This is a genomic window from Mesorhizobium sp. WSM4810, assembly GCF_055811235.1.
In genome coordinates this window covers 339,800-396,259 of record NZ_JBVVQV010000002.1, presented here as the reverse complement: position 1 = coordinate 396,259, position 56,460 = coordinate 339,800, and the positions used below count along the sequence as shown (strand labels likewise).

Annotated in this window: 50 protein-coding genes, 2 pseudogenes and 1 riboswitch (2 of these 53 only partly in view); of the genes and pseudogenes, 32 read left to right on the top strand and 20 right to left on the bottom strand. The window is 63.9% G+C overall.

All coding sequences use genetic code 11. The features are described from left to right. Together AC0L3O_RS04610 and AC0L3O_RS04605 are read left to right on the top strand one after the other, a co-directional pair. A protein-coding gene (locus AC0L3O_RS04610) for a helix-turn-helix domain-containing protein (protein ID WP_473614935.1) crosses the window boundary here: on the top strand, positions 1-904 show its 3' portion. Its footprint begins 317 nt before the window's first position; the window shows 904 of its 1,221 coding nt (coding positions 318-1,221); its start codon lies beyond the left edge, outside the window; its stop codon occupies positions 902-904. Positions 905-945: 41 nt separating this feature from the next. After that, entirely contained in the window at positions 946-1,614 is a 669-nt protein-coding gene (locus tag AC0L3O_RS04605; RefSeq protein WP_473478775.1) for a Vgb family protein, read from the top strand. 90 nt (positions 1,615-1,704) lie between these two features. Here AC0L3O_RS04605 and AC0L3O_RS04600 read toward each other — a convergent pair whose 3' ends face one another. From AC0L3O_RS04600 to AC0L3O_RS04590, 3 genes are read right to left on the bottom strand one after another with little or no spacing between them, the layout of a single operon-like run. Continuing rightward, positions 1,705-2,163 carry a MaoC/PaaZ C-terminal domain-containing protein gene (locus AC0L3O_RS04600; protein WP_473614933.1) on the bottom strand — a complete coding sequence of 153 codons (459 nt, stop codon included), beginning with the start codon at positions 2,161-2,163 and terminating at the stop codon, positions 1,705-1,707. A gap of 1 nt (position 2,164) precedes the next feature. Continuing rightward, positions 2,165-3,241 (bottom strand): Gfo/Idh/MocA family protein, encoded by a 1,077-nt coding sequence (locus AC0L3O_RS04595; protein ID WP_473614932.1) that lies wholly within the window; start codon positions 3,239-3,241, stop codon positions 2,165-2,167. Continuing rightward, on the bottom strand, positions 3,234-3,563 hold the full coding sequence (locus tag AC0L3O_RS04590; protein ID WP_091597514.1) for an L-rhamnose mutarotase: 330 nt from the start codon (positions 3,561-3,563) through the stop codon (positions 3,234-3,236). Before AC0L3O_RS04590 ends, AC0L3O_RS04595 begins: the two co-directional genes overlap by 8 nt. 149 nt (positions 3,564-3,712) lie before the next feature. Between AC0L3O_RS04590 and AC0L3O_RS04585 the strand changes: the two genes are divergently transcribed. Further along, positions 3,713-4,516: an IclR family transcriptional regulator gene (locus tag AC0L3O_RS04585; RefSeq protein WP_287171699.1), complete on the top strand. Its 804-nt coding sequence runs from the start codon at positions 3,713-3,715 to the stop codon at positions 4,514-4,516. 30 nt (positions 4,517-4,546) lie between these two features. Then, a complete protein-coding gene (locus AC0L3O_RS04580; protein ID WP_473614930.1) occupies positions 4,547-5,383 on the top strand; it encodes an amidohydrolase family protein in 837 nt (278 codons plus the stop codon). A gap of 19 nt (positions 5,384-5,402) precedes the next feature. On the opposite strand, the gene AC0L3O_RS04575 is transcribed toward AC0L3O_RS04580, so the two are convergent. The 3 genes and pseudogenes from AC0L3O_RS04575 to AC0L3O_RS04565 form a co-directional block, all read right to left on the bottom strand. Next, positions 5,403-6,527, bottom strand: coding sequence for an extracellular solute-binding protein (locus AC0L3O_RS04575; protein WP_287171753.1), 1,125 nt, complete (start codon positions 6,525-6,527; stop codon positions 5,403-5,405). A gap of 20 nt (positions 6,528-6,547) precedes the next feature. Then, positions 6,548-7,708, bottom strand: coding sequence for a CaiB/BaiF CoA transferase family protein (locus AC0L3O_RS04570; RefSeq protein ID WP_473478767.1), 1,161 nt, complete (start codon positions 7,706-7,708; stop codon positions 6,548-6,550). Between the two features lie 3 nt (positions 7,709-7,711). After that, positions 7,712-7,850 (bottom strand): annotated as a pseudogene (locus AC0L3O_RS04565) (amine oxidase); the annotation flags it as partial. 87 nt (positions 7,851-7,937) lie between these two features. On the opposite strand from AC0L3O_RS04565, the gene AC0L3O_RS04560 reads away from it, so the two are divergent. The 3 genes from AC0L3O_RS04560 to AC0L3O_RS04550 all read left to right on the top strand — a co-directional run bounded on the left by AC0L3O_RS04560 (position 7,938) and on the right by AC0L3O_RS04550 (position 11,375). Next, the gene (locus AC0L3O_RS04560) at positions 7,938-9,098 is read left to right on the top strand and encodes a lactonase family protein (protein WP_473614929.1); all 1,161 of its coding nucleotides are present in this window, start codon (positions 7,938-7,940) and stop codon (positions 9,096-9,098) included. Between the two features lie 100 nt (positions 9,099-9,198). Beyond that, the gene (locus AC0L3O_RS04555; protein WP_473614928.1) at positions 9,199-10,716 is read left to right on the top strand and encodes a S10 family peptidase; all 1,518 of its coding nucleotides are present in this window, start codon (positions 9,199-9,201) and stop codon (positions 10,714-10,716) included. Positions 10,717-10,793: 77 nt separating this feature from the next. Continuing rightward, the gene (locus AC0L3O_RS04550; protein WP_473478761.1) at positions 10,794-11,375 is read left to right on the top strand and encodes a DUF1349 domain-containing protein; all 582 of its coding nucleotides are present in this window, start codon (positions 10,794-10,796) and stop codon (positions 11,373-11,375) included. Positions 11,376-11,539: 164 nt separating this feature from the next. Here the strand turns inward: AC0L3O_RS04550 and AC0L3O_RS04545 are convergent, their stop codons facing one another. After that, positions 11,540-12,304, bottom strand: a complete 765-nt coding sequence (locus tag AC0L3O_RS04545; protein WP_473614926.1) for an SRPBCC family protein — start codon at positions 12,302-12,304, stop codon at positions 11,540-11,542. Positions 12,305-12,827: 523 nt separating this feature from the next. After that, complete coding sequence (locus AC0L3O_RS04540; RefSeq protein WP_473614925.1) at positions 12,828-13,628, bottom strand: IclR family transcriptional regulator; 801 nt, start codon at positions 13,626-13,628, stop codon at positions 12,828-12,830. 238 nt (positions 13,629-13,866) lie between these two features. Here AC0L3O_RS04540 and AC0L3O_RS04535 point away from each other — a divergent pair, with 238 nt between their 5' ends. From AC0L3O_RS04535 to AC0L3O_RS04520, 4 genes are read left to right on the top strand one after another with little or no spacing between them, the layout of a single operon-like run. Further along, entirely contained in the window at positions 13,867-14,919 is a 1,053-nt protein-coding gene (locus tag AC0L3O_RS04535) for a substrate-binding domain-containing protein (RefSeq protein ID WP_473614923.1), read from the top strand. A 19-nt stretch (positions 14,920-14,938) separates the two neighbouring features. Beyond that, the gene (locus tag AC0L3O_RS04530; protein WP_473614922.1) at positions 14,939-16,447 is read left to right on the top strand and encodes a sugar ABC transporter ATP-binding protein; all 1,509 of its coding nucleotides are present in this window, start codon (positions 14,939-14,941) and stop codon (positions 16,445-16,447) included. Next, positions 16,444-17,409, top strand: a complete 966-nt coding sequence (locus AC0L3O_RS04525; protein ID WP_287226242.1) for an ABC transporter permease — start codon at positions 16,444-16,446, stop codon at positions 17,407-17,409. Before AC0L3O_RS04530 ends, AC0L3O_RS04525 begins: the two co-directional genes overlap by 4 nt. Beyond that, a complete protein-coding gene (locus AC0L3O_RS04520; RefSeq protein WP_473614920.1) occupies positions 17,406-18,377 on the top strand; it encodes an ABC transporter permease in 972 nt (323 codons plus the stop codon). The genes AC0L3O_RS04525 and AC0L3O_RS04520 overlap by 4 nt, the downstream gene beginning before the upstream one ends. Here AC0L3O_RS04520 and AC0L3O_RS04515 read toward each other — a convergent pair. Further along, on the bottom strand, positions 18,351-19,292 hold the full coding sequence (locus AC0L3O_RS04515) for an amidohydrolase family protein (protein ID WP_419696097.1): 942 nt from the start codon (positions 19,290-19,292) through the stop codon (positions 18,351-18,353). The two genes, AC0L3O_RS04520 and AC0L3O_RS04515, sit on opposite strands and share 27 nt — an antisense overlap. Positions 19,293-19,368: 76 nt before the next feature. On the opposite strand from AC0L3O_RS04515, the gene AC0L3O_RS04510 reads away from it, so the two are divergent. From AC0L3O_RS04510 to AC0L3O_RS04495, 4 genes are read left to right on the top strand one after another with little or no spacing between them, the layout of a single operon-like run. Further along, the gene (locus tag AC0L3O_RS04510) at positions 19,369-20,688 is read left to right on the top strand and encodes an alanine racemase (protein ID WP_473614919.1); all 1,320 of its coding nucleotides are present in this window, start codon (positions 19,369-19,371) and stop codon (positions 20,686-20,688) included. Between the two features lie 44 nt (positions 20,689-20,732). Then, a complete protein-coding gene (locus tag AC0L3O_RS04505) occupies positions 20,733-21,077 on the top strand; it encodes a RidA family protein (RefSeq protein WP_473614918.1) in 345 nt (114 codons plus the stop codon). Between the two features lie 10 nt (positions 21,078-21,087). Next, on the top strand, positions 21,088-22,098 hold the full coding sequence (locus AC0L3O_RS04500) for a succinylglutamate desuccinylase/aspartoacylase family protein (protein ID WP_473614916.1): 1,011 nt from the start codon (positions 21,088-21,090) through the stop codon (positions 22,096-22,098). A gap of 55 nt (positions 22,099-22,153) precedes the next feature. Then, positions 22,154-23,332: a hypothetical protein gene (locus tag AC0L3O_RS04495; protein WP_473614915.1), complete on the top strand. Its 1,179-nt coding sequence runs from the start codon at positions 22,154-22,156 to the stop codon at positions 23,330-23,332. 130 nt (positions 23,333-23,462) lie between these two features. Here the strand turns inward: AC0L3O_RS04495 and AC0L3O_RS04490 are convergent, their stop codons facing one another. The 9 genes from AC0L3O_RS04490 to AC0L3O_RS04450 all read right to left on the bottom strand — a co-directional run bounded on the left by AC0L3O_RS04490 (position 23,463) and on the right by AC0L3O_RS04450 (position 35,441). Further along, positions 23,463-26,711 (bottom strand): winged helix-turn-helix domain-containing protein, encoded by a 3,249-nt coding sequence (locus AC0L3O_RS04490; protein ID WP_473614914.1) that lies wholly within the window; start codon positions 26,709-26,711, stop codon positions 23,463-23,465. Positions 26,712-27,101: 390 nt separating this feature from the next. Then, on the bottom strand, positions 27,102-28,931 hold the full coding sequence (atzF, locus tag AC0L3O_RS04485; RefSeq protein WP_473614913.1) for an allophanate hydrolase: 1,830 nt from the start codon (positions 28,929-28,931) through the stop codon (positions 27,102-27,104). Further along, positions 28,928-29,278 (bottom strand): cupin domain-containing protein, encoded by a 351-nt coding sequence (locus AC0L3O_RS04480; RefSeq protein WP_287245435.1) that lies wholly within the window; start codon positions 29,276-29,278, stop codon positions 28,928-28,930. The genes atzF and AC0L3O_RS04480 overlap by 4 nt, the downstream gene beginning before the upstream one ends. After that, on the bottom strand, positions 29,271-29,939 hold the full coding sequence (locus AC0L3O_RS04475; protein ID WP_473614912.1) for a cysteine hydrolase family protein: 669 nt from the start codon (positions 29,937-29,939) through the stop codon (positions 29,271-29,273). Before AC0L3O_RS04475 ends, AC0L3O_RS04480 begins: the two co-directional genes overlap by 8 nt. Beyond that, positions 29,939-31,468 (bottom strand): ABC transporter ATP-binding protein, encoded by a 1,530-nt coding sequence (locus AC0L3O_RS04470; RefSeq protein WP_473614911.1) that lies wholly within the window; start codon positions 31,466-31,468, stop codon positions 29,939-29,941. The genes AC0L3O_RS04475 and AC0L3O_RS04470 overlap by 1 nt, the downstream gene beginning before the upstream one ends. 9 nt (positions 31,469-31,477) lie before the next feature. Continuing rightward, complete coding sequence (biuH, locus tag AC0L3O_RS04465) at positions 31,478-32,179, bottom strand: biuret amidohydrolase (RefSeq protein ID WP_123146849.1); 702 nt, start codon at positions 32,177-32,179, stop codon at positions 31,478-31,480. A 25-nt stretch (positions 32,180-32,204) separates the two neighbouring features. Next, a complete protein-coding gene (locus AC0L3O_RS04460) occupies positions 32,205-33,131 on the bottom strand; it encodes an ABC transporter permease (RefSeq protein ID WP_236387830.1) in 927 nt (308 codons plus the stop codon). After that, a complete protein-coding gene (locus AC0L3O_RS04455) occupies positions 33,131-34,291 on the bottom strand; it encodes an ABC transporter permease (protein ID WP_473614909.1) in 1,161 nt (386 codons plus the stop codon). The genes AC0L3O_RS04460 and AC0L3O_RS04455 overlap by 1 nt, the downstream gene beginning before the upstream one ends. 22 nt (positions 34,292-34,313) lie before the next feature. Beyond that, positions 34,314-35,441, bottom strand: a complete 1,128-nt coding sequence (locus AC0L3O_RS04450; protein ID WP_473614908.1) for a BMP family ABC transporter substrate-binding protein — start codon at positions 35,439-35,441, stop codon at positions 34,314-34,316. Positions 35,442-35,739: 298 nt separating this feature from the next. On the opposite strand from AC0L3O_RS04450, the gene AC0L3O_RS04445 reads away from it, so the two are divergent. The 10 genes from AC0L3O_RS04445 (at position 35,740) to AC0L3O_RS04400 (ending at position 47,680) form a co-directional block, all read left to right on the top strand. Continuing rightward, positions 35,740-36,423 (top strand): GntR family transcriptional regulator, encoded by a 684-nt coding sequence (locus AC0L3O_RS04445; protein WP_473614906.1) that lies wholly within the window; start codon positions 35,740-35,742, stop codon positions 36,421-36,423. A 456-nt stretch (positions 36,424-36,879) separates the two neighbouring features. Further along, positions 36,880-38,487 (top strand): hypothetical protein, encoded by a 1,608-nt coding sequence (locus tag AC0L3O_RS04440; RefSeq protein WP_473614905.1) that lies wholly within the window; start codon positions 36,880-36,882, stop codon positions 38,485-38,487. Positions 38,488-38,787: 300 nt separating this feature from the next. Then, complete coding sequence (locus AC0L3O_RS04435) at positions 38,788-41,334, top strand: hypothetical protein (RefSeq protein ID WP_473614904.1); 2,547 nt, start codon at positions 38,788-38,790, stop codon at positions 41,332-41,334. Beyond that, complete coding sequence (locus AC0L3O_RS04430; RefSeq protein ID WP_473614902.1) at positions 41,322-41,954, top strand: tetratricopeptide repeat protein; 633 nt, start codon at positions 41,322-41,324, stop codon at positions 41,952-41,954. The genes AC0L3O_RS04435 and AC0L3O_RS04430 overlap by 13 nt, the downstream gene beginning before the upstream one ends. Before the next feature lie 326 nt (positions 41,955-42,280). Beyond that, a riboswitch (guanidine-I (ykkC/yxkD leader) is annotated at positions 42,281-42,395 on the top strand. A gap of 99 nt (positions 42,396-42,494) precedes the next feature. Then, positions 42,495-43,559: a putative urea ABC transporter substrate-binding protein gene (locus AC0L3O_RS04425; RefSeq protein ID WP_473534898.1), complete on the top strand. Its 1,065-nt coding sequence runs from the start codon at positions 42,495-42,497 to the stop codon at positions 43,557-43,559. Positions 43,560-43,664: 105 nt separating this feature from the next. Beyond that, entirely contained in the window at positions 43,665-44,477 is an 813-nt protein-coding gene (locus tag AC0L3O_RS04420; protein WP_128171902.1) for an ABC transporter permease, read from the top strand. Next, positions 44,474-45,283: an ATP-binding cassette domain-containing protein gene (locus AC0L3O_RS04415; protein WP_287171725.1), complete on the top strand. Its 810-nt coding sequence runs from the start codon at positions 44,474-44,476 to the stop codon at positions 45,281-45,283. Before AC0L3O_RS04420 ends, AC0L3O_RS04415 begins: the two co-directional genes overlap by 4 nt. 12 nt (positions 45,284-45,295) lie before the next feature. Then, on the top strand, positions 45,296-46,504 hold the full coding sequence (locus AC0L3O_RS04410; protein ID WP_473534897.1) for an agmatinase family protein: 1,209 nt from the start codon (positions 45,296-45,298) through the stop codon (positions 46,502-46,504). A 2-nt stretch (positions 46,505-46,506) separates the two neighbouring features. Further along, positions 46,507-47,040, top strand: coding sequence for a hypothetical protein (locus AC0L3O_RS04405; protein WP_128171905.1), 534 nt, complete (start codon positions 46,507-46,509; stop codon positions 47,038-47,040). A gap of 55 nt (positions 47,041-47,095) precedes the next feature. Beyond that, positions 47,096-47,680 (top strand): HupE/UreJ family protein, encoded by a 585-nt coding sequence (locus AC0L3O_RS04400; protein ID WP_473614901.1) that lies wholly within the window; start codon positions 47,096-47,098, stop codon positions 47,678-47,680. Positions 47,681-47,837: 157 nt separating this feature from the next. Here the strand turns inward: AC0L3O_RS04400 and AC0L3O_RS04395 are convergent, their stop codons facing one another. Beyond that, positions 47,838-48,551, bottom strand: coding sequence for a GntR family transcriptional regulator (locus AC0L3O_RS04395; RefSeq protein WP_023800160.1), 714 nt, complete (start codon positions 48,549-48,551; stop codon positions 47,838-47,840). A 260-nt stretch (positions 48,552-48,811) separates the two neighbouring features. On the opposite strand from AC0L3O_RS04395, the gene AC0L3O_RS04390 reads away from it, so the two are divergent. From AC0L3O_RS04390 to AC0L3O_RS04360, 7 genes and pseudogenes are all read left to right on the top strand, one after another. Continuing rightward, the gene (locus AC0L3O_RS04390) at positions 48,812-49,900 is read left to right on the top strand and encodes an ABC transporter ATP-binding protein (RefSeq protein ID WP_473614899.1); all 1,089 of its coding nucleotides are present in this window, start codon (positions 48,812-48,814) and stop codon (positions 49,898-49,900) included. Between the two features lie 33 nt (positions 49,901-49,933). Next, complete coding sequence (locus tag AC0L3O_RS04385) at positions 49,934-51,223, top strand: ABC transporter substrate-binding protein (protein ID WP_287341357.1); 1,290 nt, start codon at positions 49,934-49,936, stop codon at positions 51,221-51,223. 223 nt (positions 51,224-51,446) lie between these two features. Further along, positions 51,447-52,331 carry an ABC transporter permease gene (locus AC0L3O_RS04380; RefSeq protein WP_473615019.1) on the top strand — a complete coding sequence of 295 codons (885 nt, stop codon included), beginning with the start codon at positions 51,447-51,449 and terminating at the stop codon, positions 52,329-52,331. Positions 52,332-52,335: 4 nt separating this feature from the next. Next, positions 52,336-53,153 (top strand): annotated as a pseudogene (locus AC0L3O_RS04375) (ABC transporter permease). Beyond that, positions 53,125-53,910: an aspartate/glutamate racemase family protein gene (locus AC0L3O_RS04370; RefSeq protein ID WP_473534894.1), complete on the top strand. Its 786-nt coding sequence runs from the start codon at positions 53,125-53,127 to the stop codon at positions 53,908-53,910. The pseudogene AC0L3O_RS04375 and the gene AC0L3O_RS04370 overlap by 29 nt, the downstream one beginning before the upstream one ends. A gap of 4 nt (positions 53,911-53,914) precedes the next feature. After that, positions 53,915-54,751 carry a GNAT family N-acetyltransferase gene (locus AC0L3O_RS04365; protein WP_473534893.1) on the top strand — a complete coding sequence of 279 codons (837 nt, stop codon included), beginning with the start codon at positions 53,915-53,917 and terminating at the stop codon, positions 54,749-54,751. Between the two features lie 304 nt (positions 54,752-55,055). Then, positions 55,056-55,982: a manganese catalase family protein gene (locus tag AC0L3O_RS04360; protein ID WP_023800167.1), complete on the top strand. Its 927-nt coding sequence runs from the start codon at positions 55,056-55,058 to the stop codon at positions 55,980-55,982. A gap of 71 nt (positions 55,983-56,053) precedes the next feature. On the opposite strand, the gene AC0L3O_RS04355 is transcribed toward AC0L3O_RS04360, so the two are convergent. After that, positions 56,054-56,460, bottom strand: the 3' portion of a protein-coding gene (locus AC0L3O_RS04355) for an Lrp/AsnC family transcriptional regulator (protein WP_023800168.1). Its footprint extends 133 nt past the window's final position; 407 of the gene's 540 nt are visible here — the last part of the coding sequence; the start codon falls outside the window, past its right edge; the stop codon is at positions 56,054-56,056.

Sequence of the window (56,460 nt, the reverse complement as noted above, 5' to 3'; positions counted from 1 at the left end):
CAATGCCGCGCATGCGCGCAATCTCGAAGCGCGGCGCCTGCTCCTGATCGGACGCCTCGATGAGGCGGAGGGCAGGCTGGCTGGCTTCGACCCGACAACGCTCCCACCCGCGTCGAGGGCCGCCCACGAGCTGGTGATTGCGGGGATCGCGATACGCCGCCTCCGCACCAAGGCGGCGCGCGCTGCGCTCGGGCGGGCCGCGCACGCGGCGGGCCAGGCGGACATTCCAGCGCTGACGGCCGAGGTTGAAGGCGCATCCCTGGTGATGAACACGCCCGCGGCGCGGCTGATCGCGCGCGGTGTGGAGCGCCCGCTCCTGCTCGAGGAGGTCGAAGCGCTGCTGGCGTCGGGGGCGCTCGTCGTCGACGCCTGCCGCAATGTCATGCGGGACGCCGGCATGATCGTCTCGCTCGCGACGCGCCCGGTCCTGTTCGCGCTTGCGCGCACGCTGGGCGAAGCCTGGCCCGCAGACGTGCCGCGGAGCACGCTCGTCGCACGCGCCTTCGGCGGCAAGCACGCCGATGAATCGCATCGCGCCCGGTTGCGGGTCGAAGTCGGTCGGCTTCGGGTGGAGTTGCGGTCACTGGCGGATGTGAGCGCGACCAAGCGAGGCTTTGCGCTTAAGCCGCGCCGCCCACGCGATGTCGTGGTGCTGGCGCCGCCCGCCGACGAGCCGCATGCAGCGGTGCTCGCCTTCCTCGTCGACGGCGAGTCGTGGTCGAGCTCGGCGCTCGCAATTGCGCTCGGAGCCAGCTCGCGCACCGTGCAGCGCTCGCTCGAGCAGCTTGCGGCAGCAGGCAAGGTGCAGTCGTTCGGCCGCGGGCGAGCGCGCCGCTGGATGACCCCGCCGGTGCCGGGATTCCCGACAATCTTGTTACTCCCCGGCTCACTGTCGGGTTACTAGTGTCGTGGACAAGTCAACAGATCTGAGCCTGGAGGAGAAGCATGAAACGATCTGCAGCCGAAGTCCTCCGCGAATATGGACCCTTTCCGGGTGTCGACCAGGTGGCTGGGGTTACGTTCGACGGTCAGCACGTCTGGTTTGCGTCAGGAGACAGACTGAACGCCCTGGATCCTGCGAGCGGCAAGGTGGTGCGCGCGATCGATGTCGCCGCGCACGCAGGAACGGCCTTCGACGGCCAGCACCTGTTCCAGATCGCCGAAGATCGCATTCAGAAGATCGATCCCAACACTGGCCGCGTACTCGCCACGATTCCGGCGCCAGGTGGCGGCGGCGACTCCGGACTCGCCTGGGCCGAAGGCTCACTTTGGGTGGGGCAGAATCGCGGTCGCAAAATCCATCAGATCGACCCCCAGACAGGGGCAGTTCTTCGCACAATCGATTCCAACCGTATCGTCACAGGGGTCACCTGGATCGACGGCGAACTCTGGCACGGCACCTGGGAAGGTGACGAGAGCGACGTCAGGCGGATAGATCCTGAAACCGGAAAGGTCCTGGAGAAGCTTGATATGCCGCCTGGAACAGGCGTGTCGGGGCTCGAGTCCGATGGTGGCGATCAGTTCTTCTGCGGCGGTGGAAACAGCCGCAAGGTGAGAGCCATCCGCCGACCCAGGCGAGGCTCCAAAACCCCGGTCGACCCGACGAGCAAGTAACCGAAGCGGCCCTCGCGGGCGCGCTTTCCGCTTTGACGAACCGTCCGCCGGGAGCGGTCATCAATGCGGCGGACCGGATCGCTGGAGCCCTTAAGCGCTGTTGGGCTTGTCGCGGCGCTCGACGATGTAGATGTGGTCGGCAACCAGGACCACATCGCCATGCTGGTTGATCACCTCGCAGCGCTCGATGACGCGACCCGACTCCGGCCGCTTTGGGTCGTCTTGCTTGGCCGAGATGGTGGTGCGGGTCTTGATCGTATCGCCGATGAACACCGGCTTGATGAAGCGCAACCTGTCATAGCCATAGGAGAACGCGACAGGGTTGATGACGCTTGCCGTCAGTCCGACGCCGACCGAGAAGACCAGCGTGCCATGGGCGATGCGCTGGCCGAACGGCGTCGTCTTCATGAACTCGGCGTCCATGTGGTGAGGGAAGAAATCGCCGGTATGGCCGGCATGCACGACGAAGTCGGTCTCGGTGATGGTGCGCCCGATGGTCATACGCGACGAGCCGATCTGGTAATCCTCGAAATAGACAGTCTGCTCCATGTCAGGGCCTCGCCGCGATCGGTGTTGCCGGCGCCGCGCTCGATTGGTAGGCAGCTTCGACCAGCGCCATTGTGCTCCAGGCGTCCTCGACGGAACTGACAAGCTCGGCGTCTTCGCCTGATGCGTGGCGTTGGACATTGGCCATGCGGCCGACAAAGGCGTCCGGAAACCATTCGCCGACGAGCGGCACCGTGACCCAGTCTGAGCCGCCCTTCGGATAGATTTCAAGGATATCGGGCTCGCCGCGCGGATAGTCGAGGTTGAGCCCGAGCTTGAGACAGGCGGCGCCCTCGGTTCCGCAGATGCGGAACTCGCAGGCCTGGTGTTTTCGGCCAAATTTATGATCATGATTGATCGACAGCGCACAGCGCACTGTGTCGCCATAGTCGAGGATCGCGCTGGTGCGGGTTTGCGCGACCTCATGGTCGGGATGACCGAGCGTCTTGGCGTGAATCCCCCTGGGATCGCCGAGCAATTGCCGGATCAGGTCGAGATAATGGATCGAGTGCATGGCGATCTCGACGCGCGGCGCCTTCAGCAGGAATTCCCACAGCTGCCAGGGTGTCGCCAGCGCCAGCCAGGCGTCGAAGTCGACGACGTCGCCCAGCCAGCCCCTGGCGATCGCATCCCTGAGAGCCAGCATCATCGGTGCGAAGCGAAGCTGGAAATTCACAGCCGCTTTCAGGTTTTTGGCGCGGCAGGTTTCGAGGATCTCGCTCGCCTCGCTGAGGTCGCTGCCCATCGGCTTCTGGATCAGCGCTACGGCGCCGTCGGGCAACGCCCTGAGCACGCCGGCATGATGAGCCGGCGGCGTCGCCAGGTCGAAGATGACGCCGTCGATTGAAGTAGCCTCCTCGATCGACCGGTAAGCGGTGACGCCCCAGTTGGCCGCGAGTTTTTCCGCCTTGGCGTGGTCTGGATCGAAAAGCCCGGCGACCGGAAAGCCGGCTTTCCCATAGGCCGGGAAATGCGCGTCGCCGACGATCGAGCCGGCGCCGAAAATCACGATCGGCCGCGGCTTCGATGGCTTCGCCCAGGACTGGGAGAGCGAGGCTGGGTCGAAAACGCCATCAGTCATGATGGAAGACTTCATCCATCGATGCCCACCATTCGCCCTCCTTGCGGGTCGGCAGCGGCTCCTGGCAAGGCATGCACAGCGCCCACCATTCCTGCGTCTTGGGATCGGCGGCCATCTTCGCCATGTCGGCGGCATAGTCGGTGCCGTGGTACTCGAAAGTGCTGAACAAGAGGTGCTCCGGCTCCTTGAGATAGATCGAATAGTTCCTGATGTTGCAGGCGGAAATCATCGCCAGCACTTCAGGCCAGACGGCTGCGTGAAGCCGCACATATTCGGTGACCTTTTCCGGCTTGAGGCCGAGCACCATTGCCATCCGCTGCATATCCGGCTCCTGTTTCACTATCGTCGTTATGAATGCCGCGATGCGTTGCGTTGCACCGGCGGTGATCTGCCCACTATTTACATACAAACAAATAATTTACACAATCACCAAGCCGATGGTCCTTCGGATGCTGACCACGGGGAGTGACTATGGCGGAGGACGAGGACGATGACCGCTATCGCGCGCCGGCGCTCGACAAGGGTCTCGACATCCTTGAGCTTCTGGCCGGCGTCGATGGCGGCCTGACCCAGGCGGAAATCGCCAAAAAGCTCGACCGCAGCCCCAACGAGTTCTACCGCATGCTGGACCGGCTGGTGCGGCGCGGCTACGTCACGCGGCTGGATGGCGACCGTTACTCGCTGACGCTCAAGCTGTTTGGCCTGGCGCAACTGCACGCGCCGGTGCGGCGGCTGGTTTCCTATGCGACGCCGCTGATGCGTGAGCTTGCCGAGGCCTCGCAGCAGTCAAGCCAGCTTGTCGTCTTCGACCGCGGTTCTGCGGTGGTGATCGCCCAGCAGGAGGCGCCGGACTATTGGGGCATCTCGATACGCGTCGGCGCGCATGTCAGCCTGTTCGACACCGGCTCCGGACATGTGCTGCTGGCGTTCCGCTCGTCGGAAGAGCGGCGGATGATGATCTCCGAACATCTGCGCAGCACCCACAAGCCGCCTCAATCGCCGGACTTCTTCGCTCGTCTCGACCAGATCCGGCAACGCGGCTATGAAATGATGGCATCGATGCAGACCGCCGGTGTATTCAACCTGTCGGCACCCGTGCTTGGCTCGGACGGTAGGGCGATCGCCGCGCTGTCGATCCCCTACATAACTCTGATCAACGCACCCAAGGCGCCCGACATTACGAGGACCATAGAACTGTTGCTGGCAGCGACCGAAAAGCTGTCGCAGCTGGCTGGAGCATCGGCCACGCAGGCGAAGTCATTCTTATCTGAATGAACAATTCCTGCGTGAGATGAGCGCGCCGTCATGATCTTCGATACCCATCTACACCTGATCGACCAGTCGGCGCTGCGCTATCCCTGGCTCTCCGGCGTGCCGGCGCTGAACCGCGATTTCTCCTACGACGAATATGCAGTCCAGGCTCGCCGCGCCGGCATAGAGGGCGCGTTGCATATGGAAGTCGATGTCGATCCGGCCGACATTGAGGCTGAGACCAGTTGCGTAAAGGCGCTGTCGCAACAGAAGGACAGTTTGTTGCGCGGGGCGATCGCCTCCTGCCGTCCCGAAGAGCCGGGCTTTGCCGCCTATCTCGAGCGCCAGCGCGCCGATCCTTTCGTCAAGGGTTTTCGCCGTGTGCTCCACGTCGTGCCGGACGAGCTTTCGGAAGGCGCGGTGTTTCGCGAAAACATCAAGCGGCTTGCCGGCACCAAACTGACCTTCGACCTCGTCGTCCTGCCGCATCAGATCCGCAAGGCGATTGCGCTTGCCGATCTCGCGCCGGACGTGCAGTTCGTGCTCGACCATTGCGGCGTGCCCGACATCAAGGGCAGCAGTGAGCATCCCTGGCGCGAGCATATGGCGGAGATCGCGCGGCGCCCGAACGGCGTCGGCAAAATTTCCGGTGTGGTCGCCTATGCCGACGCTGGATCCTGGACTGTCGAAACGTTGCGTTCCTATGTCGAGCACACCATCCAATGCTTTGGCTGGGACCGGGTCGTGTGGGGCAGCGACTGGCCGGTCTGCACGCTTGGCGGCGGGCTTGCGACCTGGATTGCGGCGACGCATGCGCTGCTCGGCGGAGCAAGCATCGATGAACGGCAAAAGCTGCTCTCCGCCAATGCGAAGCGGCTTTGGAATTTGTGAGAAGTTAGCGAACTCTGCCTCATCTCAGCGCCGGGTGCCGGAGACTCTTCACAAACAGGCGATTGAGATCGGCGACGACGCGGCCGGCATCGTGCCTTTCGGTCAGGCCGAGATTGATGCGATCGGAGGCCGCCTGCTGGAAGGCCATGTAGCCATCGTGGCGTGGCCTGACCCAGGCCCTCTCGAGCGTGGCGCGGGTGTCCTTGTAGAAATTGCCGGCGGCTGCGTTGACGGCGGCATCGTCCCAGGCTGCGGCATGGCCGGGCTGGCCGCCGGCCGACGCATAGGGGCCGCGCTGCACCTCGGCGCTGGCGATCCAGTAGGCAAAGTCGATGGCCTCTTGCGTGGCCTTCGAAAAGGCCGACACGGCAATGCCGGTTCCGCCGAGCGCCGACCCGACTACACCGGCGTCGCCGGCAGGCGGAATGTCGGCGAAGGCAAGGCGGCTGCTGCGGAATCCGGCGATGGAATAGGAAACGTAGCCATAGATCAGCGGCGCGCAGGCGATCCGCGTGCCGGAACTGGCCATCTCCTCCAGGACGCCGATCGGGTCCATGCCAAGGCAGGTCGGATCGACGAGAGCCGCGATCTCGCGCATCATCTCGAAAACGCGGCCGCCGATGTCAGGGTTTATGTGGTCGCCAGGCTCTTCGACGGCGGGCCTGCCGAGATTGCCGGCAAGCGTGTAGAACACCATCAGCGAATGCGGCGGCCTGAGCGGTAGCAACACGCGGCCTTGCCGCGCCAGGTCGAGCACCTCGGACCAGTTCGCCGGCGCGGCGGAAAGCATGTCCGGCCGCCACGCCTGCACCTGGCTGGCCGTGTCGATCGGAAACGCCCACTGCCGGCCTTGCCAGTTGTAGCTAGGATAGGACTGGCCGACGCTGCCTGCCGCCAGTGCCGCGCGTTCCTCTTCACGCCCCACAACGTCGAGCGGCGCCAGACAAGTCTCGGCGGTGATCTGGCCGACATGCGGATGATCGATGACGATCAAATCGTAGGCACGGGCCAGGTCCTCGACCGGAAACGATTCGAAATCCTGCAGCGAGCGCTTGTCCCATTCGATGGTGACGCCGGTCTGCTGCTTCCACAGTCCCGAACAGGCGACCATCGGGTCGTAGCCGCGCGGATGGCTCCAGGTCATGCCTTTGAGCGTCACGTCGCTCACAGCCCGAATTCTTCGCGGATCTTTGCGCTGTGCTCGCCGATGCGCGGCGCCGCCCGCTCGACCTTGGCGCGGACGCCATCGACCCGCAGCGGCGAACGCGTGGTGAGGATCGAGACGTCGTCCTCGCGCGTCACTGTCTGCAGCATGTCGAGCACCTGAAAACCTTCGCTGGCCATCATTTCCGGCCAGGTCAGCACCTTGGCGCACCAGATGTCGGCGGGCTCGAGGATGGCAAGCCATTCGTCGACGGCTTTCGTCGCGATTTTTTGCGCAATGATCGCCTTGATCTCGTCGCGGGCGGTGAACCAGGTCGACGGCTGATCGCGAAAGGGCGCAAGCTGTTCGAGTTCCAAAAGGTCGGCCAGCTTCGGGATCGGCGTCATCGCGATCGCCAGATATCCGTCCTTGGCCGGATAGACGCCGTAAGGCGCTGACAGATAGGCATGGGCGCTGCGGAAGGCCGATCGTCGCGGCACGCGGCGTCCGTCGTTGAGATGCGTGGTCAGCACCTCGAACTGAAAATCGACCAGCGCTTCGAGCAGGCTGGTCTCGACATGGCTGCCGGTGCCGGTCACGCCGCGCCGCACCAGTGCGGCAAGGATGCCTTGCGCGGCGGCGGCGCCCGCCAGCATGTCGGCGATCGCCAGGCCGAACGGCACCGGTCCCTGGTCCTCGTCGCCGTTCAGCCACATCACGCCGGAACGCGCCTGCGCCAGCAGATCCTGCCCGGGACGCTTGACCCAGGGGCCCTCCTCGCCATAGCCGCTGATCGAGGCATAGACCAGGCGTGGATTGATCTTGCGCACCGCCTCGTAGTCAAGGCCAAGGCGCTCGATGACGCCGGGCCGGAAATTCTGGATCAGCACGTCGGCCTTGGCCAGCAGGCTGCGCAGCGCCGCCAGATCGGCCTCTTCCTTGAGGTCGATGGCAAAGCTTTCCTTGGCCCGGTTGATGGCGTGGAAGATGGTGGAATCGCCGCCGATCTCCGTGTCGCTGAGATAGAGCCGGCGCGACAGGTCACCGCCATCGGGGCGCTCGATCTTGATGACGCGGGCGCCAAGGTCGAGCAGCCGCAGCGAGCAGTAGGGCCCAGACAGGAACTGGCTCATGTCGACGACGACGAGCCCGGTCAGCGGCAATTCGGCAATGGCAGCCATCGCCTATGTCTCCGTCTTGCCGGCGAAATCGGCCGGATTCCGGCACTTCACCGTTGCAGGAGCTGGCAATAAAGCACGAGCTCTCCTTCACCCTTGAAGACTTCATAGCTGGCGCGGATCAGCCCATCTCCTTGTATTGGGGTTTTGTGTCGAGATTGGATTGCACGATCGGTCCGCGTCGATCTTCTCTAGTGAATAGTATTTTCACATATGGGATTGTGTTTCAAGCGTGAACAGGCGAAATTTGCCGCGATCCGCTGCGGCTGGATGCCGGCGGAACAGGGGAGGATTTGATGAACGACGCCTGTCTGGTCTTCGTCGGCAGCCTCAACCGCGGGGCGCCTTATTTTCAGGGCGCGCGCGGCGTTGGACTCGGGTCTACAGTTTCGACGAGGAGACGCTGGAGACGAGGAAACTGGCCGAGACGGGTGACGTCGACAATCCGACCTTCCTGTCGGTGACGCCGGACGGGTCCCATGTCTATGCCAACTCCGAAGTGTTCACCTGGCGCGAAGGCGTGGTCTCGGCCTACCGCTTCGACAGGCAAACCGCCGCGCTCTCCTACATCAACAAGCAGCCGACGCTTGGCAGCATCACGGCGCACAACACCGTCACGCGCGACGGGACGAAGCTCCTGGTCGCCAATTACGGCATGGGCGAAGGCGGTCCCGATCGCTCGCTCGTCCTCTACGGACTGCGCGACGATGGCGGCTTGACCGCGCCGTTGTCAAGCGTCGCCCATAGCGGAACTGGTCCCGACGCAGCTCGTCAGGAACGTCCCCATGCCCACAGCGTCACCGAGACGATTGCCGGTGGCGTGACGATGGTCGCCGATCTCGGCATCGATCGGCTTGTCGCGTACCGCATCGGGCCCGACGGCGGCCTGACCAGACTGGCGGAGTCGGCGCTTGCGCCCGGCGCCGGGCCACGTCACGTGGCGCTGCATCCGGGCGGGCGCTTCGTGTTCGTCATGAACGAACTGGATTCGACGGTCGTCTCGCTTGCGCTGGACGGAGCGTCGGGCAGGCTCACCGAGATCGACACGAAGCCGGCCGTGCCGGCCGCGGCGCGCGACGGCAATCATTGCGCCGACATCCAGATATCGCCCGACGGCCGCTTCCTCCATGGCTCCAACCGCGGCCATGACAGTGTCGTGGTGTTTTCCGTCGACCAGCAGACGGGCACGCTTGCGCTGGTCGACCATGCGCCGTGCGGGGGCGCTACGCCGCGCAATCTGGCACTGACGCCCTCAGGTCGCCATCTCTTCTCGGCCAACCAGAACGCCGACCGCATCTCGATTCTTGCACGCGATGCGGCCACGGGTCGGCTGGCCGACACCGGGCGGTTTATCGATATCGGCACGCCGATGTGCGTGAAGATCGTGCGTTGAAAGCCTTGGTCTCCTTCCAGCAGCGAGAGCGTGCACAGTCCTGTGATTTCGGCTGAGCCATCAGCGTGATAGCTTGCAGTCGTTCCGCTGCGGAGTCGCCATGAGTACCAAGCTCCTAGAAATCACCCTTGCTATGCTGCTGCTGGTTGGCGGCCTTCCAAACGGCCACGCGCAAGTGGCCGAGCGGGCGTCGCCTTCGGGCGGCGTTCTGTCGCTGCTCCCGCCGCCCCAGGTCTCAGATCATTCGATCGTGATCGCGGGACGCACGCTCAACTATCAGGCAAGGGCCGGCACGCTGTCGATGCTATCCGGCAAGGGCGACGTCACCGCGGAAATCTTTCATGTCGCCTACACGCTGCGTCCCGAGCCAAGCCGGGAACCTGATCCCCGCCGCCCGATCACTTTCGTATTCAACGGTGGTCCCGGAGCGGCTTCCGCCTATCTGCATCTTGGCGCGCTCGGTCCACGCGTGATGGCGACAGCGGCCGATGGAAGTTTTCTCCCACCGCCGCAGCGGCTTTTGGACAACTCGAGCACCTGGCTCGACATGACCGACCTGGTCTTTGTCGATCCCGTCGGAACCGGTTACAGCCGCGAAGCACCCGGCACCGAGGCACGCAGCTTCTGGGGCGTCAACCAGGACGCCGCCGCGATGGGCGCATTCATCCGGCTCTATCTGGCCCAAGCGGGCCGCACGGCGTCGCCGGTGTTTCTTGCCGGCGAAAGCTATGGCGGGTTTCGGGCGGCACTGCTTGCCAAGACGCTCCAGGATGATATCGGCATCAGCCCTCGCGGCATCGTGCTCATCTCGCCGGCGCTCGAATTCACGCTCGTGCGGCCCGACGAGTTCCAGCCGCTTCACTGGGCGCTTGAGCTGCCGTCGCTGGCGGCGGTGCGCCTGCGCAGCCAAAGCGTCACCGGTTCCGAACTGCAGGAGCGGTTGGCCGATGTCGAACGCTATGCGCTTGGCGACTATCTCGTCGCGCTTGCCAGCGGGCTCGAACAGGGCGGGCGTCTGGCGAGCCCGCGCGTTGCCGAAATCACCGGTCTGCCGCTCGAACTCGTGAAACGAAACTTTGCGCGCATTCCCACCGCGCTCTTCGCCAAGGAGTTTGCGCGGGCAAGAGGCAATGTTCTCAGCGTCTATGACGGCTCGATCGAAACGGCAGACGTTGCCCCGGAAAGTCCAAGGCCCAGCGGTCCTGATCCGGTGCTCGACCGAAGCGTGCCGGCGCTGACTTCCGCCTTTGTCAGCTATGTCAGGGAGGAATTGAAATTCCGCACCGATCTAAGCTATCGGCTTCTCAACCGTGAAATCAGCGGCAATTGGGATTACGGGACGAGCCCGACGCGTCAGGGCTATACCGGCGTGATGGATGACCTTCAACAGGCGCGCGCGTTAAATCCCGGCCTCGGTGTTTTGATCGTCAACGGCTACACCGACCTGGTGACGCCCTATCTGGTGTCACGCTATCTTGTCGGCCAGGTTCCTTCGCTTCCCGGCGCAAAGCCTATCCGCCTCGAACTGCTGGAAGGCGGCCACATGATGTATTTCAGGCCGGAGAGCCGGCGCGCGCTGAGAGAGGCCGCGTCCGAGCTTTACCAAGCGCCGAAATGAGCGCGTAAAAGAGACAAATCCGCCTCGTCGCATGAGAGGCGGATGACGCAACACGAACCGGCGAGGCGAACGAGTCGATGACATCTCAGCCTGCAGAACTGACTTGGCTCAACCCGCCACCGCATCATGCGTTCGGCGACAGCACCGTGCATGTGCGAACCGGCAAGGAGACCGATTTCTGGCGCGAGACTTTTTATGACTTCTGGCGTGACAATGGCCACTTCCTCTACCGGCAGGTCGAGGGCGATTTCAGCGCCGAGGTCACCATCAAGGGCGACTACAAGGTGCTCTATGATCAGGCCGGTCTGATGGTCCGGCTGAGCGAGACGCATTGGGTCAAGGCCGGCATCGAGTTCACCGACGGGCTCGCCTATTTTTCCGTCGTCGTCACCAATGATGCCTCCGACTGGTCGTTGGTCAGCATCCCGGCCGGTCCGGACGGCGTCAGGATCCGGCTGACCCGCCATGCCGAGACAATCCGTGTTCAGTATCTCGATGCCTCCGACCAGCGCTGGAAGCCGGTGCGGCTCGCCTACTTCCCGCCCTCGAATACAGTCGATGTCGGCATGATGTGCTGTTCGCCGCAACGTGAAGGTTTCGAAGTCACATTCAGCGATTTTTCAGTCGGCCCGGCGATCTCGAGGGAACTCCACGACTGACGCGTCCTGTCAGCGGATCGGGGCGCCGCTTCACAGCAGTATCGTTCCGACAGCCGAAATGCGCGGCCGAAGAAGCGATCGATCGACCTTGAAATCGGAATGCGCCATGGTTGAGCGCCTGCGCAGGCGGCCGACCTTCTGGCCGGCGGTTCCAGAAGCACCCGTCAGCCCGGGTGCTTGAAGGTTTCGCCAAACCAGTTCCGCCACTTGGGCTCGCCGTCGGCGGCGCGCTGCTCGGCGTCGCCGCCGTAAAGATACAGGGCCATGCTGGCATTTGTGTTGCCGTCGGCAGCATAGGTTCCGATCAGGGCGATGCCGGGAGCAGGCGCATTCAGGCGCAGCACGAGGAAACGCTGCTTGTCGTCCTGCCGCACGCGTTCGACTATGCCGGATAGTCTCTCCGGCTGCTGCGGGCCATTCCGTTCCTCGCCGACATTTGCGCCGGCCAGACCGAGCGCCTCGGTGAGCCGCCGCCAAGTCGAGAGCTGGTCGGCCTCAGAGCTGGCCATGACGAGGAAGCTGGCGGCCTTTTTACCGGCGAAGTGCGACAGGTAAACCCGCAGCACCTCGAAAAAGCCAGGCCAGCCGCTCTCGAACCCTTCCAGCTGATCGTCCCAGTCGTCGGTCGAGGCAAACAGCGAGTGGACCATGCGAACAACGCAACGATCACCCGACCGGCTGGTCACAGTGATTTCCGTTGCAACAGGCGGCGCGCCTTCGCTCCACTCGCGTTCGACATAGCCGAAACGGAACGGCGGCTCCCAAATCGTCACTTGGCCGGTGGAGGCGCCATTGGGACCAAAGTCGAAATGAAGCCTGCCGCCGACATGCTCGTCGATCGTGGTTTTTGTGAACCAGGCAGTGTTGCCGGGACCCGTAGCAATTGCCCGCCATACCTGCTCGGGTGTGCCGGGCGTGATGAACTCCATCTCCACCCAACGCTTTCCGGTTTCGTCTTTCTTGATTGGCATGGGGACTCCTTTCAAGGTTTGGCGTCAAGCCGATGCGACCGCCCGCCAAAGCTCAAGCATACCTCATTTTGGCCTTGACAAATTATTTTGTCAAGGCGCGGGCGTGGATGGCTGGAAAGCAGCTTTGGCGCGTCGTGCCGTGTCGTGTGATCTAAGCGTCGCCTGCGCTCGCTTCCCGACGTGGCGCGCCGGCACTACGCCGATCTCCGTGAGACGAGGTTGAGACAACGGCGTTACCCGGCTGAAGAGGTCAGAGCAAACAGAACGGGAATTTCGTAATCCCGCCGGCTTTTGGAATTTTGTTCGTCGCCAACCCGCCCAAACAAGCGCAAACAGGCAACACCGTTCGACGGTTTCCTCCCATTCCGCTGAACGGCGTTCCCCTCTGAAGGTTGAAACCTTCTTTTTGGCCGGGCCGTATTCGAGCCCGGCCATTTTTTGCGCGCTCCCTTGGCGAGGGCGTCTGAGCCGATTCCTGACCCTAGCTTCCCGCCAACGACAGTCCGCGGGCGCGTTCGCACAGCAGGGCAAGCAATTCGCTGCGCCGCGCTTCCGGTGTGTCGACTGGCAATACGAAGCAAAGAGTCTTGCTGACGGCGCCGTGGCCATCGCGGATGGGCGCGGCCATGCACCACGTGAAGCGGTCGGCGAGGGCGGTGGTCTCGCTGAAACCTTGCTGGCGGGCCAGAGCGACATCGCTGAAGAATTCGGCCGGCGCAATGATGCGGCCGTCGGGAAGCTTGTAGTCGCCAGGCGGGATGAAGTCCTTCACTTCTTGCTCGCTCATATGGCCGAGCAGGAGCCGCCCGGATGCCGTCCACGGGATCGGCACCTCGACCCCGACATCGCTTGAAATCCGGAAAGGGCCGGAAGAATCACGGCAATCGAGAACGATGTATTTGTTCCCGCGCAGGCCGCACAACTGCACGGTCTCGCCTGTCTCCGCGGCCATCCTGTCCAGCGTCTCTATGATGCGCCGATAGTGGGCGTTGTGATGCGAATAGGCCCAGCCGAACAGATGCATGGCCCGACCGAAATAGACGTAGCCTTCCGTCCCGACGTTTTCAAGCATTTCGGCTTCGAGCAGGCTGTTGACGATTTCGTAGGTGGTCGAACGCGGTGCGCCGATCATCTTGGCGATGTCGCCGACGCGCATCGGCGCGCGGTGCCGCAAAAGCGCTTCCAGCAGCACGATCACGCGGTCGATGCCACGGCGGCGTTCGCCATTGCGCGGCCCGGCGCCGGCTTCCGTTTCGATCAGACCAGTGGCGCCATCGCTCATGTCGGCCGCATCCCCAAAAAAATCAATTCGGCTCTCGTCTCAAGACGCTTGAAAGATGTCAAGGCTCAGTCTAGCATCCCATTTGTCCGATATACAGACACATTGTCTGAAATATCAGACAATAATGAGCCTGGCGCAGACAGTTCTGACGAGAAAACGGGCGGTTTCCGGATGCGGCAACCGGAGGGTTTCTCGTCCCTATCCCGAACGTCCGGCATAACCTCAGAAGGGAACAATCATGACGAAATCATCGTTTTTCGCATCCGCCAGTGCCCTTTGCCTCGGTCTCCTGTTGAGCTTCGGCGCCGATTCGCAGGCCAATGCCGCCGCCAAATGCATCAAGGGCGACCGCAAGGCGCCGTACACGATCGGCTGGGCCAACATCTATTCCGTGCCGACCTGGATGAAACAGACACAGGGCACCATCGAAGCCGAAGTCGAGACGCTGAAGAAGCAGGGGCTGGTCGACAAGCTTGTCGTGACCGACGCCCAGGGCGACGCCAACGTCCAGATCCAGCAGATCCAGTCGATGATCGATTCCGACGTCGACGCCATCATCCTGATTGCCGGCTCGTCGACCGCGCCGGCGCGTGTGCTGGCGGACGCCTGCGCCAAGGGCATCGCCATCATCAACTTCGACAGCCTCGTCGACACCGACCAGGTCACAGCCAAGGTCAACACCGATTCCGCGCAGTGGGGCGATCAGGCGGCCAAGTTCCTGATCGACTCCATCGGCGGCAAGGGCAAGATTCTCGTCCTCAACGGCCCGGCCGGCGTTTCGGTCAGCGACGATCGGCGCAAAGGCGCTGACGCGGCGCTCAAGGCCCATCCTGAGGTGACGGTCCTTGCCGAGACGAATACACCCTATAATGTCGCGCCTGCACAGGAAGCCGTCACCAGCCTGCTGTTCGCAAATTCCGAGATCGATGGAATTCTGTCGCTCGGCGGCGCCTTGTCTGCGGGCGCGGTACTCGCCCTCGACAAGCAGGGCCGCGAACAAGTGCCGATCACCGGCGAGAACGCCCGTCAGTTCCTCGAGCTCTGGAAGGAAAAGGGCCTCAAGAGCTGGGCGACCATGCAGCCGAACTGGCTCGGCGCCTTTGCCACCTACACCGCCGTCCAGGCGCTGGAGGGCAAGGATGTGCCGGCTTTCGTCAAGATCCCGCTGCCGGTGATCGACAATTCCAACATCGATCAGTACCTCGCCCGGGCGGCCGATTTCCCGGCTGACGGCTACATCTATTCGCCCTACGACGAGGAATTGTTCAAGAAGCTGCTGGCTGAACATTAAGCTTGGAAGGTCGCAGAAATTGGTGGCCACGGCTCCGCTTCTTGCCGCGCGGGGGGTGTCGAAGTCCTTCTTCGGCAACCCTGTCCTGCGCGACGTTTCCATCGCTCTCCAGCCCGGCCGCGTGCATGCGCTGCTCGGCGAGAACGGCGCCGGAAAGTCGACGCTGATCAACGTGTTGTCCGGTGCCTTGCGCCCGGAGGGCGGGGCGATCGAGGTCGATGGGCGCCCAGTGTCGCGCATGACCCCCGCCTATGCCCAACAGACCGGGATCGCCGTCGTCCAGCAGGAACTCAGCCTGACGGCCAGCCTCTCCATCGCCGAGAACATCGGCCTTGGCGCCTATCCGCGCCGGTTCGGTTTGCTCGACTATCCCGAACTCGCCGTGCGGGCCAGGGCAGCATGCGATCTTGTCGGGCTTCACGAACCGCTCTCGATACCAGTCGGACATTTGTCGCTCGGCCGCCGGCAGATGGTGGAGATAGCCAAGGCGCTTTACCGCCGGCCGCGCGTTCTCATTCTCGACGAACCCACTTCGTCGCTCTCGGCAACCGAAACGAAAGTCCTGACGGACTTGCTGGAGAGGCTGCGCGGCGAGGGTATCGCTATTCTCTACATTTCGCACCGGCTGAACGAAGTCATGGCACTGTGCCAGCATGTCACCGTCCTGAAGGACGGCACCTGCACGGCGGATCGCAGCCTGGAAGGAACCGACGCCGGCGGGCTGGTACGGCTGATGGTCGGCCGCGACCCCGGCGACCTTTTTCCGCAGTGGCAGGCTTCGGCATCGGCTGCCAACGCCATCTCGGTTCGCAATTTTTCGGCCGGCCTGATGCGCGACGTCGATCTCGACATCAGGACGGGCGAGGTGCTCGGCATTGGAGGCCTGGTCGGGCAAGGGCAGGAAGATTTGCTGCTTGGCCTTTACGGCGCCATTCCGGCCAGGACGGCATCCGCGACCGTCAACGGTGCTTCGGGTCTGCCCAGCGGTGTGCCGAAAGCCAACGCGCGTGGCCTCGCCTATGTCCCGGCCGACCGCAAGCGCGAAGGCCTGCACCTGATCCATTCCATTATCACCAACCTGATGCTGCCCGCTTTCGCAAGACTGCCGGCGCTGAAGCTGCGCAGCCGCCGTGCCGAGCGCGAGACGGCAAGAGGTCTCGCTGCCCAGCTTGGCATCAAGGGCGACCTCGACCGGCCGGCGCAGGCCCTCTCGGGCGGCAACCAGCAGAAGGTGGCGCTGGCGAAATGGATGCCGCACCATCCGCTTGCGCTTCTCCTCAACGATCCGACACGCGGCGTTGATGTCGAGACCAAGCGCGAAATCTACATGATGCTTCGCAACTTCGCCGCCGCCGGCAAGGCGGTCGTGCTGCTCAGCTCCGACACGCCCGAACTGGTGCACCTTTGCGACCGCGTCGCGGTAGTCCGGGAAGGCCTCATCGTTGCCGTGCTCGAGCGCGGCGAATTGAGCGAGGAAGCGATCGTTTCCGCCGCGATGGGCGCCGAACAGCGGAAGGTGGCGGCATGAGCACGGTGGCCTCCTCAAGGCAAGCCGGCGCTCTCTACTGGCCGGTTCAGCTGCGCCGCAATGTCGGTGTGCGCGGCCTGTTCGCCGTGGTCATGGCGTTCCTCGTCGCCTACGGCTTCCTGTTTCCCGGCCTGTTGACCGCTTCCGGCTTCGCCAAATTCACCCAGAGCTGGTTTCCGCTGGCGCTGGTCGCCATGGCCCAGGCGATCCTGATGCTTACCGGCGGCATCAGCCTGGCCATCGGCGCAATGGTCAGCCTCGGCGCGGTAATCGCCGCGACGACGATGACTGGGCCGCTTGGCGTAGCCGGCGGTGCCGTTGCGGTGGCGCTGGCCGGCATCGGCATCGGTGGCGCGACCGGGTTGATCGTCGTAAAACTTCGCTTGCCCTCTATCGTGGTGACGCTCGCCGGTTCCTTCGTCATCGGCGGTGCTGCGCTGCTCATCCTGCCGCGACCCGGCGGCGCCATTCCGGAGTGGCTGTCGGAACTGCTTGCAGGCAACACGCCCGCGGCCTTCGTGCTGCTGGTGCTCATCGTCCTTCTATGGAAACTCTATCTCGCCACACCGCTTGGCTTGAGCCTTTATGCCGCCGGCGAGAATCCGGTCGGCGCCTATCGCTCCGGCGTGCCGGTCGATGGTGCGCGGGTAGCGGCTTACGCGATCAGCGGTCTGCTTTGTACAGGCGCCGGCCTGTTCGTCGCCGCGCAAACAGGTTCGGGCGATCCGGTCATCGGCACGGCCTTCACGCTGAATTCCATCGCCGCCGCCGTGCTCGGCGGCATCGGCTTCCTCGGCGGTCAAGGCACGATGCGCGGCGCGCTTGCCGGTAGCCTGCTGCTCAGCCTGATGATCAGCGTCATGTTCTTCCTCGGCTTCACGCCGGTCGCCCAATATGTCGCCCAGGGCCTCATCATCATCGGGGCGGTCGCCATCCCGCAATTCCGCAAGGTGCAGCAATGACAGAATGGAAAGAGACCGTGAACGGCAGGCGCGCCCTGACGATCCTGCGCAGCCGGCCGTTTCTCACCCTGGCCATCGTCGCCGCATTGTGGATCGCGGCGAGCTTCGTCTCGCGCGGCTTCGGCGCCTATGGCCATTTGCGTTATTTGGTCGAACTGGCCGCGGTCATTGGCCTGGTCGCAGCGGGGCAGACCTTTGTGGTCATCGCCGGCGGCATCGACCTTTCCGTCGCGGCGATCGTCACAGTGAGCGCCGTCAGCCTGCCGCTGCTGTCGTGGCAGGCGGATCCGACCGGGCTCACCGCCATCCTTGCCGTGCTTGCGCTGACGACGACGATCGGTCTGGTGAACGGGCTGGGCGTGGCGCTGTTGCGCGTTCATCCGATGATCATGACCCTGGCCATGGCGACATTCCTGCAGGGCCTGCTGATCATCATCGCCGGCGGCAGTGCAGTGACCGCCGAAAACCCGCTGGTGCGCTGGCTCGGCAATGCGCGGCCGGCCGGTATGCCCGCAGGCGTGCTTTTGTGGGTGGCCGTCTCCGTGATCGTTCTGGTCGCTATGCATGCCACTTCCTTCGGCGCTCGGCTCTTCGCGATGGGCGCCAACCCGCTTGCCGCGACACTCTCCGGCGTTCCCATCGCTTCGACCACCCTGGCAGTCTACGGCATCAGCGGGTTCACTTCCGGGCTTGCAGGCGTGCTGGTGCTCGGCATGAACGGACAAGGCTATGTCGGGATCGGCGATCCCTATCTGCTCGCCTCGATTGCAGCCGTCGTGCTCGGCGGCACCTCGATCCTCGGCGGGCTCGGCACCTATGCCGGCACCATCCCCGGCGCCATCCTGCTGGTCACGATCACGGCTCTGATCACCGTCGTCAACGCCTCGCCCGGCTGGCGCAGCATCCTTTTCGGTTCGCTGATCCTGGGGCTGCTGCTTCTCTCAGGCAGGGAGCAGGCCCGCCGATGACATATCGTCCAGCCGGTAGATGCGCCTTGCATTGCCGAAGAACAACGCCGTCTGCTCGTCTGCGGAAAGCTCCCCGGCAATGGCCTTAAAGCTGTCATATACTGCATCGAACGACGCGTGCAGACCGGCCACCGGGAAGTCACTGCCGAACATCGCGCGCTGTGTGCCGAAACAGTCGATGCAATGCATGACAACCGGCTTCAGGCTGTCGAGCGTCCAATCATGATCGTAGGCGACCAGATCCGATATCTTGATGGCGACGTTGTCGCGCTCCGACAAAAGCCGAAGCGCTTCGCGCCACGCCCGCATTCCATCGGCGTCACGGTCGATCGGGCTGCCGCAGTGGTTGAGAACAAAGAGCTGGTTCGGATAGGCCGCTGCGAGGCGCGCGGCTCCAGTGAGCTGGCGCGGAAACACCATCAGATCGAAAATCAGCCGATGGCCGGCAAGCAGCGCCAGGCCGGCGCGCCAGGCCGGATCGTTCATGATGCCGTCACGGGCAACGAAACGGCGGGCAGGATCTGGATCCCAGCTCAATATGTCGCGCACGCCGACGACACGGTCGAACGCCGCCTGCGCCTCGACCAGCGCCGGGGCTTGGCGGTTCGCCAGCGGGACGTGAACGACGTAGCGGGCCGCCACGCCCCGCGATTTGTCGAGCGTTTCAAGCCACTGCGTTTCGCCGACGCAGTCGTCCCCGGCCCAACCGGCTTCGACATGAACTGTGGCGACGACATTGTGCCGGCTGGCGTCGCGCAAATAATCCTCAGGAAGATAGTTTCGCCGCAACGGGCCAAGCTCGCCCAGGCCGCCGCGCTCGCCAGCCGTCGTGGCGAGCCAGGGGTGGCGGCCGAGGCCGAGATCCCAAAGATGATGGTGGGCATCGATGATCGGTCCGGAGTAAGGCTTTGACACGCATCTCTCTCATGCTGTGGCCGGCATCGGAAATCAGTCCGGGCCTCATCCTGCTAAGGCGAAGGACTAGCATCGGATGACCGAAAACTCACCCGTGCCGGCGCTCGCGATCCGTGAAAATTTCCTGCTCGACGATCGCATCCGCGGCGTGCCGCCCGGCACCTTCGGGCTGGACAGCAGCCTTGTCGCATCTCAGCGCTGGCATCCGGCTGATGGACGCATGTCGTTGCCGGTGCTGACCCTCGACGAGGAGGCCTTCATCGCCAATCGTGAATTGTTCCTGCGCTACGCGCGCGAACAGGGCGCCATGGTCGCGCCGCATGCCAAAACCCCGATGGCGCCCGACCTTGCCCGATCGTTGGTAGAGGCCGGAGCATGGGGAACGACCGTCGCGGATATTAGACAAGCCGCGGTGATGCTCAGGGCCGGCCTCACACGACTGATCGTCGCCAACGAGGTTGGTGGATCAGGAGGTGCGAACCGGCTCGCGGCGCTGGTTGGCGCCTGGCCAGGCGTCGAGCTCTTCGTCTTCGCCGACTCTGTCGGTGCCGTGAATGCGCTCGCCGAAGCCTGGCGGGCCAATGCAATACTGCCGCCGTTGCGCGTGCTTGTCGAACTCGGTGCGGGGAGGGCAGGCGCCAGGACCACTGGCGAAGCCGAGGCGATCGCCGATGCAGTTGATGCAGCCGGCGGACGGCTGCTGATTGCCGGCGTTGCCACCTACGAAGGTGCCGCGGCGCAACCCGACCCCGGCCGCACCGAGGAGGCGATCTCGGCTCTGCTGGCGATGACCGCCGACATGTTCCTGCGGCTGCGCGCCCGCGCCGGCGGCGACGTGCCGCTGATCGTCACGGCCGGCGGCTCGGTTTTGTTCGACAAAGTGGTCGCCGCGCTTTCGCCGGCCGTTTCCAGGGACGGCAATGCGACGCTGGTGTTGCGCAGCGGCGCCATCTTCTTCCACGACCATGGTGTCTATGATCGCTCGCTTGGCGCACTTGACGCGCGCAACGGCTTTGCGGTCGGCGGCGTCAGCGTTTCCGCACGAAATTCGTTTCGTCCGGCTTTGCGCCTGTGGGCCGAGGTGCTGTCGCGGCGGGAGCCCGGCCTGGCGATCTGCGGCATGGGCATGCGCGACGTGTCGTTCGATCAGGGCTTTCCGATGGTGCTCGCGGTCTTCCGGACCGGCAGGCCGCTGCCGGTAGCGCGCGCCGAGGTCTTCAAGCTCAACGACCAGCACGCCTTCCTGACAATCGCGCCGGGCGACGACATTGCCGTTGGTGATATCATTGAATTCGGCATCTCCCATCCCTGCACCTGCCTCGATCGCTATCGCGTGATTTTCGGCGTCGACGCGGCCGGGCATGTCCGCCACGCCTTTCCCACCTGTTTCGGCTGACCGAATCTTGCGGCGGCCCCAAGAGAACCTCGAAAGGATCGAATATGATCAAGTATTTCCAGTCCGGCTCCCGCATGTCGCAGGCGGTCGTCTATGGTGGCCTTGTCCACATCGCAGGCCAGGTCGCCGACGATCGCAAGGCCGGCGTCGAAGGCCAGACCAGCGATGTGCTCTCAAAGATCGAGGCGCTTTTGGTCGAGGCCGGCAGCAGCAAGTCGAAGCTTGTGGCGGTCAACATCTTCCTGCCGCAAATCGGAGACTTCGACGCCATGAACAGCATCTACGATGCCTGGGTGGATCCCCAACGCCTGCCGGCGCGGGCCTGCGTCGAGGCACGTCTCGCCGATCCCGACCTCCGCATTGAGGTCACAGCGATCGCCGCCATCTGAGTTTTTCGCCATGCACACCGGACTCATCCATACGCTCGACTTCGACCGGGACGGCAAGACATCAGGCTATCTCAGCATGCCCTTCTCGATAGACCGTTCGCCCTATTTCCAGGTCAAGGTCCCGATCTGCCTCATACGCAACGGTGAGGGGCCGTCGCTGCTTCTGATGGCCGGCAATCACGGTGACGAATATGAGGGCGAGCTGTCGCTGGCGAAGCTGGTCCGCCGGCTCGATCCCGAGCGGATCAAGGGCCGCGTCACCATACTGCCGATGGCGAACGCACCGGCGGTGATGGCCGCCAAACGCTGTTCGCCGCTCGATGGCGGCAATCTCAACCGAGCCTTTCCGGGCGATCCGTTGGGCACACCGACAAGCCGGCTTGCCAGCTTCCTCGAGTCGGAACTGTTCCCTCGCCACGAAATCGTCTTTGACATCCATTCGGGCGGCACTTCGATGGAACATCTGCCTACAGCGCTCGTCGAGCGCAATACCGATCCCGACCGTCACAGGCGCGGGGTGGAGCTGATGCGGACACTCGGCATGCCGTATGGGTTCGTGGCCGACAATGGTCAGGCCTCGCCGACCTCGATGGGCGCAGCCCGCCGGGCCGGTGCCATTGGCGTCAGCGGCGAGTTCGGCGGCGGCGGCACCGCCACAGTCGATACGATGGCGATTACCGCTCGCGCGATCGACAATCTGATGGTCGCTGTTGGCGTGGTCGAGGCGCCGGTTCTTTCGCCGGAGTCAAAGCCTTCGGCGCCGACGCGACTGCTCTCGCTTTCCCGGCACGGTCAGAGCCTGTACGCCACCCGCCGCGGCTGGTTCGAACCCGCCGTCAGGCTCGGCGACGGCGTCAGCGCCGGACAATTGGCCGGCTGGTATCACGACCTGGAACGGCTCGATCTGGCCGAGGAAGCCCTGCATTTCGCCGAAGGCGGCATCGTACTTTCGCGCCGGCTGCACACGATGTGCGAGGCAGGAGATTGCCTTCTGCAGGTCGCCGAACCGGTGGAAGGCTGACAGGAAACCATCGGCGTTTGCTCACGGCGCCATTATAGAAAACCGAGGAGATTTCATGCAGCTTTCGATGTGGACCTACCCCTGGGATGTCCAGGATCTGGGCTTGGAGGCCGTCGAACGCGATCTCATCGAGCGCGCCGGGCTCAACATGATCAGTCTCGCGACCTCCTATCATGCCGGTCGCTTCCTGCAGCCGCGCAGCCCGCGCCGCAAAGCCTATTTCCCGGAGGACGGCACGATCTACTTCAAGCCAACCGCCGCCCGATGGGCCGATCTCGTGATTCAGCCGAAGGTGGCGGACGTGATCACCGAAGGTGGCGACGTTCTGGCCGAGCTTATCCAACGGCGCGAGGCAGGCGGCCTCCAGGTGTCGTGCTGGACGGTCTGTCTGCACAATACCCGCCTCGGCATGCTTTATCCGCAGGCTGTCACCCGCAACGCCTTTGGCGATCCCAATTATTACAATCTCTGCCCGTCGCATCCGGATGCGCGCGCTTATGTCCGCGCGCTCGTCGCCGACGTTACGCACACTTACAAGCCGGACAGAATCGAACTTGAAAGCCCGTCCTTCATGGGCTTCGCCCATGAGTACCATCACGAGAAGGATGGTGTCGGGCTGACGCCGGAAGACGATTTGCTTCTGTCGCTGTGCTTCTGTCCGTCCTGCCTCGCTCGCGCCACTCGTGCCGGCATCGAAGGCCAGGCGGCGCGCGAGCTCGTCAAGCAGTGGATTGCCGAGGCATGTGAGCGCGCGGTGCCTGAACGGCGCTTTCCCGAATTTCCCGCAAGTGGCCTCGACACCTTTCTGCCCTGGCCGCAACTCCACGCCTATCTGTCGTGGCGGTTCGAGCCGGTGACCAGCCTTGTCGCCGAACTGCGCGAGGTTGCCGATCCGGGGACCCGTGTCCTCGTCATCGACCTGAGAGACGGCTGGCTCGGCGGGTGCGATCTGGCAGCGCTCGGCAAGGTCTGCGACGGGGCGATCCTTTGTGCCTACGACATGCAGGCCGGCGACGTGACGAGCCTGATGGCGGCTGGCCGTGCCGCACTCGGAGCAGAGAAATTCCTCGGCGCCGGCTACAGGCTCTTCTATCCGGAAATGGCGGGCCCTGAAAACCTCGCCGCCAAGGTGAAGCCGGCGCTGGCGCCGGACGTCGACGGTATCAATTTTTACAATTACGGCCTTGTCCCCGCCGCACGACTCGATTGGGTGCGTGAAGCACGACCTGGCTGAACAAAACGATCCGTGTGCCGCAGTCGAAAGCGCGTCGCGGCTGAATGGATTCATGCGAGGCGCTTTAAGTCATTGTTATGCATGACGGCGTTGTCCTGCCTCGCGACCAGTCATTGCGCAAAACACGTCGTCAGCGCGTGTGCCGCACAAGATAGGGTTCGACCAAGGCGCGTATTTCCGCAGCTGGCGCCGCTTCGCCGGCACCACGCAGCGCCCGTTCGTAGCGCGCATAGTCGTCGACCGCGCCTTCGACATCACGGCGCGACAGCCGCTCCCTGATCAGCGCCTTGTAGACGAGTCCGGCATCCGGATAGAGGTCCAGCGCCCTCAAATAGATCGAGCGCGCTTCCTGGACGTTCCCGGTTGTCTCCAGCCGCTGGCCGATCCGCAATCCAAGATCGATCAGATCGCGACGCACTTTTTCAGCTGCGGCGAGCGACCAGAAGCTGGCTCGCTCGTGCAGGAACAACGGACCGGGGAATGCGAGGAACAGCGCTTCCGCTTCCGGTCGCGGCCCGGCCGCCTCGCCATTGGCTGTCGTTACGGATTTGAGCCGTGCATCCCAGTCGGCGAGGTCGACCCAGACCTTGTCCGAGGCGAGGCGAAGCTTGCCTTCGCGCTGGACGATGAGGTCGGTCCGCCCGAGCAGCTTGCGCAGCCGATGCAGCGCCTGCTCGCATGCCGCCCGCGCCTGGTCGCCGTCGAGGTCGGGCCACAGCCAGTCCTGAACGGTCTCCAGCGAGCAGGTGTTGTCTTTCGAGATCGCCAGTACCCGCAGGATGTCGAGAGCCTTCGTCGGTGGCTTGGCGCCGAGATTAAGAGGGTTTCCATCGAGTTCGAGCCTAAAGCCTCCGAGGACGTGGACCTTGAGCGGCCATGGCCAGGCCGTGGGCCGCCGTTGCGGCGCGTCCAATCGGCGTTCCCGGATAAGCGACCGGCAAAGCTTGGGCTCGATGCCGCGCTCAAGCGCATCGCCAAGCAGTTCGGCGAGCAATTCCGGAACGTTGAGGAGCACCATTGGCCAGCTGACGTCGCGCAGCGCCTCCATGAAGACCTTCAGCCGATCGCCGTAGCGTGGACCCTGGTCCCACAGGCTCTCCAGCGCGGCCGCTGCAAGAATGCATATCTCGGTTCGCTTGCGGGCGCCGCCGTTCAGCCGCGGCAGCAAGTCGCTGAGCAGCGCGGCGGCTTCGCGCGGCTTCCTGTCGGCGAGCAGCACCTGGAACTTCGTGATGCAGTGCGCCCAGCGCTCGACCATCGGCTCGTTGGCGGCCTCGCTCGCCGCCATGAAGCGCTCGCAATCCTCATAGGCGGCCGCGAAATCGGCTTGCCTGGCATGAAGCGCGGCATAGCAATTGGCGACGATGGCGACCTGTGTGCTGAAACGGCTGTCGGCGATCTCGGCCAGGCGCTCGACTACCTGGTCGAGCTCGGCAAAGTCGTTGCGGAACTTCATCTGCATCTGAAGATGATACAGGCCACCGAACTCCACACCCTTGAGCGACTCGCGCTCACCGATGGCGATCGCCTCCCGCAACGCCGCTTCGGCCGACTGGTAGGGAAAACCCCGTCTCTTATACGGGAAGTAACGGCCGCTCTTGGCGCCAAACTCGACCAGCCACATTCCGAGCACCCAAGGCAGCACCTCCTTGTCGGTCAAATCCTCGACAACGCTGTCGACGGCCTTGGTGAACAGATCGGCCCGCATGACCGATACGGAATGCTCGATCAGCGTTTCGCTGGCAAGCAACCGTAAGCCGCTTGGGTCGTGCTCGGGATTCCGGGTCAGCCGCTCCAGCAGTTCGGTTTCCAGCCCTTGCCCGGCCGGGCTGTTGCGGTAGTAGTCGTCGCCGAAGTTCAGCGCCCGCACCATGCCGATGCGCACCAGCATCGCTTCCTCGGAAGGCAGTTCCGGCAGGCCGCGCTCGATGATTTCGAACGCCCGGCGGGTCCAGACCGAAAGACCCTCATAGGTGCGCCAACTGTCCGTCTTGACCAGAACCGCGCGCGACACCGCAAGACAAAGCCCGCGCTGATCGTCGGCCTCGCCAAAGGCATGCCATGCCTTCGACAGCCAGTGCTCTGCCGCGGCGTCGTTCGGCATGTGGGCCACGCCCAGCCAATAGAAATGCCAGCCGTTCATGAACGCTTCCGGCAACCGGCCGGCCCATTCGATGAAGGTCGTTCGATGTCCCTGCGCCAGCACGGTCTCCGCCCGGCTCAGCATGAGTCCGCTCGCTTGGTCCCAGTCCTCTGCCTGCAAGGCGAGGTGTATGGCTTCGTCATGACGACCGGCGTCGGCGAGCACCTTTGCCGCCCTTTGTTTGAGCGACTTCTGCTCTTCTGCCGTCACACGCTGCGCGAAGCGTCGGTCGAGGAAGTCCCGCAACAGGTCGTGCAGGTGGAAAACGTCGCGGCTGTTCTCCGTCCGCGTGACCAGCAATTGCCGCTGGTAGAGCCTGTCGAGCAGCTTGCCCGCTTCGCTCGACCCGATCATCACGTCCGCCAGTTCGGCGCTGATTTCTGGCAGCAGGTTGAGCTTCAGCAGCATGTCCTGGTCGGCGGCGGGAAGGGAAAGGAAGAAATGGCGGCCGAGAACGTCCGACAGGGCATTCTGCCCGCCGGGTGCTGTCCCGGTCGTGTCGTCAGGGCCGACCGCCGAGCCGTGATCTGCGAGGAGAACCAGCCCGATCGCCCAGCCGCGCGCCGCTTCGACATCGACTGGAACGGCGCTGTTCCTCGACCGCAGCTTGACGAAATCGCGTGCTTCCGATGTCGAGAATTCGAGCGGCGATCGATCGATGACGGCCACCTGGCCCTTGAGGACGAGGTCGCTAAGGTCGTTGTGGGGCAGCGTGCGCGAAACGCAGATGCAGCGGACCGTGTCAGGAAGCTCACGGAACATCACGGAAAGCACCGCCCGGAATTCGGCCGTGTCGGCGTCCTGCAAATCGTCGAGGACCAGAATGGTGCCGGGCTTCAACCGCGCGAAATAGGCTCTGAAGAAGCGCCTGGCGAACTCCTTCGGCTGCTCGGCATATTCGACGCCGAAGACCGGCAGGTTTCCAACCGCGGGTGAGGGGAGTGACTGCGCCAGATATTGAAAGAAGCGCGCGATATCCTGGTCGCCCTCGTCGATGCGGAACCAAACGTGCGGTGCCGCGACGCTTTCGAGGTAGTCGATGACCGCCGTCGTCTTGCCGTAGCCGGCCGGCGCGGCCACCCAGCATACGCTCGAACGCGATTTTTGACCGATCGCTTCGAGAACGCGGTTCCGCCTCAATATCCTGGCGCTGCGCGGCGCCGCCAGCTTGGCGATCCGGCCTGTGCCCGAGAGCGGGCGCCTCGCATCGGCGTCAATGGCATCTGGGGCGGTCATCGGGGCTCCCGCTCGACGAATCATCGAGCGTCGGTCGGGCCATGATGACCGTCCCGCCGCCCGGATTGACCTTAGGGTAGCGCAATCCTGCGACAATTCGTAGGGGCTTCGCAGATGAAGCGGCAACGGCCGGGTGCAAGCGTCGCCTGGGTGCCTGCGCGACCTCGAGATCAGGCAGCAGACGCGGCCGAATTGCGAGCGGCAATGGGCGACCGGTGAATCCCGCGCTCCATCTTCGACAGTCCGCTCCAGCGGCCCGCGCGCGGATTGTCCGCACTGCCGCACGCGGATCGCCTGCGGAATTCGGTGCTCGCCGTACCAACTGCAAGCCGAGCATCGCTGCTACGATTTGAGCTCACGCTGACGTTGCCGGTGCGAACGGCCGGTCGTTCAATCGGCCGGGACGCTTTCCTGTCGCTCTCCGCTGGCTTTTGCGATGAAGCTGCGCCAACCGCCATAGGCCGAAATGTCGATCGCCTCTGACAACCCGGCGGTCTCAACCAGAAAGCCTTTGGCCGATGTCCCGTCTTCGAGCTCGATCGTGCCTATGCCGAGCGGCGGCGGGATCGCGGCCACGAAGCGTCCGAACGCGTCCGGTGAAAGCCGCCAAACCTCGACATCGATCGACGTCCCGTGGCCATCGGCAACACGCACGAGCCCTGGCTTGGGCACGGACTGGCCGGCGAGCGCATAGAGCTGATAGGAGGCAACCGTCTTGGCGGCCCTGCTCAATCGCGCGCCAAGCGCGCAGAGCTGGCCGTTGAGCGGCATCCCCGACAAATGCGCGCCGACGACCACGAGCTCGATCATGCCGTCATCGACGTCAGGGGTCTTGGCGACGCAGGCAGGCATTGCCCAACCAGTCGCGCCAAGGCCGAGACCGCTGGCTCGATGGAGATCACGGGCGAGCGCCGCCGTCAGGGCGTCCTTGCCGGCGGCAGCAAGCAAGGTAACGCTCATCGGCAGACCGTCGTCGCGCTTGCCCGTCGGCACGGCGATGCCGCACATATCGAGCAGATTGACGAAGTTGGTGTAGGTGCCGAGCCGGCTGTTGGTGACGATCGGATCGGCCAAAACAGTCTCCAGCGAATAGTGCGTCGGCGCCGTCGGCACGCAGAAAAGGTCGACCGAGGCGATGACAGGTGCGAGCCTGGCCTTGTGGCCCTGCAGCGCATAAAGGCCGTTGAACGCGTCTGCCGCGGAGAGCTTTCGCGCCCCTCCGATGATTGCGCGCGTTACCGGGTGCATGGCTGCTTCGCTCGCTTCCATGAAATCCGCAATCGCCGCATAGCGCTCGGCCACCCAGGCGCCTTCGTAGAGCAGGTTGGCGGTAGCGTAGAAATCGCCGAAGGGAATTTCGATCAGTCGGCAGCCGAGCTGTTGCAGCGTCCGCAGCGCCGTTTCGAATCCAGCCTGCATGGCCGCATCGCCAAAAAATTCCCGGTCCGCTTTTGCGGGAACCCCGACGGTCAGCGCTGGTGGACGCGGACCAAGCGGCGGCGCCGCGATAGCGCGCGAATAAGGATCGACGTCATCTTTGGCCGTCGCGGCCCTGAAGACGCTGTAGGCGTCATCGACGGTGAGCGCGAATACAGAGACGCAGTCGAGCGTGCGGCAGGCCGGCACCACGCCGGTGGCCGACAGCGCGCCGACGGTCGGCTTCAGCCCGACGATGTTGTTGAGGCCGGCGGGAATGCGGCCGGAGCCTGCGGTGTCGGTGCCGAGGGCGAAAGAAACGATGCCGTGCGCCGTCGCCACGGCCGAGCCGCACGAGGAACCGCCCGGCACCAGGTTCGGATCGATCGCGTTTCTCGGGATCGGATAGGGCGTGCGCACGCCGACGAGGCCGGTGGCGAATTGGTCGAGATTGGTTTTTCCGACGACCAGCGCGCCGGCCGCCCTCAGACGCGCGACGACGGTGGCGTCTTTCGCCGGCAAGTAGGCATATTCGGCGCAGGCGGCCGTCGTCGGCATGCCGGCGACATCGATGTTGTCCTTGACCGCGAACGGCATGCCCCACAGCGGCTTTGCCACCGGATCGAATCCGCCGAGTGCCTCGGCTTCGGCAAGCAGGTCCGCCTTGCTCGCCAGATGGATGAAAATGCCTGGATCGTTCGCTTTCGCCATGCGCTGAAACACGGTTTCAATAATGGTAGCGGCCGACATGCCGGAGGCATAGGCCGCGTGCAGGCTGCCGATATCGAAGCGGATGTCGCTCATTTCGTCTCGTCCAGAATGACCACCGGCAGATTCCACTGGATCAGCACGACGCAGCCGTCTTTCGTCCACACCGAATGCTCGGTCCCGACCGGGTTCAGGATCACGCTTCCGGGAAGATAGTCGCCAGTCTCGTCGCTCTGGGTGCCTTCCAGCACAACGATGGTTTCCAGTGCGACATGACGATGGCGCGGCACGCCGGCGCCGGGCCGATAGTTCAGGATCGCGACGGAGGGTTCGGCCGGTCCGCCCTTGAGCAGCCAATGCACCGTGATGCCGTCGCGAAAATGCTCGAATGCCAGATCACGCCAGCCCCCATGGATGAGAGCCGGGTATGCAATATTAGGCATCGGCAATTCCTTTGAGCACCTGGTCCGTCATCGCCGTCCAGCCGACGATCGCGCCCTGCGCCCTGATCATGGCCAGTGCGGCCGCCTTGAATTCCGGAAAATAGCTTTCCGTCGCATCCTCGGCCAGCAGGCATTCGTAGCCGCGGTCGTTGGCCTCGCGCATCGTCGTCTGCACGCAGACTTCCGTCGTGACTCCGGCGAAGACGAGCTGCTGCACGCCGAGCCGCTTCAGGTCATCGCCGAAGCTGGTAGCGTAGAACGCGCCCTTGCCGGGTTTTTCGATGACGATTTCGCCAGGCAGCGGGGCCACCTCGTCGAGGATCGCCGTTCCCGGCTCGCCGACGACCAGCACGCGGCCCATCGGACCGACGTCGCCGATTCTGACAGACGGATTGCCGCGATTGCGCTTGGCCGGCGGCAGGTCCGAAAGGTCCGACCTGTGGCACTCCATCGTGTGGATCACCGGCAGGCCGGCGGCGCGAAATCCCTGGATCAGCCTTTTTACCGTCGGCACAATCGCCACCACCCGGCCGACGTCATTGCCGAGGCTGGCGCCGAAGCCGCCCGGCTCGGCGAAATCGCGCTGCATGTCGATGACGACCAGCGCCACCGCCTCAGGCTTGAAGGCAAACGGAAACGGCAGCGCGTCGATCTCCGCCATCAGTGATGTCCCGCCATTTGCTCGCCGATCGTCTGGACGCTCGCCTGGGCGATCGGCGTTTCGTAGACCAGCGCGCCGTCGGACATGACGAAGATGCGGTCGGAGAGCTCCAGCAATTCGTCGAGGTCCTCCGACATCAAGAGCACCGCGGCACCAGCGTTGCGCGCCTTCATGATGCGGGCGCGGATTTCGGCGACGGCAGAGAAGTCGAGGCCGAAGCACGGATTCGAAACAATCAGCAGATCGACCTCGCCGGTCAGTTCGCGGGCGAGCACAGCGCGCTGGACGTTGCCGCCGGAGAGCGACGAAATCGGCGAGGCGAGCGAGGCTGTCTTGACCTTGAACTGCTCGACCAGCCGCGTCGCATAGTCCCTGATGGCGCTCATCCGGATCCAGCTTATCGGCTTGCCGGCCTCGTTCAGGTCGAAGGTCCGGAATGCCATGTTTTCCGCCACCGTCATCCTCGGCGCGCAGGCATTGCGCAACGGTTCCTCCGGGATGAAGCGCACATTGAGCGTGCGGGCCTCGGCGCGGCTGGCGCCGTAGGGCGTTCCCTTCACCAGAACGTCGCCGGCATCACGCGTACGCTGCCCGGCAAGGACTTCTAGAAATTCCTTCTGGCCGTTGCCGGAAATGCCGGCGACACCGACGATCTCGCCGGACTTCACATCGAGCTCGCCGATATTGATGGTTTTCAGGCCGGTGCGGTCGGGCGCCTTCAGTGCCTTCACCGTCAGGATTTGCCTGGCGCCGACCGGCAACGGAGCGCGGCTGTCGAGCGCGGCGATCGGCTGGTCACCGATCATCATCGCCGCCATCTGCTTGTGAGACAGCTCCGATACTTTCCCCGTTCCTGTCAGTCTGCCCTTGCGCAACACAGTGATGTCGTCGGCAAACGCCGTCACCTCGTGGAACTTGTGCGAGATCATCAGCACGGTGAGATCGCCCGCCTTGGTCATGCCGCGCACAAGGCCCAGCACTTCCTGCGCCTCGCCGGGGGTTAGCACCGACGTCGGCTCGTCCAGCACCAGAAAACTGCGGCCGAGATAAAGCTGCTTGATGATTTCGAGCTTCTGTTTCTCGCCGGCGGCGAGTTCGGCCACCTTGACGTCGAGCGGCAGCTTGAACGGCATCCGCTCCATGAATTGGGCAAGTGCGGCGCGTTCCTTGCGCCAGTCGATAATCCCCGGCGCCTTCTCGCGGGAAATGACCAGGTTTTCCGCACCCGTGAGCGACGGGACGAGGGTAAAATGCTGGTAGACCATGCCGAGGCCGAGCGCCGAGGCGTCCTTCGGACTGGCGATCCCGACCTCGCGGCCGTCGACCAGAATTTCGCCGGCGGTCGGGTGATAAAAGCCCATGATGCATTTGACCAGCGTCGACTTGCCCGCGCCGTTTTCGCCAAGCAGCGCATGAAACGATCCCGCCGGCACCTTGATGGAGACGTCGTCCAGCGCGGTGAAGGCGTCGAAACGCATGCTCATGCCGATCGTCTCGACGCCAACCGCTCTTTTGCTGCGATCACTCATGATCGAACCTCATGGCAACTGGGCGACGAAGGACGCCGAATTGGACACCGCGCCGAACACGCCGCCTTGCATCTTGATCATCTTGATCGCAGCGAGATGGTTGCCGTAGTCAGTCGCCCCGCAGCAATCCTCCAGCATTACGCATTCGAAGCCGCGGTCGTTGGCTTCGCGCATCGTCGTGTGCACGCAGACGTCGGTGGTGATGCCGGTCAGCACGATGTTTTCGATGCCGCGCTGGTTGAGGATCAGCTCCAGGTCGGTGGCGCAGAACGAGCCCTTTCCCGGCTTGTCGATGATCGGCTCGCCTTCGGCCGGATAGAGGTCGGGGATGATGTCCCAGCCCGGCTCGCCGCGCACCAGGATGCGCCCGCAGGGTCCGGGGTCGCCGATGCCGGCATTGATGCGGCGCGATCGCCAGCGCTTGTTGGCCGGCAGGTCGGCGAGATCGGGCCGGTGGCCCTCTCGCGTATGAATGATGGTGTAGCCCTTCGCCCGCATGGCAGACAGCACCGATCTGATCGGTTCGATCGGCGCCCGCACCAGCGAGAGATCGTAGCCCATATGATCGACATAGCCGCCCGGCCCACAGAAATCGGTCTGCATGTCGATGATGATCAGCGCCGTGTTGTCGGGCCGAAGCTCGCCATTGTAGGGCCATGGATAGGGATCGGCATCGATGTAGCGCTGCGTGACCTCGGCTCTGGCGTTCATTGAGAAAAACTCCAGTCTGGAAACGTCATTTGGTGATCGACAGTTCGCCCGGCGCGCCGGCCAGCGAACGGCTCGGCGACGAGGTGGCGATCATGATGACGAGGGTGAGAATGTAGGGTGCGGCGTAGAACAGATAGTAGCCTTGCGTGACGCCGACCGATTGCAGCGCCGGCCCCAGCGCGCCGGCCCCGCCGAACAGCAGCGCGGCGGCAAAGCAGCCGAGTGGGTTCCAGCGCGCGAAGATGACCAGCGCCACTGCCATCAGCCCCTGGCCCGACGAAATGCCTTCGGTCCAGCTGCCGGGGTAATAGAGCGACAGATAAGCGCCACCGATTCCGGCCAGCGCGCCACCGATGCCGGTGGCGATGAGGCGCACCGTATTCGGGTTGAGGCCCATGGCGCGCGCGGCGTCGGAACTGTCGCCGACCACGCGCAGGATCAGGCCGGCCCGGGTGTTGCGGAAAGCCCACCACAGGAACACGGCAAGTGCTGCACCGATCAGGAACAGCACATTGACGTTGAGCGCCGCCTGCACTTGCGGAACATCGGACCAGCCGCCAAACGGGATGGCCGGCAGGTCGGGCGCCGAGGGCTGGATGAACGGTTTGCCCAAGAAGAAGGCGAGACCCGAGCCGAACAGCATCAGCGCAATGCCGATGGCGATGTCGTTGACGCCACGGAATCTGCAGATCCAGCCGTGGAACAGGCCGAAACAAAGACCGGCGGCTGCGGCGGCCAGCAGACCGAGCCATGGTGAGCCGGTCATCACCGCGACGGCATAGGCGGTCATCGCGCCGAACACCAGTGTGCCTTCGAGACCGAGATTGATGCGCCCCGAGCGTTCGGTGATGGCTTCGCCCAGCGACACGAAGATGAAGGGCGTCGACACCCGGATGGCGCCGCCGAGCATGGCGAGCGGAACGCCCCAGAGGCCGATCTCGGTTGCGTCCATCAGGCAGTTCCCTTCAGGAGATCGGGCCTTTTCAAGAGATCGCCCCTCTGCCAGAGGTCGGGATTGAAGGCCTTGAAGCGGCCGTAGAAGGTTTCGCTGAACAGGATGACGACGAAGAGCATGCCCTGCAGCACCAGCACGGTGGCGTCGGGCAGGTCCATGCGGCGCTGGATCAGCCCGCCGGAGGCGTCGATGCCGCCAAGCAGGAAGGCGACCGGGATGATGGCGAGCGGATTGTGGCGGGCGAGGAAGGCGACCAGGATACCGGTATACCCATAGCCGGCGGCGAGCGAGGCGTTGGCGCTGCCTTGCACGGCGGCGACTTCGAGCATGCCGGCAAGGCCGGCAAAGCCGCCGGCCAGCGCGGTGAAACCGACAATCAGCGGTCCAACGGCAAGTCCCTGCACCTGGGCTGCCCTGACATTGCCGCCAGCGATGCGGGCGGCGAACCCCCAGCGGGTCTTTTCGATCAGCAGCCAGGACAGAATGCAGGCGATGATGCCGACGACCAGGCCCCAATGCACGTCCATGCCGGGAATGTTGCCGATGCGGTAGGCCTCAGCCAACGGCTCGGTCGACGGTTTGTTGAGCGAGGCGGGATCGCGCAGCGGTCCTTCCACCAGATGGTTCATCAGGGCGATGGCGATATAGGCCATCAAAAGGCCCGATATGGTTTCGTTGACGGCACGGTAGTGGCGTAGCGCGCCGACGGCACCGATCCAGATGCCGCCGGCGGCCAGGCCCGCCACGCCCATGACAAGAATAACGAAAAAGGCGGGGGCGCCGCTGGCGGCCACGCCCATTGCAGCCGCGGCAACGCCGCCCAGCACGATCGCGCCTTCGCCGCCGATGACGACAAGGCCGAGCCGGGCCGGCAGCGCCACGCAGAGCGCCGCAAGCAGCAAGGGTGCGGCCCGCGACAGCGAGTTCTGGACCGAGAACCACGAGCCGAAGCCGCCGCGCCACATCGTTTCATAGAGCTGCGCCGGCGATTTGCCGACCAGCGCGATGAACAGGCTGAACAGGGCCATGCCGACAATCAGGGCCGCGAGCGGGATGACGAGGGCTTCCGCCCGCCGGGCGATCCATTCGAGCGCCGTCGGATAGCTTTTGGCGCCGAGCATCACTGGCACGCTCGCGCTGCTCACGGTGTCTGCCATGGCCCCCGTCTCCGATCCATGCTCAAGCGGTCGAGCCGACGACACCCTCGACGAGATAGTCCATGCTTTCCAGCTCGATCGCGGCTTCGACGAAGGTCTGGCCCTCGGTTGCGACGACGTCGCCCTTGTTGTTCTTCAACGGCCCCTTGATCACCGAAAAGCCGCCCTTCATCATTTCGGCGAGCGTGCCGTCGAACTGTGCGCGCGCCGCCTCGCTGACGGCGGGGCCGAGCGGGCTCATCTTGACGAAGCCCTCGGCCAGTCCGCCGCGCGTGAAATTGGGCAGCGGCTTGCCGGCCACGAGGTCGTCGACGAACATCTTGTAGACCTTCGCCCAGTTCCATTCCGCGCCGGTCAGATATTTTTCCGGCGCCAGCGGGCTCTGATTGGCATGGTAGCCGCAGATGAAGGCGCCGCGTCCCGCCGCCGTTTCGACCACCACTTTCGGGCTGTCGACATGGCAGGTGATGACGTCGGCACCCTGATCGACCAGTGCATTGGTGGCTTCCGCCTCCTTGACTGCCAGCGACCATTCGCCGGTGAAGATCACCTGGCAGGTGATGGCCGGGTCGACCGAGCGTGCGCCGAGCAGGAAGGAATTGATGTTGAGCAGGACCTGCGGAATGGGCTTTGCCGCGACGAATCCGATCTTCTTGGTCTTGGTGGCGTGGCCGGCGGCGACGCCGTTGAGATACTGGCCCATGCCGATATAGCCGAAATAGGAACCGGCATTCATCGGATGCTTGTCCTTGTTCCACATGCCGCCGCAATGGCGGAACTGCACGTCGGGGAATTTCGCGCACATGGCCAGCATGTGCGGATCGAAATAGCCGAACGAGGTCGGGAAGATCAGCGAGGCGCCGTCGAGGTTGATCATCGATTCCATCGACTTCTGGACATCGACCGTTTCGGGGACGTTCTCCTCCTCGACCACGGAGATGCCCTCGATGGCCTTCAATGTGGCGGCACCCTCGGCATGCGCCTGGTTATAGCCGTAGTCGTCCTTCGGTCCGACATAGATGAAGCCGACAGTGACGGCAGCGGCGAACGCCCTGCTGATCGGGAATGACGCCGAGGCCAGGCCAAGCGCCGCTCCGGCGGCGGAGGTCTTGAGCAGATCGCGGCGGCTAAGCATGAATCTCTCGGTCATGTGAATGCTCCCTGTTGGACCCTTTCCGGGTCGATGAATCCCCTTCTCGTAAAAGTGCATGCAATCGCCGTGCCAGTTCAAAAGCTGGATTTTATCCAATTAAATCAGTTGGCGGGCTGATTAGCCGTGCTCAAGCGAAAGGCAATTGCATACACTTTTTGCCTTTCAATTAGCCAGTTTGACATCTAGATTAAAATTGAGGCATAGAGGACGCGCCCGAGTCGAAACTTCCGGCGAGCCACTTGCCGCACGGCCGCGAAAAAGACTGGACGGAGGAGAATTGTCGGGGAAGCGCAGCTTGATCAGGTCGGGCACGACCGTCGATCAGATGGTGAGGGCGATCGGTGACCGGATCGTCACCGGCTTCCTGCGCCCCGGCGAAAAGCTCGACGAGGCCTCGCTTGCTGCCCGTTTCGATGTGTCGCGCACCCCCGTCAGGGAAGCGCTTGGCCGGCTGAGCGCCATGGGGTTGGTCGAAAGGCGGCCCAACCGTGGCGCCACCGTCGCCGTGGTGACGCAGGAGCACCTTGCCTCGATGTTCGAGAGCATGGCCGAGCTTGAAGCGATCTGCGCGCGGTTCTCGGCCGAGCGCATGACCGCCGGCGAACGCCGCGCGCTCGAAGCCGAGCACCAGGCATCGGCGCGCCTCGTGCAACTGGGTGCGGAGGAGGACTATGAGTATTTCAACACCGAGTTCCACACCCGGCTCTATCGCGGCGCGCACAGCAAGCACATCTATGAACTGACCGTCATGACCCGCAGCCGGCTGGCGCCGTTCCGGCGCGCGCAATTCATGCTGCCGGGCCGCTTGGCCAAATCCTGGCAGGAGCATGACGTCATCGTTACCGCGATCATGCGCGGCGACGGCGCTGCCGCAGGGCATGCAGCCAAGGATCACGTCTCGATCGTCAGCGAGGCGAGCGCCGTCTTTGCCGCGGTTGACCCGATGAAACCGGCGGATTCGATCGGGATATCTTCCTAGTGGACAAAACCTGACGCGTGGTACCCGAAACGGAATACCGTTTTGACCCCGAGGCGACCTATGTCTTGCGTGTAGCGAATGGCCGCTTCGCGCCTGATGTCGGTCGTTGGACTGATTGTGGCCGCCATCCAGGAGCGGACATCCGTCGCCTAACACCCTGATCGACCAGTGCATTAATGGCCTCCGCCTCCTTGACCGCCAGCGACCATTCGCCGGTGAAGATCACCTGGCAGGTGATTGCCGGGTCGACCGAGCGTGCGCGTCACTTGCAACTTCACGAGTAGTGGAATGCCACGTGGTCAATATGGGTCCCCAACGTGAGCCCGTCTTCGATCTCGAATCGGCGGCGGCCATGCTCGAAGCCAGCGGCGACCACAGGGTTTTGAGCTGCCGTCGTTGTCAACAAACCCCACAGGCGCTAAGCTCCACGCTGGGATCAGGCAATGGAAAGTACCGATGCCGGAGCAGATGCACGCCAGGTTTTTCCATCGCCTTGTCGCCCTGTTTTTCATCCTTCTTCTCGGCGCGCATCCCGCCAGCGCCCAGAACCGCCCCGCTCCGACCCCGCTGTTCGACACTCCTGGCCTTGCCGCCGAGGCGTTGAAAGCCATCGCCGAGCGCATCGGGCGCGAGCCGCGGGTCGCGCTGGTGGATATCCGGGGCTCCGAGATGACCGTGCATGTGCAGGGCGCGCGCCCCCATCATCTCGACAAGTGGACCTGGATACGCGGCCGCGGCTTGATCATGGGCATGACGACGCAGATCCGCGGCCCGGAGATCGCCCAGCCGCTCGTCGCGACGCTCGACCCGACAACCGTCCTTTTTCCACTCGAAGGCCTGCCGCTCGACGACCTGCCCGCACTGATCGACCGGATCTCGCCCCGCGCCATGCTTGAAGAGCCAGCACTTCCGCAGTCCATTCGGATCGAGCGGCAACTCCTGCTCGTGGGCGGCACCCGCGTGGGCGAGGCGCGGATCATGGTCCACTGGAACACCGGGCGCGAAAGCTCCTACGTTTACCTCAAAATGGACGGCAGCATCCACACGGCCGATGTCTCGGGCACCTTTCGCGCCCGCGGCCTCGACATGGCGCGGGATGACTGGCATCTGCCGATGGCGGCGCAGGATCTCGCCTTCTTCGGCACCCACCGCAGCATCCTTCGGGTCGAGATCGAGCCGCGAGACATCGACGTGAGCTACATGGACCCGCAGAGCCGCAGCCAGACGACGGGCATGCGCTGGACGCTGAACGGCCTCAGCGTGAACGCGCCGATCATGGAGATGCCTGCCACGATGCGGACGCCGACCGAGGATGTGTTCGCCTTCACCGATATCGACTTCGCAATGCTGCCCGCGCTCAAGGCGGCGGCGCTGGAGAAGGTGAACGAGCCCGGCATGCGGGTGCTGAAGATAGTCGCGAACCGTCCGATCACCAGCATCGGCACGCCACAGCTTGTCTGGACGCTCACCGTCGGCGATCCTGCGAAGCAGGGAAACTGGATCACCCGGACCGAGGGCGAGGCATGGCAGGTCGTAGCAAGCCCTGCCGGCGAGATTCTTCGGGTTGTCCTTCCCCCCGGCCGACGCCCGACGGTGGATTGGTGGACGCCCGCCAACCTACGCGACGTGATCGACCGGCTCGTTTCCACCTTTCCAGTCAGCCATCCCTTCCGCGAGATCGTGCTCGATCCCCAAGGCGGCAGGGCTCATGCCGTCGACGGGGGCGACCCGACGCTGTGGCGGGAATTCAGCATCACCGCGCACGATATCTCCGTGTCGTCCATTGGAGGTGGACGCCATGACGGGGTGGACGGGACATGGTTCACGCTGGACGCGCTCGATGGCTACAGCACGGAAGTGATTTTCGACCTCGTCTCGCGCACGTTCGAGACTATGAACCTGCCCGATGGCTACATATCCAGGTTGACGTTTTCGCGCGGGAATACCTGGGTTCGGCCGCCCGAGGGGAGGGTGATGCTGGAAATACGGGTGGAGCACGGAATGCGCGGCGGCCGGCTCACCTGGCTCGCCGACGGGACGGAATTGGACCGTGTGATGCCTTGAGCTGCGGTCAGTAATCTCTCATCCGGTGATGACAACGGTCACGCCGAGCAGGCCATGGAGAGCGTCGAATCTGCAGGCTGAATCGTGCGGGTGAAACCCGCTTATTGTTCACGACCGACTTTTTAGTAGGGTCAGCACGGCTGGCTCACCCGAAAGTCCGATATCCGGCATAAGATGAGCTCGGGAAGGTCCGACGACTGTCACAAGTACTGGTTCCGGCCAATGTCGGCTTGCGCTTCTGACGATGGGGACAATCCCGCAAGGAATCCCGGAGAGTGTGAGCCATGTGGAGGATAGGCCATGAAGTGGAAGTCGCTTCGGTCAACTGCGCTCGTCGGCCTCACCGTGGCCGCGATTCTCCTGGAGGCGCGGGCTGGGTTCGCCCTCGACGAAGAACCGTTGAACCTGCTGCGGCTCACGTCGGCGAAGGTCGAATCGACCACTTCTCCCGCCGACGTGACTGCGATCGCGCGGTTGACAGACGGCGACGCGAAGACGGTCGCGGAGATCAACGCGACGGAAGCCACACCGCTGGACGTCACGTTCACGTTCGGTGGAGGCGTTGTGGCGCCGGAGGGGATCAGGGTCACGCTGCCGGAGGGCTCGGGCAGCGCGGCAGCTCGCGTGGAGATCCTCGTCTCGACGGCGTCGGCGCACGCCGGGTTCCGGTCCCTTCGCACTGACCCGCTTGCGGCGGAGGGCAAGCCGCAGACGTTCGAGTTCCCCACCACCGCGGCGCGCTGGATCATCGTGCGGCTCGCGCCGCAGCCCGGGGCGCGCAAGGTAGCGGCGGCGGAAGTGGAGGTCATCGGTCGGGAGGGTGAGCCGAAGAGCCACTACGCGTTCGCCGAGTCTCCGGCGAAGGCCTTGGACGTGCTCACGCGCCTCGAGAAGACGACATCGCTCAAGTTGGCGGTCTCTGACGACGAGAAGGCGATGTTCGCGAAGGCGAAGGCGGGGCGCTTGACGCCCGTGGAGTTCGCCGAGGCCGCGCTGCTGGCGTCGGGCGTGGTCGACGCGGGGAAAAGGAAGGAGTACCTGAAGCGCCTGGACGCGTTGGAGCAGCAGGCCCGCGCGGCGGTGGCGAACACGCGCACTCCCGCGGCCAAGGGCGAGGCGCTCCTCGAGTGGCTCCACAAGGGCCCGATTTCGAAGGGCTACGTGGCGCGCCAGACCGGCCTCGCGGTGATCTTCGACACGGGTACGTTCAATTGCGTGTCGTCCGCCGTGCTCTACAACGTGCTCGCGCTGCGGCTCGGGCTGGACGTGCGCGCGATCGAGGTGCCCGACCACGCGTTCTCGATCCTCTACGACGGCACGGGGCACATGGACGTGGAGACAACGAACGCCAAGGGGTTCAACCCCGCTAGGGACAAGGCCGCCATCGCCAAGTTCGAGCAGATGACGGGCTTCCGCTACATCCCCGACGCGCACCGCGACCAGCGCCGAGAGGTCCAGGAGGCGGGGCTGGCGGCGATCATCTACTACAACCAGGGCGTGTTGTTCTCGGAGGCGAAGCGCTACCACGAGGCGCTCGTGGCGAATTTCCGGGCGATGAGCCTCGACCCCGAGTTCGGCTCGGCGGTGAAGAACGCGCTGGCCGTGCTCGCGAACTGGGGAGCGGAGCTTTCGCGCGACGGCAAGTTCCAGGAGGCCCTGGAAGTCGTGACGACCGGCCTCGCGCTGGCGCCGAAGGACGCGGCGCTCGTCAATAACCACTCGGCTGTTTGGAGCCAGTGGGCGCTCAGCGCGGTGGACGCCGGCAAGCCGTCCGAGGCGCTCGCCATCCTCGAGCGAGCGGCCGCCGCGGTGCCCAGCGGGGGGTTCGAGGGGATGCAATCGCTGGTGTACATCCGGCCGGCGGACATACGGATGCGGGAGGGCCGGTGGGAGGACGCGCTCGCGGCGGCCGTGCCGGGCTTCGAGGCGCTCGCGGGCGAGCCGCGCAAGGAGCTCGAGAAGTGGCTCGGCTACTTCGGGCAGGAGTGGTCCGCCGCGCTGGCCAAGAAGGAGGGTGAGGCGAGGGCCCTTGGGGCACTGCGCGGTTTCGTGGCGCGCTTCCCCGGCAACGAGCACGTGACTTCGGCGGCGGATAGCCACGTACGCCGGATGGCGTTCGGGTTGGCCGACGCGGGGAAGTTCGAGGAGGCGCTCGCGGCGATCCAGGGGGCCAAGGATTTGATGAAAGACACAGCGGGCGTCCGCGAGGCGTCGCTTTACGTCTACGACGACTGGGCGAAACGCCACATGAAGGACGGTCGGTGGGAAATGGCGGCGGATGTGTACGTGAAGGGGTTGGCGGCGTACCCGGGCGAGGGGCTGTTCAAGGGCAACGTGGCGTATCTTGCGCAGGAGTGGACGAAAGCCGCCTACGCGAAGGGCGGCGCGAACGCGGCGGCCGAGGTGATGAAGTCAATGGCGGAGCGGTTTCCGGGGCTGACGGGCCTGTCGAAGAGTGGCGGGAATGAACTGCAACGGGCCGTAAACGCGCGCGTCGAGGAGGGGAAGTACGAGGAGGCGCTCGCGGCCTTGGAGAAGGGGCGGCAGCTGCTGGAGGATAGCGACGCGGAGCAGACGTACCTGTACGTGTACGACTTCTGGGCGAGGAACCGCATGGAGGCCGGCGCGTGGGAGGAGGCCGCGGACGTGTACCTGAAGGCGCTCGCGCGATATCCAGAGGCGGGCATGCTCAAGCAGAACGTCGCGTACCTGGGCCAGGAGTGGACGAAAGCCGCCTATGCGAAGGGCGGAGCCCCGGCGGCCGCCGCGGTCGCGAAGGCCCTCGCGGCGAAGTTCCCTGGAGTCGAGTCCATCGGGAAGTCCGGCGGCCAAGGGTGGCCCGTGTAGTCCATGACTCGATTGGAAACGGGAAGTTCGAGGCCGCGCTCGCGGCCGTGGACCAAGGGAAGGAGTTCCTGCCGGGAAACGAGGCGCAGGAGCTCTACTTCGCGGCGTACGACGGCTGGGCCAAGCGTTACATGCAGGACGGCCAGTGGGAGAAGGCGGCAGACGTCTACGAGGCGGGTCTCGGGCGGTTCCCCGCGATGGAAAAGCTTCAGGGGCGCATCGGGTGGTTCGCGCAAGAATGGGCGAAGGAAGTGGCCGCTTGGCAGGGGTCGGACAAGGCCGTGGAGGTTCTGCGAGCGTTGAAGCAGAGGTTCCCGGGCCTGCAGGACGTGGCGCGATCGTCGAAGAACTACCTGAACAACGATGTGAACGCTCTCGTGCGGGACAACAAACACGAGGAGGCGCTCGCTGTGATCGAGAGGCTGAAGGACCTCGCGGAAGGGGAGGCGGACGTGGAGAGACTCGCAGTGTTCGCGTACGACCGGTGGGCGAGGAGGTTCATAGACAAGAAGGACTGGGATGGGGCGATTGCGATCTACGACAAGGGCCTCGCGCGGTATCCGGACCAACGATTGTTCGAGCAGAACAAGGCGTATTGCATCGAGCAAAAGAGCAGGTAGGAGCGGGCTGTCCGCTCACGGGTGGATCCGGCGCCCGTATGCCTCCCAGAGAGGACCCGGGTGTAGGGGGCAGGGACGGGGAGTTGCTAATGGCATCAAGTCCAGTCCCGCACAAACTGGACGAGAAAACCAAGCAAATCTCGGGGCCGTGTGTTTTGGGGGAATGACGTGAGGTGACCACTAGCAGCAATCAGGCAAACTGCCCAATCCGTCGGCGATGCGATGATTTTCGCGTCACTCGCGCGAATGCTCGATGCCTCACAGCTCCACAAATGCCGGCCTTTTGGCCTGTTCGGCATTGGCATGCTCCTTGCTTCGTTGGTGATGTGCAGAGCGTCTAGGGTTCCGGCCGCAACACAGCGGTGCTGGTCCAAGAGATGCGACCGCCAGGGATGCACTGAGGCATCCGGCGGAACACGGCGGGCCAAAATCCCGGGAGAACCCTGCACGGGTTTGCTGGCGCGAACCTCTCCCGGATGCGCGCTCGCAAACCCCAACATTAAATCCGGTCGCAATCCGGATCGCGAACAGGGGTACGCAATGCTTCGCAAGCTGGCCGCAATCATCCTAGCCGCATCACTCGGCCTTCCCATCGCTTCCGCCGCCGACGCGGCGCCCAAGAAAGACTTCAAGATATGCTGGTCGATCTATGTCGGCTGGATGCCGTGGGGCTATCTCTCCGACAGCGGCATCATGAAGAAATGGGCCGACAAAAACGGCATCAATGTCGAGATCACCCGCATCAACGACTATGTCGAAAGCATCAACCAGTACACCGCCGGCGGTTTCGACGGCTGTTCGATGACCAACATGGACGCGCTGTCGATCCCCGCAGGCGGCGGCGTTGACACCACCGCCTTGATCATCGGCGACTTCTCCAACGGCAACGATGCGGTGATCCTCAAGGACAAGGCCGCGCTCGCCGACATTGCCGGCCAGAAGGTCAATCTCGTCGAGCTCTCCGTCTCGCATTACCTGCTGGCGCGGGCACTGGACACGGTCAAGCTCGCCGAGAAGGACATCACCGTCGTCAACACGTCCGATGCCGACATGGTCGCCGCCTACGGCACCAGCGACGTCACCTCGGTCGTTACCTGGAACCCGCTGGTTTCCGAGATCGTCGCCATGCCGGGTGCGCACAAGGTTTTCGATTCCGCGCAGGTTCCCGGTGAGATCATCGACATGATGGTCGTCAACACCGAGACGCTGAAGGACAATCCGGCATTGGGCAAGGCGCTTGTCGGTGCGTGGTACGAGGTGATGGACCTGATGATCTCCGACACGCCGGAAGGCAAGGCAGCCAAGGAGGAGATGGCCAAGGCGTCCGGCACCGACCTCGCCGGCTTCGACGCGCAGCTTGCCTCGACGGCAATGTTCTTCGACCCCGCCAAGGCGGTCGAGTTTACCGAAGGCAGCGAATTGCCGAAGACGATGGATCTGGTCCGCAACTTCCTGTTTAGCCACGGCATTCTCGGCACCAATGCGACGAGCGTCGACGTCGTCGGCATGAGCTTTGCCGACGGATCGACGCTGGGCGACGCCAAGAACGTCAAGCTGCGTTTCGATCCAGCGTTCATGGCCGAGGCGGCAACCGCAACGCCCTGACCCGACATGCTGGCCAAGGGAATGAGTGCCAGGGATGAAGCCTCCGCGACGGGCGGTGAGGGCACCACGCGCCCTTCCCGGCCAAAGCCGAGGGTGCGCCTTCGCATGATCAATGCGAAGGTTTCGCGCGGCGGCGCCTTGTTCCTCGGCGGCTTGCCGTTCCTGTTCGTGGCGATCGCCTATCTGATCGCTTCGGCGCAACGACTGGCGGTCAATCCCAGCGACAAGCTGCTGCCTTCGCCGGTACAGATGTGGTCGGCCTTTCTTGACCTTGCCACGGTGCCGGACAAGCGCTCGGGCGACCTCATCCTGTGGGTCGACACCTATGCCAGTCTCCTCAGGCTGTTCGCGGGCGTGGGCGTTGCCACGGTCGCCGCGCTTTCGCTCGGCATTGCCATCGGCTTCATCCCGCGGGTGCGGGCGTTCCTGCTGCCCTTCGTCACCGTCGTTTGCGTCATCCCTCCGCTGGCGCTGCTGCCGATCCTGTTCATCGCGCTCGGCCTCGGCGAAACGGCCAAGATCACGCTGATCGCCGTCGGCGTCGCGCCGGTGATGGTGCGCGACATCGCCAACCGGGTGATGGAGTTGCCACCAGAACTGGTGGCCAAGGCGCAAACGCTTGGCGGCAACAGCTGGACCACGGTCTTGCGGCTGGTGCTGCCGCAGATCATGCCGCGCCTCATCACTTGCGTGCGGCTGGCACTCGGGCCGGCCTGGCTGTTCCTGATCGCCGCCGAAGCCATCGCCTCGACCGAAGGGCTGGGTTACCGCATCTTCCTCGTCCGCCGCTATCTCTCGATGGACGTCATCCTGCCCTATGTCGCCTGGATCACGCTGCTTGCCGTGATCACCGACTGGCTGCTGGTGCGGCTGTCGCGGGCAATCTCCCCTTGGGCACATCCGGTGGAGGCCAGATGATCCGCATCGTCGTTCACGGGCTGGAAAAGAGTTATGGCGATGCCCGCGTGCTCGAGCGGGTCAACGTCACCGCCGAAGCCGGCGAATTCCTGTCGCTGGTCGGCGCCAGCGGCTGCGGAAAATCGACGTTCCTGCGCATTCTGCTCGGCCAGGAGCAGCAGAGCAGCGGCGTCGTCATCGTCGGCGATGGTCCGATCGTGCCCGAGCCGACGCCGCAGCGCGGCATCGTCTTTCAGCGCTATTCGGTGTTTCCGCATCTGACCGCCATCCAGAACCTGCTGCTGGTCGAAGACTTTCGCTCGGGCGGGCCGTTTGGCCGCGTCTTCGGCGCCAGGCGCAGAAACGCCAGGCAACAGGCCGAGGCCATGCTGGCGCGGGTTGGCCTCGCCCATGCGCGCGACCTCTATCCGGCATCGCTCTCCGGCGGCATGCAGCAGCGGCTGGCGATTGCGCAGACCTTGCTCGGCCGGCCGCAGATCCTGCTTCTCGACGAGCCGTTCGGGGCGCTCGATCCGGGCATCCGCGTCGAGATGCACGACCTGCTGACCGAGCTCTGGACCGAGCATGGCATGACGGTGGTGATGGTCACCCACGATATCGGCGAGGCCTTCAAGCTCGGCACCCGTGTGCTGGTCTTCGACAAGGTGCGCCACGATCCGCAGTTCCCGTCGGCTTACGGCGCGACGATCACCTACGATTTGAAGCTCGATCGCAAGACCCGGGCTTCCTCTCATCACTTGGCCAAGGTGGCCGCGATGGTCGGGACGACCCGGCCGGATACAGCAACGGCGACGACGGCGTCGTAACGGAGAGTTTGAATGTCCAGAGATATCCCCGAACGCAGCCACCGCCGGGCAGGGCTCGTCGCCCGGGCGGCCAGGGAGCGTTTTCACCACCCCGATTTCGACGCCCGCGGCACGCAGGGCTGGAAATCTATCGAGGCCGAGGGCAAGCTGCCGGAAAGCGGCTGGCGCAAGGAGCAGCAATGGGCGCTCGACATGGGCCTGCCAGGGTCGGAGTCGATCGTCGACAAGTCGATCCCGACATTCGCGCGCGGCGAGCTGCCGCATTTCGCCGGCATCAACACCTTTCTCAAGGCGCCCTATGTCGAGAACGTCCGCGACGTCGGCAAATATGATGCTGCCGTCATCGGCATTCCTTTCGACAGCGGCACCACTTACCGGCCGGGAACCCGCTTCGGGCCGCAAGGCATTCGCCGCATCTCGGCGCTGTACACGCCGTACAATTACGAGCTCGGCGTCGATTTGCGCGAGCAGATGATGCTGTGCGACGCCGGCGACGTCTTCACCATTCCCGCCAACCTGGAAAAGAGCTTCGACCAGATCACCAAGGGCGTCAGCCATGTCGCTTCGTCCGGCGCGCTTCCGATCATGCTGGGCGGCGACCACTCGATCGGTTTCCCTTGCGTGCGCGGCATCGCCGATGTGACCTCGAAGCGCATCGGCATCATCCATTTCGACCGCCATATCGACATCCAGGAAAAGGATCTCGACGAGCGCATGCACACCACGCCCTGGTACTGGGCGACCAACCTGCCGAACGTCTCGGCGACCAATCTCGTGCAGCTCGGCATCGGCGGCTGGCAGGTCCCGCGCTACGGCGTCGCCGAGGCGAGAAAACGCGGCACCAACGTGCTGACCATTGCCGACATCGAGCAGATGGGGCTTGAGAAGGCGGCGGAAATCGCGCTCGAGCTCGCATGGAAGGACACCGACGCCGTCTACATCTCTTTCGACGTCGACAGCCTCGATTGCGGTTTCGTGCCCGGCACGGGCTGGCCTGAGCCGGGCGGCTTCCTGCCGCGCGAGGCGCTGAAGCTGCTTGGGCTGGTGACGGCTCCCGGCATTTGCGGCCTGGAAGTGGTCGAGGTCTCGCCGCCCTACGACACGTCGGACATCACCGCGCTGTTCGGCGTGCGCGTCGTCGTCGAGGCGCTGGGCTCGATGGTCGCGCACGGCAATCTCGGCAAGCACAAATCGATCATCGACAAACCGGTGAGTTTTTGACCATGCACGACGATCATCACCACAGTCATGGCCACGACGGCGGCCACAATCATCACGGGCCGAACGGTCATCATGACCATCCGCACGCCCCCGGCCACAATGGGCCCGCTGGCAAGCCGCTGCAATGGCAGACGCCGCATCTGCCGGAGCAGGCTCACGAGCTGCCGGTTGATCCCGCATCGGTCGATCTCGACCTGGTCGAAACCGCCTTCCTCGAAGGCTTTGCGCGGGCGCCGGACCCATCCAGCTTTCTGCGTCTGGCCGGCATACCCTTTGTCGGCGAGAGGGCCGACGGCGTGCGGCTTCATCTCTTGCGCGTCGAAACTGAGGATCTGGTCGACGTCGGCGCGGTCATGCCGCTCGTCGGCGGCACCGGCGTCGCCTATCACCCGCTGCCGGCGCGCCTGACATCGCACCGCCGCCGCCTCGCTTTCATCTATCACGATGGCAGCGAGCAAAAGCCGCTCGGCTTCGCCGCCGCGCGCTCCCTAGCAGACCGTTCCGCCGCTTCGCAATTCCCCGTTCCCGGGCACTGAAACCAGAACCCGTCATTCTCATCAAACAGGTGCAACCATGAAAACTTTGGCAAGCATGAAGATATTTGCAAGACTTGGCATCCTTTCAGCTCTCGCCGCCGTCACACCGTCGCTGGCGTTTGCCCATAGCGGCGGCGCTCACGTCCACGGCTTTTTCGCCGGCCTCGAACATCCGCTGTTCGGCATGGATCATCTGCTCGCAATGGTTGCAGTCGGCATGATCGGCGCCCGTGCCGGCGGGCGCAGCATTGTCCTTGTGCCGCTGTTCTTTGTCTCGGCCATGGTCGCAGGGGCCTTGCTCGGCATGGCCGGCATCGGCCTGCCTTCGCTTGAAACCGGCATCGCGCTGTCGCTTGTGGTCTTCGGCGCGATGGTCGGCCTCGCCAAGCCGCTGCCGCTGGCCGCCGCGGCGGCACTGACGGCCCTGTTCGGCCTCTTCCACGGCAACGCCCACGGCATTGAGAGTCCCGAGAGCGCCGGCGGCATCGCCTACGCCGCTGGCTTCATGCTCGCCACGTCGATGCCGCATGCAATCGGCATTCTGTCCGCTGTCAAGCTGGCTCGTTGGCCGACGACGGTCCGCACCGCTGGAATCGCCACCTCGCTGGTTGGAATGGCCATGGCGGCCCAAGCTTTTTGAGACATAGGCAGTCGGCGAACAGAACTGGAAAGCAGATGAGCCAGAAGTGGTCGATGAGGCTGCGGCGCGTCCGCGATTTGCTGTACCAGATCCTGAAGGTCCGAGCCCAACGGCTTTGAGGGGCGCGGTATTCGCGTCCCTCCGGTCGAAATGAGCGTCAGAACTCGAGCGCCTGCCTGAGCGCCGGACCGCTCCTGACACGCAGATCGAGGTCGGCCTCGATATGGTCGATGTGGTGCAGCATCAGGGCGCTGGCGCGTTCGGAATTGCCATTTTCCAGCGCCTCCAGGATATTCATGTGTTCGCTATGGCCGCAGCTCGAGACGCCCGAGCGGCCGTAGAGCGCGATCACCAGCGATGACCGCGCCACCAGTTCTTCCATGAAGCGCTGGAGGATGGCGTTTCCGGCAACCGAAGCCAGCAGCAGGTGAAAATCGCCCGAAGCCTTGATTTCCGAGCGTCTTGCATTTGGTCCGCGTTCGGCAATGAAGCGGCCCTCTTCATCCAGCTGCGCCTTGAAGGCAGCGACATGGTCCGGCGTCATCCGCCCGGCTGCGGCAATCGCTATGCCGGGCTCGATGAGCCGGCGCGAAGCAAAGACCTGACGCGCTTCCTCCGGCGACGGGTTGGCGACGAAGGCGCCACGATTGCGCTCGGTCCGCACCAGGCCTTCGAAGGAGAGCATCTGCAGCGCCGCGCGCGCCACGGTGCGGCTGACATCGAATAAAGTGCCGACCTCGCCTTCCGACAGCTTGGTTCCGGGCGCCAGCCGGCGGTCGACGATCGCGTCGCGCAACTGGTCGCGGATCGCCTGGGCGCGATCCTCGTTGGCACTGTCGACAGCAGGGAAAGTCTGGTCGGCTATATTCATGATGGTCGTCCCTGCACCTTTCTACCCTGAATCGGGTCGCTTGCACGAGGGACAAAGTGAATACGATGCCGAAAAAGATTGCATACGATTTTTGCGAGAATCGCTGGCGATCGCCTATAATTTGTGCATTCTCAGGCATGCCGTTTCGAAGGGCAGCCGGAGGCAATTCTGATTTTCCCAAGGAATCAAACGTTTGAGGCCGATCTAGGGCAGTTGGCATGCATGATGCTTTGCTTAAGTTGATTTAGAGAGGAAGCCGGATGTCCAAAGCCGCCGAAATCGACATCGTGTCCGTTTCGAAGATCTATGGCGCGACGACTGCCGTCGAAGACATCAGCTTGAAAATCCCCGCGGGAACCTATTGCTGCCTGCTCGGGCCGTCCGGCTGCGGCAAGACCTCGACGCTGCGCATGATTGCCGGGCACGAAACCATATCGAGCGGCGACGTGCGTCTCGGCAACACGGTGGTCACCGACCTGCCGCCGGCCAGGCGCGGCACCGCCATGATGTTCCAGTCCTACGCGCTGTTTCCGCATCTCGACCTGATCGACAATGTTGCGTTCAGCCTCAAGATGAAGGGCGTCGGCAAGGAAGAGCGCCGCGCCAGGGCGCTCGATATGCTGAAGCTGATGCAGATGGAGGGCTACGCCGGCCGCCGCCCGGCGCAGCTTTCGGGCGGACAGCAGCAACGCGTCGCTCTGGCCCGCGCGCTGATCACCGACCCCGAAGCGCTGCTGCTCGACGAGCCGCTGTCGGCACTCGATCCATTCCTGAAGATCCGCATGCGGGCGGAACTGAAGAAGCTGCAGACGTCGCTCGGCATCACTTTCGTCCACGTCACCCACAGCCAGGAGGAGGCGATGGCGCTCGCCGACCTGATCGTGGTCATGAATGACGGCCGTATCGAGCAGGCGGCGCATCCGCGCATCGTCTTCGAGCGGCCGGCCACCGCGTTCGTAGCCCGCTTCATGGGCGATCACAACGTCGTCTCCGGCCGCGTCAGCGGCAGCCGCGACGGCATGGTTGTCTTCGATGTGCCGGGTGGGGCCTCGCTTGCGGCCAGCGGGCAGGGCAGGGCGATCGGCGAGCCGATCGATATCGCCATTCGCACCGACCATGTGCGGATCGGCGACCCACTGGCCACCGGGCTCGGCTTCACTGGCATCGCTTCCAACGTCGAATACCGCGGCTCGACCGTAAAACTCTCGGTCAATGGCGCCGGCATTGAGGATTTTACCGTCATCGTCGACGACACCAGCTTCTTCGCCAAGCGGGTCGCCGTCGGCGACGCGGTGCCGATCGCCTGGGACGCCGAGGACGCGATCGTCCTTGGTCGTCTCGATTCCTGAACCAGAACCATCAATCAAAACAGGGGAACTGACATGACCAACACCACCGACAACAAGACAGGAATTTCCCGCCGCTCGCTGCTCAAGACCGGTGCTGCCGCCGTCGGTCTTGCCGCCGGTTCGGGTGCCATCACCGGGTTTCCGACGATCTGGGCGCAGAACCCGATCACCCTGCGCCAGTTCGGCACCGGCGTGTCGAACCTCAACGCCATTGCCGACAAGTGCAAGGCCGACCTCGGCATCACGCTGGAAATGACCGCGACCGATTCCGACGCCGCCGCCCAGCGCGCGGTGACCCAGCCGGACAGCTACGACATCGCCGACATCGAATACTGGATCGCCAAGAAGGTCTATCCGTCCGGCGTGATGCAGCCGATGGATGTCAAGAAGCTGAAATATTATGACAAGATCGTACCGCTGTTCATCACCGGCAAGCTGACGCCCGACAGCGTCATCGCCCAGGGCACCGCGCCCCATACCGTCGGCTTCGTCGAGGCGCAGGACGCCAAGACCTTCGCCAAGCAGCCGACGCAGTGGATGACGATGGTTCCGACCATCTACAATGCCGATACGCTCGGCATCCGCCCCGACCTCGTCGGCCGCGAGATCACCACCTGGGCCGACATCATGGATCCGGCCTTCAAGGGCAAGGCCGCCATCCTCAATATCCCGTCGATCGGCATCATGGATGCGGCGATGATCATGGAAGCCATGGGCAACGTCAAATACGCCGACAAGGGCAACATGACCAAGGAGGAGATCGACAAGACGATCGACTTCCTGATCAAGGCCAAGCAGGACGGCCAGTTCCGTGCCTTCTGGAAATCGTTCGACGAGAGCGTCAATTTGATGGCATCGGGCGAAGTGGTCATCCAGTCGATGTGGTCTCCGGCCGTCGCTGCGGTGCGCTCCAAGGGCATCGCCTGCAAGTACCAGCCGCTCAAGGAAGGCTATCGCTCGTGGGGCGGCGGCCTTGGCCTGGCGGCGCACCTTAAGGGCGCCGAGCTCGACGCCGCTTACGAATACATCAACTGGTACCTGTCCGGCTGGGTCGGCGCCTACCTCAACCGCCAGGGCTATTACTCGGCCGCCATGGACACGGCCAAGCAGTTCATGTCCGAGGACGAATGGGGCTACTGGGTCGACGGCAAGCCGGCCAAGGGCGATATCATGGCGCCGGACGGCAAGATCATGGAGAAGGCAGGCGCGGTGCGTGACGGCGGCTCCTTCGTCGAGCGCATGGGCAAGGTCGCCTGCTGGAACTCGGTCATGGACGAGGACCGCTACATGGTGAGGCGCTGGAACGAATTCATCGCGGCGTAGTGCCTTCTTGCCTTCTCCCCTTGTGGGAGAAGGTGGCCGAGCGAAGCTCGGTCGGATGAGGGGTGTTGGACGGATCGCCAACACTGAGTTTCTTCCAACACCCCTCATCCGTCTTGCCGCTGCGCGCCAATCCACCTTCTCCCACAAGGGGAGAAGGGACGCAGCTCCGGCCGCCTCGCAGCCTACCGAGATATTGATGACAGCAGTGCTCGAACGTCCTGGAATGATCAAGGCCAAACCGGCCAAACGCCGCCGCGTCTCGGTCGCCCGCTTCGTCCCCTACCTCCAGGCGGCGCCGCTGGCGCTGATCCTTGGCGCATTCCTTTTGCTGCCGATCCTGATGATCGCCGTGGTCTCCTTCTGGGATTACGATTTCGCTGCGATGTATCCGGATTTCCTGACCATCAACTACGCCGACACGCTCGGCTCCTGGGTGACCTGGAAAACCTATCTGAACACGCTGAAATACGCTGGTATCGTCTGGGCACTGACGCTGTTCGTCGGCTTCTGGGTCGCCTATTTCCTAGCCTTCCATGTCAGGACCACCGCCATGCAGATGGTGCTGTTCCTGGTCTGCACGGTGCCGTTCCTGACCTCCAACATCATCCGCATGATCTCGTGGATTCCGGTGCTTGGCCGCAACGGCCTGGTCAACTCGACGCTGGTTGAGATCGGGCTGATCCCGAAGCCGATCGAATGGCTGCTCTATTCCGAATTCGCCGTGGTGCTGGCCATGGTGCATCTCTACACGCTGTTCATGGTGACGCCGATCTTCAACACGCTGATGCGCATCGACAAGTCGCTGCTCGAGGCCGCGCGCGATGCCGGCGCGTCTGGCTGGCAGGTGTTGTGGAACGTTGTCATCCCGCTTGCCAAGCCCGGCATGGCGATCGGCACCATCTTCGTCGTCACGCTGGTGATGGCCGACTTTTCGACGGTGCAGGTGATGTCCGGCGGACAGAGCGCATCCGTCGCGCTGATGATGAAGAACCAGATGTCGCTGCTGCAATATCCGGCAGCGGCCGCCAACGCGGTCGTGCTGCTGGTGCTGGTGCTGCTGATGGTCGCCGGCATCCTGCGCATCGTCGACATCCGCAAGGAACTGTGAGGCGATGAGCCGGGACAAGCGCACCCTTGAATTCTACGTGCTGGCGGCATTCTTCGCCCTTTTCGTGCTGTTTCTCTACGGCCCGCTCTCGGCGATCCTGATCCTGTCCTTCCAGGGCGAGAATGGCGGGCTGACCTTTCCGCTGAACGGCGTTTCGCTGCACTGGTTCGCCAATCTGTTCGAACGCCAGGCGGTCGGTGATTTCGGCGGCAGCTTCAAACGCTCCTTTATTCTTGGCCTGATGGTGATGATCGTCACCGTCGGCGTGTCGCTGCTTGCCGGTCTTGCCTTTCGGCAAAAATTTCGCGGCGCCACCGCATTGTTCTATCTGGCAGTCGCCAGCCTGGTCGTGCCGTCGATCATCATCTCGCTCGGCATCGGCGTCGTCTTCCAGCAGATCGGCTTTCGTCCCGCCTGGTACACCTCTGCTTTTGGTGCCCATCTGACCTGGACCTTGCCTTTCGGCGTGCTGATCATGTTCGCGGTCTTCAACCGGTTTTCGCCGGCCTATGAGGAAGCCGCGCGGGACTTGGGCGCGACCTCCTGGCAGACCTTCGCGCATGTCGTGCTGCCGATGATCGCGCCCAGCCTGATCGGTGTCGGCCTGTTCGGTTTCACCTGTCCTATGACGAGTTCGCCCGCACCCTGATGACCTCGGGCACGTTCAACACGCTGCCGCTCGAAATCTACGGCATGACGACGAATGTGACGACGCCAGTGCTCTATGCGCTGGGCACCGTGACCACGGTATTTTCCTTCCTGGTGATTTTGGCGACGCTCGGCGCAATCGCCTATGTCGGCGGCCGTCGGCCGCGAGCTTGAGAGAACCGCAGTGCAGATCCTCGTCGTCAATCCGAACACCACCGCCAGCATGACCGAAACCATTGCAGCGGCGGCGCGGCTCGTCGCCGCCGCCGGAACGGACATCGTCGCCGTCACCTCGACGATGGGTCCGGTTTCGATCGAAGGCTACTATGACGAGGCGCTTGCCGTGCCGGGCCTTCTGGTCGAGATCGCCGCCGGCGAGCGCTCGGGCGCGCTGGCTGCGATCGTCGCCTGTTTCGACGACACTGGGCTGGATGCGGCGCGCGCCATGGCCAACATTCCGGTCATCGGCATCTGCGAGGCAGCGCTCAGCGCGGCCTCGTTCATCGCCCAGCGCTTCACCGTCGTCACCACGACCGAGCGCTCGCGCGTGCCGGTCGAAGCGCTGGTGCAGCGCTATGGCATGGCAGGACGGGCACGCGTGCGCGCTGCCGACATTCCGGTTCTTGCGCTCGAAGACCCAACCTCTGATGCGATCCTGAAGCTGCGCGGCGAGATCGCGCGCGCGCTCGACGAGGATCGCGCCGAGGCCATCGTGCTTGGCTGTGCCGGCATGGCCGATCTCGCCGCCGCGCTGCGGCGGGAGTTCGGCGTTCCGATCGTCGACGGCGTCGGCGCCGCGGTCAAGCAGGCCGAGGCACTGATCGCGCTTGGCCTGTCGACGTCCAAGCGTGGCGCCTATGCAAACCCGCTGGCAAAGCCCTATCTTGGCGCATTGAAGTCCTTCGCCCCCGGTACCGTAGCCGCCGAGTGAGGCAATGCGCCGAACGATCAGAACGCTCGCACTTGAAGACGTAAAAATCCTTGTCGACTGGGCGGCAGCGGAGGGCTGGAATCCCGGTGTTGGCGATGCCGTGGCGTTCCATGCGGCGGATCCAGAGGGCTTCATCGGCGCCTTTGTCGATGGCGAGATGGTGGCCGGTATTTCGGCCGTCGCCTATGGCGACGATTTCGGCTTCATCGGTCTCTACATCTGTCGGCCGGACAGGCGCGGTGAGGGCCATGGCAAGGCGGTCTGGGATGCCGGCATGGCGCGGCTCGGCGACCGTACGGTCGGCCTCGATGGTGTCGTCGAACAGCAGGCCAATTACCGCAGCATGGGTTTTGCGCCGGTCTACCGGACGATCCGCTTCGTCGGCACGCCGAACGCTCCGGCAGCTGCCGACAGCGACATTTGCGTCATAGGCGCGGAACTCATGGCTGACGTTCTGGACTACGACAGCCGGTTCTTTCCCGCTCCGCGGCGATCCTTCCTAAAACACTGGCTGCGCCCGCCGCACATCGCGCTTGCGATCGTCAGGGATGGCGCCATGGCGGGCTACGGCGTCGCGCGCCGCTGCCGGGACGGTTGCAAGATCGGCCCGCTCTTTGCCAATAGCCTGGACGCGGCAAGCCGCCTGTTCGCGGCCCTCGCGCTCATGTCGGGTCCCGAAAACGTCCATCTCGATGTTCCCGAGCCCAGTGGCAGTTTTGCAGGTCTGTTGTCGTCCGCCGGTCTTCAACCAGGTTTCGAGACTGCCCGAATGTACAGGGGGCGCGCGCCGCAGCTCATGCAGTCCGGGGTCTTTGCGATAACGACCCTGGAGCTTGGCTGAGGGCAGGCATCAGATTTTTGTGCGCAGTGCCGGCTGCCCACGCAACGGTATTCAATGTTACCTGCGGCGGGGTCAGCTAGCCTGCCTCATCCAGTCGGTCGTGTAGTCATCTCCGAAAGGGATGAAGGCGCCGCCAAGTTTCCGCATGCGCTAAAACGTTCGCACGCCTCGATGTGCAGCGTTCCAGTCGCGCCAACGCATCAATTTGGGATAGAAGCCGGTCGACGGGAGAAATACTCTTCTGAGAGGCGGGAACAATACCGTCGAAGTGCTGTTAGGTCAGCTCCTCTAACGGAGATAGGCCATGTTCTTGCGCGTCGACAAGCTTCAGATCGAATTACCGGCACCGGCCCAACAGGATGTCAATGCCGCTTCAGCGCTCCAGGAGTTGCTTGGCGGAAAATACGGAGAAATGTCCACACTCGGTAACTACCTCTTCCAAAGCTTCAATTTCCGATCGAAGAGCAAGTTGAGGCCGTTCTACAGCCTGGTTGCGGCCATAACCGCCGAAGAGCTTGGCCATGTCGAATTGGTCAGCAACGGGGTGTCGATGCTTGCGAACGGCCCTGATGAACCCGGCGCTGACACGGTAGGTCCGACAGATATCACCGGCGCGCCGTTCGAAATGATGAAGGACGCGAGGCTGGCTGCCGGATTTTTGTCGCATGGTGGTGGCGCCGTGCCGATCGATTCAAACGGCCTGAGCTGGAACAAGGATTTTGTTACAACGACCGGCAACGTCATTTTCGACCTCCTCCACAATTTCCATCTCGAATGCGGAGCCCGCCTTCACAAACTGCGGGTCTACGAAACCTTGTCGGACCCAACCGGACGGGAGGTCTGCGGATATCTGCTGGTAAGGGGATCGGTGCACGCCCATGCCTATGCCCTCGCGCTCAAACAGATAACGGGTGTCGAAATCGAGAAGATGCTTCCGACGCCCAACATTCCGCTGGCCAACATACCGGAGAGCCAGAAATATCTTGAGGAAGGCTCGCACCGACGCCTTTATACATTCAGCCCCGAAGATTACCGTGAAATAGCCGGCATCTGGGGCAATGGCGAAATGGCCCTCCCGGACGATCCTCCAGGTGAATTGGAGGTGGTCGAGGGAATGCCAGAGGGCGGAAAGATCCAGGAGTTGGTGGGAGAGCCGTCAGCTTTCACACCGGACTACGCGCCTGAGGAAATGTACGAGATTGCTACCAAGCTTTACAAGGCGTCTCGGTAGCGAACCTCGAGCGGTTAGCGAGCTTGTCGAAGCCCGCTAACCTCCCTCATCCAGCCGGTCGCGCGCTCCGGCTAATACAATGGCTTGGCCATGTGCCGGGGTGCCGGCCATTCCGTCGTGATCCCGGGCTGCACCGGCCGCTCGAGATAGGTCGACAGAACCACATAGCTTCGCGTCGAGGTCACGCCGGGCGTTTCGTAAAGACGCGACAGCAGGCCTTCTAGCGCCCTTGTGTCCTCGGTGCGGACCTTGATCAGCATGCATGTGTCGCCGGCCACCGAATGAATCTCCTCGACTTCGGGATGCTCGGAAATCGCCATCAGTTCGGGGGTCTTTCCCCAACCCTTGGTGTCGATGTGGACGAAAGCGAGCAACGGCTTGCCCACCGCCTTGGGATCGATGATTGCCGCGGTGTTGCGGATGGCGCCGCTGCGCCGAAGCCGCTTCACCCGTTCATGCGCGGCCGGCGGCGACAGGC

What these genes read in the sequence shown, in the direction of transcription:
- AC0L3O_RS04365 (WP_473534893.1), top strand. Translation starts at nt 53,915, where the DNA reads ATGCGCCGAACGATCAGAACGCTCGCACTTGAAGACGTAAAAATCCTT.
- AC0L3O_RS04475 (WP_473614912.1), bottom strand. Translation starts at nt 29,939, where the DNA reads ATGGCGGAGATCGACGCGCTGCCGTTTCCGTTTGCCTTCAAGCCTGAG.
- AC0L3O_RS04595 (WP_473614932.1), bottom strand. Translation starts at nt 3,241, where the DNA reads ATGACTGATGGCGTTTTCGACCCAGCCTCGCTCTCCCAGTCCTGGGCG.
- AC0L3O_RS04385 (WP_287341357.1), top strand. Translation starts at nt 49,934, where the DNA reads ATGACCAACACCACCGACAACAAGACAGGAATTTCCCGCCGCTCGCTG.
- AC0L3O_RS04505 (WP_473614918.1), top strand. Translation starts at nt 20,733, where the DNA reads ATGATCAAGTATTTCCAGTCCGGCTCCCGCATGTCGCAGGCGGTCGTC.
- AC0L3O_RS04450 (WP_473614908.1), bottom strand. Translation starts at nt 35,441, where the DNA reads ATGACCGAGAGATTCATGCTTAGCCGCCGCGATCTGCTCAAGACCTCC.
- AC0L3O_RS04395 (WP_023800160.1), bottom strand. Translation starts at nt 48,551, where the DNA reads ATGAATATAGCCGACCAGACTTTCCCTGCTGTCGACAGTGCCAACGAG.
- AC0L3O_RS04415 (WP_287171725.1), top strand. Translation starts at nt 44,474, where the DNA reads ATGATCCGCATCGTCGTTCACGGGCTGGAAAAGAGTTATGGCGATGCC.
- AC0L3O_RS04470 (WP_473614911.1), bottom strand. Translation starts at nt 31,468, where the DNA reads ATGAGTGATCGCAGCAAAAGAGCGGTTGGCGTCGAGACGATCGGCATG.
- AC0L3O_RS04550 (WP_473478761.1), top strand. Translation starts at nt 10,794, where the DNA reads ATGACATCTCAGCCTGCAGAACTGACTTGGCTCAACCCGCCACCGCAT.
- AC0L3O_RS04525 (WP_287226242.1), top strand. Translation starts at nt 16,444, where the DNA reads ATGAGCACGGTGGCCTCCTCAAGGCAAGCCGGCGCTCTCTACTGGCCG.
- AC0L3O_RS04510 (WP_473614919.1), top strand. Translation starts at nt 19,369, where the DNA reads ATGACCGAAAACTCACCCGTGCCGGCGCTCGCGATCCGTGAAAATTTC.
- AC0L3O_RS04360 (WP_023800167.1), top strand. Translation starts at nt 55,056, where the DNA reads ATGTTCTTGCGCGTCGACAAGCTTCAGATCGAATTACCGGCACCGGCC.
- biuH (WP_123146849.1), bottom strand. Translation starts at nt 32,179, where the DNA reads ATGAACGCCAGAGCCGAGGTCACGCAGCGCTACATCGATGCCGATCCC.
- AC0L3O_RS04490 (WP_473614914.1), bottom strand. Translation starts at nt 26,711, where the DNA reads ATGACCGCCCCAGATGCCATTGACGCCGATGCGAGGCGCCCGCTCTCG.
- AC0L3O_RS04405 (WP_128171905.1), top strand. Translation starts at nt 46,507, where the DNA reads ATGCACGACGATCATCACCACAGTCATGGCCACGACGGCGGCCACAAT.
- AC0L3O_RS04500 (WP_473614916.1), top strand. Translation starts at nt 21,088, where the DNA reads ATGCACACCGGACTCATCCATACGCTCGACTTCGACCGGGACGGCAAG.
- atzF (WP_473614913.1), bottom strand. Translation starts at nt 28,931, where the DNA reads ATGAGCGACATCCGCTTCGATATCGGCAGCCTGCACGCGGCCTATGCC.
- AC0L3O_RS04425 (WP_473534898.1), top strand. Translation starts at nt 42,495, where the DNA reads ATGCTTCGCAAGCTGGCCGCAATCATCCTAGCCGCATCACTCGGCCTT.
- AC0L3O_RS04440 (WP_473614905.1), top strand. Translation starts at nt 36,880, where the DNA reads ATGCCGGAGCAGATGCACGCCAGGTTTTTCCATCGCCTTGTCGCCCTG.
- AC0L3O_RS04535 (WP_473614923.1), top strand. Translation starts at nt 13,867, where the DNA reads ATGACGAAATCATCGTTTTTCGCATCCGCCAGTGCCCTTTGCCTCGGT.
- AC0L3O_RS04555 (WP_473614928.1), top strand. Translation starts at nt 9,199, where the DNA reads ATGAGTACCAAGCTCCTAGAAATCACCCTTGCTATGCTGCTGCTGGTT.
- AC0L3O_RS04370 (WP_473534894.1), top strand. Translation starts at nt 53,125, where the DNA reads ATGTCGGCGGCCGTCGGCCGCGAGCTTGAGAGAACCGCAGTGCAGATC.
- AC0L3O_RS04435 (WP_473614904.1), top strand. Translation starts at nt 38,788, where the DNA reads ATGAAGTGGAAGTCGCTTCGGTCAACTGCGCTCGTCGGCCTCACCGTG.
- AC0L3O_RS04570 (WP_473478767.1), bottom strand. Translation starts at nt 7,708, where the DNA reads ATGGCTGCCATTGCCGAATTGCCGCTGACCGGGCTCGTCGTCGTCGAC.
- AC0L3O_RS04480 (WP_287245435.1), bottom strand. Translation starts at nt 29,278, where the DNA reads ATGCCTAATATTGCATACCCGGCTCTCATCCATGGGGGCTGGCGTGAT.
- AC0L3O_RS04575 (WP_287171753.1), bottom strand. Translation starts at nt 6,527, where the DNA reads ATGACCTGGAGCCATCCGCGCGGCTACGACCCGATGGTCGCCTGTTCG.
- AC0L3O_RS04520 (WP_473614920.1), top strand. Translation starts at nt 17,406, where the DNA reads ATGACAGAATGGAAAGAGACCGTGAACGGCAGGCGCGCCCTGACGATC.
- AC0L3O_RS04605 (WP_473478775.1), top strand. Translation starts at nt 946, where the DNA reads ATGAAACGATCTGCAGCCGAAGTCCTCCGCGAATATGGACCCTTTCCG.
- AC0L3O_RS04545 (WP_473614926.1), bottom strand. Translation starts at nt 12,304, where the DNA reads ATGGAGTTCATCACGCCCGGCACACCCGAGCAGGTATGGCGGGCAATT.
- AC0L3O_RS04455 (WP_473614909.1), bottom strand. Translation starts at nt 34,291, where the DNA reads ATGGCAGACACCGTGAGCAGCGCGAGCGTGCCAGTGATGCTCGGCGCC.
- AC0L3O_RS04390 (WP_473614899.1), top strand. Translation starts at nt 48,812, where the DNA reads ATGTCCAAAGCCGCCGAAATCGACATCGTGTCCGTTTCGAAGATCTAT.
- AC0L3O_RS04590 (WP_091597514.1), bottom strand. Translation starts at nt 3,563, where the DNA reads ATGCAGCGGATGGCAATGGTGCTCGGCCTCAAGCCGGAAAAGGTCACC.
- AC0L3O_RS04410 (WP_473534897.1), top strand. Translation starts at nt 45,296, where the DNA reads ATGTCCAGAGATATCCCCGAACGCAGCCACCGCCGGGCAGGGCTCGTC.
- AC0L3O_RS04380 (WP_473615019.1), top strand. Translation starts at nt 51,447, where the DNA reads ATGATCAAGGCCAAACCGGCCAAACGCCGCCGCGTCTCGGTCGCCCGC.
- AC0L3O_RS04540 (WP_473614925.1), bottom strand. Translation starts at nt 13,628, where the DNA reads ATGAGCGATGGCGCCACTGGTCTGATCGAAACGGAAGCCGGCGCCGGG.
- AC0L3O_RS04460 (WP_236387830.1), bottom strand. Translation starts at nt 33,131, where the DNA reads ATGGACGCAACCGAGATCGGCCTCTGGGGCGTTCCGCTCGCCATGCTC.
- AC0L3O_RS04400 (WP_473614901.1), top strand. Translation starts at nt 47,096, where the DNA reads ATGAAGATATTTGCAAGACTTGGCATCCTTTCAGCTCTCGCCGCCGTC.
- AC0L3O_RS04495 (WP_473614915.1), top strand. Translation starts at nt 22,154, where the DNA reads ATGCAGCTTTCGATGTGGACCTACCCCTGGGATGTCCAGGATCTGGGC.
- AC0L3O_RS04585 (WP_287171699.1), top strand. Translation starts at nt 3,713, where the DNA reads ATGGCGGAGGACGAGGACGATGACCGCTATCGCGCGCCGGCGCTCGAC.
- AC0L3O_RS04580 (WP_473614930.1), top strand. Translation starts at nt 4,547, where the DNA reads ATGATCTTCGATACCCATCTACACCTGATCGACCAGTCGGCGCTGCGC.
- AC0L3O_RS04420 (WP_128171902.1), top strand. Translation starts at nt 43,665, where the DNA reads ATGATCAATGCGAAGGTTTCGCGCGGCGGCGCCTTGTTCCTCGGCGGC.
- AC0L3O_RS04600 (WP_473614933.1), bottom strand. Translation starts at nt 2,163, where the DNA reads ATGGAGCAGACTGTCTATTTCGAGGATTACCAGATCGGCTCGTCGCGT.